Origin of the sequence: Rugamonas fusca, assembly GCF_014042365.1 — a bacterium.
Lineage (GTDB): Bacteria > Pseudomonadota > Gammaproteobacteria > Burkholderiales > Burkholderiaceae_D > Rugamonas > Rugamonas fusca.
On the sequence record NZ_JACEZS010000018.1, the window covers coordinates 1 to 57424 of the forward strand.

Sequence of the window (57424 nt, forward strand, 5' to 3'; positions counted from 1 at the left end):
GCAACGCAAGGCTGCGCTTCATGCTGACCGAGATGTTTTGCAATTGCTGGGCAACCTGATCCTCCAGCTGCCGCTTTTGGTAATAAAGCCGCACCATGCTGGTGCCGACGTACAGGCAAGCCAGGAAAGCCAGTAGCCACGAAATCGCCGCATAATCCTTCGGGCGCCGCTGACGGCGTGGGTGAGATGAACGGGTGTGTGATGGAACCATACGCTGGCTATAGAGAGAAAAAATGAAAAATAGAAGAATCGCCGCGGCTTCAACGAACTTTTGGCTAATACCGTTTAGTGTCTTGATCCCACGCCCGCTATCAAGAAAATTAGTTTACCGGCAGAGCTTTATGTTTCAACCATGTAAATTAACCACGCTCATTTAGCTTGAACACGCTGACCACAGCCGCCAAGTTGGCAGCCTGCTCTTGCAACGATGCTGCCGCTGCGGCTGCCTGCTCCACTAATGCCGCGTTCTGCTGGGTAGTGCTGTCGATTTCCGTTACGGCCAGATTGACCTGGGCAATACCGTCGCGCTGCTCGTGGCTGGCCGCCATGATTTCGCCCATGATGCTGGTCACTTGCTCGACGGAAGCAACAATCTTGCTCATCGTGGCGCCCGCCTCGTCCACCAGCGAGCTGCCGGCATCGACCTTGTTGACGGAGTCGCCAATCAACTCCTTGATTTCCTTGGCCGCCGCCGCGCTGCGCTGGGCCAAATTGCGCACTTCCGACGCCACCACGGCAAAGCCCCTCCCCTGCTCGCCGGCCCGCGCCGCTTCCACTGCCGCGTTCAGGGCCAGGATATTGGTCTGGAAGGCGATGCCGTCGATCACGCCGATGATGTCGACGATCTTGCGCGAGCTATCCTTGATCGAGGCCATCGTGTCGACCACGCGCCCCACCACTTCACCGCCCTGGGTGGCATAGCCGGAAGCCGACTGCACCAGTTCGTTGGCATGGCGGGCACTCTCGGCATTCTGCGACACGGTGGCCGTCAACTCCTCCATCGCCGACGCCGTCTGCTCCAGACTGGATGCCTGCCCTTCCGTGCGAGCTGACAGATCGAGGTTGCCGCTGGCGATTTCTTTCGATGCGTTGGCGATGGTCTCCGTGCTGTTGCGCACCTCGCGGATGGTCCGGTTGAGCGAGGACACAAAGCGGTTGAAGGCGTCGGCCAGCAAGCCGATCTCGTCGCCCGATTCCACCGTCATGCGGCGCGACAGGTCGCCATTCCCGTCGGCGATCTGGCCCAACATCTGCGCGGCGCGGGCCACGGGCGCGGCCATGGCGCGGCTCACCAGGTAGATAACGAACAGGCCAATACCGCCGCCGACCAGGCCGCCCACCAGGGCCGCCAGCAGCACGGAGCGGGTTACCTGGCCCAACACTTCCTGTTCGGGCACTTCCGCGATCACATACATATTCAGTTCCGGCACGAATGACGAGGCGACGATGCGCTTGCCATCGGGCGCCTTGTAGCTGACCGTGGTGAATTGCTGGCCACCAAGCAGCTTGCCACTCAAGTCCTCGCTAAAGCCGGGCAAATCCTTCATGAAGTGCTTGCTGTCGGCCAATTGCGGATCGCGGTGCACGGTCAACATCCCATTGGGCCGCACCAGGTAGACAAAGCCCGACTCGCCGATCTTGTAATTGCGGATCGTCTCGGCCAGCTTGTCCACCGACAGCCCCAGGCTGGCCACGCCGATCATGCCATCGCCCGCGTCGAAACGGGTGTTGATGAAGACATTGTAGGTGGTGGCGCCCGGCTCCTTGTCCAGGTTCAGCGAATACGGTTTGCCGCTGGCAAGGAAACCGTAGAACCACTGGTCGTCGGGCGAATTCTTGTCCATCGTGCGCTTCAGGCCCTGATCACCGTAGTACTTGCCGGTGGCGGCCGAGACCCACGACACGGTCGCCGCCTTGCTGACCTTCTTAGCGCTGTGCGCGTAGGCGATCCAGGCCGCGTCGCCGCTGTCAGGCAGCCCGGCCTTTTCCCAGTCCAGCAGGAAGGTGTTGGCGCTGATGGCCAGGGCGGACGCGACTGGTTCGCCTATCTGGCGCAGGATATCGTTGCGGATCTCGCCCACCACGGCCGGCAGCTCCTGCCCCACCACGCGTTGGCGGATGGTGTTGCCCGTCATGACCACGCTCAGCGTGGCCGACAGTGCCAGGAACAATAGCAGGCAAAGCGCCATGCTCGACATCAGCTTTTGCTGGATCGACAGGCGGCGTAAGAATTCAGACATGTGTTCTCCCAAGAATTGTTATATCAGTGTTTAGTTCCGTGCGATCGTGTCCCTCGTCGTAGCGGGCCTTAATTTCGCGCCAAACTCATACCGGGAGAGTTGCGAGCAGAACGGCCACCGCAAGATCGCACTGGAGACATCGAGAGCATGACTGTGCGCAGCCATCCGCCAGCCCGCAGCACTCCCAACATCCACCAGGAGATCAAGGAGTCCGGGCTGTCGGATCGGGAGGCAGCCAACGTGTTCAACATCACGCGCGCGGCGGCGGCTAAATGGATCAAGCGCGATGACATTCAAGGCCGCTTCCACCGTACCCACACCTTGCATACGACGTTGAGCGCTGCACAGGAAGCCATCGTCCTGTCGCTGCGCCAAACGCTCTATTTGCCGCTCGACGATCTGGTCTACATCACCAAGCAACACATTAACGCCGACGCCTCACGTTCAGACATTGCACGCCTGCTCAAGCGCGAAGGCATGGCGTGCCTGGAAGACGTCATCCCCAAGGCTGAGGGAGAAACGATTTCGGTCTGGCAGACCTTCAAGAACTATGAGCCGGGCTTCATTCACGCCGATATCAAGTACCTGCAGCAGATGCCAGACGAAACATCGCGCCGCTATTTGTTCGTGGCCATTGACCGCGCCAAGCGCGCGGTCTTCCTGCACATCTACCACGACATGAGCGACACCGGCAGCATCGATTTCCTGCGCCGACCGAAGGATGCCTCGCCAATTAAGATAGCCAGGATCTTGACTGACAATGGCGCGCAGTTCACAGAGATTCACGACCACGGACAAGAAGCCCAGCGGCCGCCACGTTTTCGATAAGGATGGCCAAGGCATGGGTATCGAGCACCGCTTGGCGCCGCCTCGTCATCGGCAAACCAACGGCATGGTCTGGCGCTTCAATGGCCGTATCAACGAGCTCTTACAGCAGATACGCTTTGAAAGCCAGGCCGATCTGGAGACGACGCTGCGCAACGACCTCAAACTCATATTCCCCAGCGCGCCAGCGGTTCCAAAACTCCGGGCCAAGCGCTCAATGAATGGCGACTATTACGCTGCAGGTGTTGGTGACCCGATTTCACCCCGTGCCAACCAGAACATCCTTGACGAAAACGCCGATCCATACAGATCGGCGTTTTCGTTTCTGGACGTCAAAGTCACCAACTCCGGTCAATTTCCGGTTCACTTCCCGCCCTGCCGCGCAGTCGCCCCAATCGTCCAAACGTCCAAACGTCCACACCCCGGTGGTGCGGTACCGCGGCATGCAAAGGCCTGGAAGACGCCTTCAATGGTCTGACTGCTTACTCCTGAAGACAGAAACTGCAATGCTGACAAAGGTCATGTCAACAAAACAGCGGCGTCGATAGAGACCGTTGCCATAACTTTACTTTGATTCAAATCAGCCGACTGCATCCTTCCCGAAAATGGAACGGGCGACAAGCAAGCGTTGAATCTCGTTTGCGCCTTCGTAGATCTCACCGATCTTCGAGTCGCGGTAGATGGCTTCGAGCGGAAAGCGCTGGCCTGTGGCAGCCAACTCTTTGACAAAGCCGTAGCCGCCGCAGACCTGAATGGCGTCACGGGCAACATCGCCCGCCAGCGAGCTCCCGATCAACTTGGCCATGGCGCATTGGGTAGCCACTGTTGGCCGCCGCTTGTCATGGGCAATTGCGGCTTTGATATAGAGGTTGCGGGCATTCTCCAGTTGGGTCGCATAATCGGCAAAGCGGAACTGCCAATACTGGTAGTTGGCCAACGGCTTGCCAAAGACGCTACGTTTTTGCATGTAATCAACGGCGAAATCAAATGCCGCCTGGGCCATGCCCACGCCGCAGGCACCGATGCCGACACGTCCAAGCGTCAACGACGTCAACGCCGCCTTTAAGCCCTTTCCTTCCTCGCCGACGAGATTCTCGCTCGGCACAAAGACATTGTCGAAGTAGACATCGGCAGTCAGCTGCGAATGGTTGCCCATTTTTTTATCGGGTGCGCCAACCTTCACCCCGTCGGCCTTCATGTCCACCATGAGCATGGTCATGGACTGGTCGAGCTTGCACAACACGAACATGTAGTGGGCCACCGGCGAATTGGTAATCCAGCGTTTTTGCCCACTGAGGCAATATCCGCCTTCCACGCGCTTGGCCTCGGTCTGAAGTGCAGTAACGCTCAGGTCGGTACTGGCTGCGGGTTCGCTTGTGGCAAAGGCGCCAACCATATCGCCCGCGCACAGGGCGGGGAAAAGTCTATGCTTGACGGCGGGGCCTGCATGCTGCAGTGTATGACCGAAGAGAATCAACTGAACATCTACCAGCGCAGCAGCGACACCCGAGCTGACATAGGCCGTTTCCTCCAACATGACCATGGTGGCAAGCGTCGGATACTCCAGGCCCGCGCCACTTTCTTCGCGGCTAAACGGGATCTTGAACAAACCGGCCTCGCCAAACTTCTTGACCAGAGGCCACGGAAAAGCATCGAGGCTTTCCGGTGTGTTGTTCAACTCGTGAGCAATGGGCGCCACTTCCTTCTGGACAAATTGGCGAACCTGCTGGCGAACCTCAATGGTTTCGGCGGGGAGCCACATATCGTCATACAGCCGATCCGAAAGACGCTGAATTTCTTGGGTCATGTCGATTTCCTCATTTGAATGCGGTTCATATGACGACAAGCTTAGCTATGCGGACGAAGCCCTCCCATGGTCCAAAATGACAAATATTATGCGAAAATAGACATAATGGCTTATCAACTTCAACTAGGAGTACAAGGTGCCCGCTACCGGTATTGTTTGCTTTGATGGCTGCTATGCCTCGGTCGTTGGCGGTTTTGCTGACCTGATGCAGGTTGCCAATGCCCATATGAGAAAAGCGGATGTGAGTCCTTCCCTTCTTTACACTTGGGATTTTCTGTCGATGCTGGGTGGGCCGATCCGGGCGAGCAATTCCCTCAGCTTATCCACGCTTCCGATTTCGCCGAATCAATGTTACGACATCATCTTCATTCCCAGCTTTCATTACACAGGCCAGGACGAATTGACAAAATTCCTTAGTGCGGCATTACCTGTGTCTGAATGGTTGTGCCGTCAATGGGAAAGTGGTGCGTTTCTGGCGGCAAACTGCACGGGCACTTTCTTGCTGGCGGATACCGGTTTGCTTGATGGCCGCCGAGCGACTACGACCTGGTGGCTGGAGCAACTTTTCAGGGAACGGTTCCCCAAGGTGAACCTGGAAATGCACCCCTTGGTCACCGAGGACGACCGTTTAATCTGTGCCGGCGCCCATGCCGCATTCCTCACCCAGACAGTCAGGGTGCTATCTCATTTCTCCGGATCTGCCATCGCCACGCAATGTGCTCGTAGCATGTTGATTGACGTGACGCAAAGTACCCAAACACCGCTGCTGCCATTGATGACAGAGCGCAAGCATAATGATGCGCTAATCCACCGTGCTCAAGAATGGCTGCACAAGCGCATGGGAACGGACGTCAGCATGACTGATTTGGCGAATGCTTTGGCTGTTACCCAGCGAACACTCACCCGTCGATTCCAAGCTGCACTGGATCAAACACCGCTGTCCTACCTGCAAAATCTGCGGATAGATAGTGCACGAGCACTGCTTGAGACCGGCAGACTGAGCATCGAGCAAATCTGCGCCTATGTGGGGTATTGCGACTCCAGCTCCTTCACCCGTCTGTTTCGGGAAAAAATAGGAATGACGCCAGGGCTCTACCGGGATCGGTTCAATATCGATAATCACACGAGTGATCATTGAGTCTGGCTTTCTAGGTCATCAGGAAAGTATGTTTCTGCGTGCGTGGATGTCGATAGCGTGTGCACAGAGGCGTCGCTCCACTCCTGCGATGGCGCAGCAAATAGCAAGCGCGGATGCTCGCCGCATGCCTGCGTATCATCGGCGGGACCGTCTCCGACATCGGACAGCCGACCGGAAAAGTGGTGATTGTCGATCCGTTGCATGTTTGGATAGGCGTGCTTGCGCACGCCTCCTCCCTAGCGTGTAAGCCACTACCCTGGGTGGGTCACCAAGCCGCTGCCCCGCAAACTCGCATAGCGTTTCAGCATTCGCAGGTCGCGATGGCCCGTGATCCGGGTGATCAAGACATCTGGCAAGGTGGTGCGTTCATCTAGCCGGCAAGTCGCTTCATGACGAAAATCGTGAAAATGATGTCGAATATCTCCGCTTCCCTGAACAGCTCGCGTGACGACATCGAGCACGGCGACGCTGCGCTCCCGGCTCCAATTCGAGAGCAATCGGCCAGCGCGTCGCCCTATATGTGCCGTTGTCCTCGATATGGGTGCGCAACACCAGATCCACCTGCGACATCGACAACGTGTAGCACTCGCGCATCCGCATCGCCGGCTCGGGCGCGAGCATGCAAAAGGAATGCTCCTGCGGATGGCTGGCCAGCACGGCGACAATCCGCTCCCCTCTCCGGGCGCCAGGCGCCGATCACGTTCCCCACTGACCTTGGGCAGCAGATCCCGCGCGGCCAGACGCTGCTCATCGTCCGGTGTATAGGCAGCGAAACCTCATTTGAGCAAACGCAACGGATTCCGGGCATGGACATTGGGGTGCTTGCGCATCGTCCAGTCAAAGCAACGGGCCAGCGCACCATGACGGCGCCGGATCGTTGATGGTGCCAGGTTGCTGAAAAATCATCCTACGGGGAAGACCTTCCTTTGCGCTACGCGCAGCGACTGGCAATTTCTCACAGCGACTCATCTAGTCGTTCAAATCAACTACAGCCGGGGCCGTGTCCGAATGCCGGCACCGACCTCGTCGCGTTAGTAGTGGCCGCCAGTCCGACATTGCGCTTTGCAATTCAGAACAGTGACGGGCGCACAACCCCGATTAACGTGGCCGACGGGTCGGCTTAGAGCAGGCCCTTGAAACAACAAGGCCGTTGATGATTCAACCCGAATCATCAACGGCCTCAAATTTTCATTTAAAATCAATTACTTATAGCGAGCTCATCACTCCCATTCAATGGTCGCAGGCGGCTTGCCCGAGATGTCATACACCACGCGGTTGATACCCCGCACTTCATTGATGATCCGGTTCGACACCTTACCCAGCAGCGCGTGCGGCAAGTGCGCCCAGTGCGCCGTCATGAAGTCCTGGGTCTGCACGGCGCGCAGCGCCACCACGTATTCGTAGGTGCGGCCATCGCCCATCACACCCACTGATTTCACGGGCAGGAACACGGCGAACGCCTGGCTGGTCGCTTCGTACCAGTTCTTCGGCAACTGCTCCTCGTCCACGGCCTGGCCGGCCACGTACTCGTATGGCGTGTTGCGCAGTTCTTCGATGAAGATGGCGTCGGCACGGCGCAGCAGGTCGGCGTATTCCTTCTTCACTTCGCCGAGAATCCGCACGCCCAGGCCAGGGCCGGGGAACGGATGACGGTACACCATGTCATGCGGCAGGCCCAGCGCCACGCCCAGCTTGCGCACTTCGTCCTTGAACAGTTCGCGCAGCGGTTCCAGCAGCTTCAGCTTCATGTGCTCCGGCAGGCCGCCCACGTTGTGGTGGCTCTTGATGGTCTGGCCCTTCTTGCCCTTGCCGGCCGATTCGATCACGTCCGGGTAGATGGTGCCCTGCGCCAGCCACTTGGCGCTGGTCAGCTTGCCCGACTCCTGGTCGAACACTTCGACGAACTCGCCGCCGATGATCTTGCGCTTCTGCTCGGGATCGGTCACGCCGGCCAGCTTGCCCATGAACTGGGCTTCCGCGTCGACGCGGATCACTTTCACGCCCAGGTTCTTGGCGAACATGTCCATCACCATCTTGCCCTCGTCCAGGCGCAGCAGGCCGTGGTCGACGAACACGCAGGTCAGCTGGTCGCCGATGGCGCGGTGGATCAGCGCGGCGGCCACGGACGAATCGACGCCGCCCGACAGGCCCAGGATCACTTCATCGCTGCCCACCTGGGCGCGGATTTTTTCCACGGCTTCGCTGATGTAATCGGGCATGTTCCAGTCCGACTTGCAGCCGCAGATCTCGTGCACGAAGCGGCCCAGCATGGCCTTGCCCTGCACCGTGTGCGTCACTTCCGGGTGCCACTGCACACCGTAGAAACGCTTTTCCTCGTTGGCCATGGCGGCGATCGGGCAGCTCGGCGTGTTGCCCATCAGGACGAAGCCCGGCGGCATTTCCAGCACCTTGTCGCCGTGGCTCATCCACACCTTCAGCATGCCGTGGCCTTCGTCCGTGACGAAGTCGTTGATGCCGTCGAGCAGTTTGGTGTGGCTGCGGGCACGCACTTCAGCGTAGCCGAATTCACGCACCAGGCCGTTCTCGACCTTGCCGCCCAGCTGGGCCGCCATGGTCTGCATGCCGTAGCAGATGCCCAGCACCGGCACGCCCAGTTCGAACACGGCTTGCGGCGCGCGCGGCGCGTCGCCTTCCAGCGTGGAGCTGTGGCTGCCCGACAGGATCACGCCGGCGGCGCCATAGTTGCGCACGAATTCGTCGCTGACGTCATACGGATACACTTCCGAGAACACGCCGGAATCGCGCACGCGGCGCGCGATCAGCTGGGTAACCTGGGAGCCGAAATCGAGGATGAGGATTTTTGAATGCATGGAAGATAGGGGCTTCTAAATGATGAAATCGGTGCAGCTGGGCGGCCTCCGCGCAGTGGCGGGCCGTGCAAGGAAAACGCCGGCGGCAACTTGCCGCCGGCGTCGCAAGGCTTAGTCGCCGGAACGGTAGTTCGGCGCTTCCTTGGTGATTTGCACGTCGTGCACGTGCGATTCGCGCATGCCGGCCGAGGTGATCTCGACGAATTCGGCCTTGTTGCGCAGTTCTTCGATGGTGGCGCAACCGCAGTAGCCCATCGACTGGCGCACGCCGCCCACCAGCTGGAAGATGATGGCCAGCACGGAACCCTTGTAGGCCACGCGGCCTTCAATACCTTCGGGCACGAACTTGTCCTGCTTCATGGCCGCGTCCTGGAAGTAGCGGTCGGCCGAACCGTCCGACATCGCGCCCAGCGAGCCCATGCCACGGTAAGACTTGTAGCTGCGGCCCTGGTACAGGATCACTTCGCCCGGCGCTTCTTCCGTGCCGGCGAACATGGAACCCATCATCACGGTCGATGCGCCGGCCGCCAGGGCCTTGGAGATGTCGCCCGAGAAGCGGATGCCGCCGTCGGCGATGCAGGGCACGCCCGTGCCTTCCAGCGCTTCGGCCACGTTCGAGATGGCGGTGATTTGCGGCACACCCACGCCAGCCACGATACGGGTGGTGCAGATCGAGCCAGGGCCGATGCCGACCTTGACGGCGTCCGCGCCGTACTCGACCAGCGCCTTGGCGGCGGCGGCCGTGGCGATGTTACCGCCGATCACGTCCACGTGCGGGAAGCGGGTCTTGATCCATTTCACGCGGTCCAGGATGCCTTGCGAGTGGCCGTGGGCCGTATCGACCACCAGCACGTCCACGCCGGCGGCAACCAGCAGTTCGATCCGTTCCTCATCCTTGGCGCCCACGCCGACGGCGGCGCCCACCAGCAGCTTGCCCTGGGAATCCTTCGATGCCAGCGGGTGCTCGGTCGATTTCTGGATATCCTTGACGGTGATCAGGCCCTTCAGTTCGAAGGCGTCGTTCACCACCAGCACGCGCTCCAGGCGGTGCTTGTTCATCAGGCGCTTGGCTTCGGCCGTGTCGGCGTCTTCCTTGACGTACACCAGCTTTTCGCGTGGCGTCATCTTGGCGCGCGCTTCGGCGTCCAGTTCCTGTTCAAAACGCAGGTCGCGGTTGGTGATGATGCCCACCACTTCCTTGCCGGACACGACAGGGAAACCGGAAATGCCATACTGCTCGGTCAACTTGATGACGTCGCGGATCTTCATCTCAGGCGGGATGGTGATCGGGTCGCGCAGCACGCCAGCTTCGAAACGCTTGACGCGCGCCACTTCGCGGGCCTGGTCCTTGGGCTTCAGGTTCTTGTGGATGATGCCGATGCCACCCTCTTGCGCCATGGCGATGGCCAGACGGGCTTCGGTCACGGTATCCATCGCGGCCGACAGCAGCGGGATGTTCAGGCTGATATTGCGGGTCAGGCGGGTTTTGAGGGACGTATCGGCAGGCAGGACGTTCGAGTACGCTGGGACGAGCAGCACGTCATCGAATGTGAGTGCTTTTTGGAGTAGACGCATAGCATTTCCTATTGGCGCAAAAGCAGATTATACAGAATTTTCCCTGCGCCGTCCTTGCGGCGCGGAAAAAAATCTGTCACGCCTTATGCGCTTCGATTGACAGTTGCCGTAAATCATGGCGAAATCTGCCCAGCGGCGCCTTTGCCGTGCTCCCGGAAGCTGCACCATGAAACACACTCCTACGACGCTGCGCGTGGCGCTGGCCGCCGCCCTGCTGGCCATCTCGACCCAGGCGCTGGCGCAATACCTGTGGATAGACGAAAAAGGCATCAAGCAATTGTCCGACCGCCCGCCGCCGCCGAACATCCCCGAGAAGAACATCCTGAAGGCGCCCGGCAAGCCGCTGTTCAACCCGAATGCGCCGGCGCCGGATGAGCAGGCGGCCGATGCGGCCGAACCCAAGGCCAAGGCGCCCCCCACCCTGGGCGAGCGCAACGCCGACTTCAACAAGCGCAGGACGGAAGCGGCGCAGGCAGCCCGGAAAAGCGCCGAGGAGACGCGGCGCAAGGCGGCCGAGCAGGCCAATTGCGAAGCGGCCCGCAACAACCAGCGCGCGCTCGACGAAGGCGTGCGCATGACCACCTACGACAAGGATGGCCAACGGGTCGTCATGGGCGACGCGGAACGGGCCGAAGCGGCCCGCAAGAACCAGCAGGTGCTGGCCAACTGCCACTGACCACTGCGCGGCGGGCGCGCCACTTCCCGTCCCCACCCCGCCTGCCGTAAGATAGCGCGATCAACATTGACTGACAGGCACGGATGAGCAAGACAGTGACACCGAGAAGCCGCGCCAGCGGCCGCGTCACGCTGGCGGCGGTGGCGGAACGGGCCGGCGTGGCCGCCATGACGGCTTCGCGCGCCATCACCCAGCCGGACATGGTATCGCCGGCGCTGCGCGAGCGCGTGCAGCAAGCCGTGGAGGAACTGGGTTACGTGCCCAACCGCGCCGCGCGCGCGCTGGCCTCCTCCCACTCCAAGGTGATCGTGGTGCTGGTGCCGTCGCTGTCGAACGCCGTGTTCACGGCCGTGCTGGCCGGCATCCAGGACGCGCTGGACGCCGACGACTACCAGATCCTCATCGGTAACACCCGCTACTCCGACGCCGAGGAGGAAAAGCTGCTCGGCATCTACCTGCAATCGAACCCGGACGGCATCCTGCTGTCGGGCCTCACCCACAGCCCGCGCGTGGAACGCATGCTGGCCGCCTCGCGCGTGCCCATCGTCTCGATGATGGATTTGTCGGACGACCCGGCCCAGCTCACGGTGGGCTTTTCCCAGTTCCAGGCCGGCCAGGCGATGACGCGCTACCTGATCGACAAGGGCCACAAGCGCATCGGCTTCATCGGCGCCCAGCTCGACGAACGCACGCTGAAGCGGGCCGAGGGCTACCGCCAGGCCATGCGCGACGCTGGCCTGGCCGATCCGAAGCTGGAACTGATGGTGCCCGATCCCTCCACCATCGCGCTGGGCGCCGAGCTGCTGGGCCGCATGCTGGCCCAGGCACCCGACTGCGACGCCATCTTCTGCTGCAACGACGACCTGGCGCACGGCGCCATCTACCAATGCCAGCGGCGCGGCATCGCCGTGCCGCGCCAGCTGGCCATCTGCGGCTTCAACGACCTGCCCGCGTCGGCCTGGATGAATCCTTCCGTCACCACGGTGGGCACGCCGCGCTACCGCATCGGCCACGAAGCGGCCACCCTGCTGCGCAGCGTGATCCGGGGCGAGACGCCAGCCACGCCCCACCTCGACCTGGGCTTCACGCTGATGGCCCGCGAAAGCGCCTGATCCAGGGCGACAACGACACAAGGCCGGTGGGCGCCATCGCCCCCATCGTTGTCGCCACGCCACAGTCGGCCGCCTTCCCCACTCCTCCCTGAAACAGCGCCAGCCCACTCTGGGGCGCGGGGCAGCGGCCGGGTTGCCATCCACCGCGCCTGCTGCGCCGCAACATCGATTCCGCTTTACAAATCAGCGCGATGGTCTAGACTTCGACTTCAATGTTAGCGCTAACATTTCATCGAAACACAACCACAAGACCATGCAAGCACATCACCCTATGAGTCATACCAACCAACCCGCATGCTGGGTCGTCATGGGCGTCAGCGGTTGCGGCAAGAGCGAGATCGGGCAACGGCTGGCGACGGCGCTGGGCCTGCCCTTCCTCGAAGGCGACAGCTTCCACTCCGCCGCCAACGTCGCCAAGATGGCCGCCGGCATTGCGCTGACGGATGACGACCGCGCCGGCTGGCTGCACACGCTGCAGGAGCACATTCGCCAGGCGACGGCACACGGCCACGGCCTGGTGCTGTCGTGCTCCGCGCTCAAGCGGCGCTACCGCGACCTGCTGCGCGCCGGCAATCCCGCGCTGCGCTTCGCCCACCTGTCCGGGCCGCGCAGCGTGATCGCCGAACGCATGGCGGCGCGTGTGAACCACTACATGCCGCCATCGCTGCTCGACAGCCAGTTGCGCGACCTGGAACCGCTGCAGGCCGACGAAGCGGGCGTGCTGCTGGACTTGAACCTGCCGCCGCAACAACTGGTCGAGGCCATCCTGGACAACCAGGGCGCGCGCGCCTAAGGCCGCGCCCACCATCACAACCGGAGACAATATGAACGCCACCCACCACCCCCACCAGAAAATACCCAAGCGCCGCTGGGGCATCGGCGCCCTGCTCGGCATGGGCGTGCTGATCAACTACATCGACCGCATCGGCCTGTCCGTGGCCGCGCCGCAGATCAAGGACCTGTTCAACCTGTCGGCCGTCGAACTGGGCCTGCTGTTCAGCGCCTTCGCCTGGTCCTATTCGCTGCTGCAGATCCCCGTTGGCATGGTGCTGGACCGCTTCGGCCCCACCCGCGTGGGCCGCTGGGGCGCTTTCCTGTGGGGTGTGGCGTCCACCATCACCGCCTTCTCCAGCGGCTTCGCCGGCATCTTCGCGGCCCGCATCCTGCTCGGCATCGCCGAAGCACCGGCCTTCCCCGTCAGCTCCAAGGCCACCGGCTACTGGTTCCCCCGCCATGAGCGCGGCATGGCCACCGCCATCTTCGACGCGGCCGCCAAGTTCTCCAACGTGATCGGCGTGCCGCTGATCGCCGTCACCATCGTCACCTTCGGCTGGCGCTGGGGCTTCGGCTTGACGGCCCTGCTCAGCTTCAGCTACTTCATCGCCTTCCTGCTGGTGTACCGCGACCCGAGCGCCGATCCCAAGCTGTCGAAGCAGGAACTGGACTACATCCAGAACGGCGGCGCCGCGCCGGAAGGCCCGTCCAACGCCGGTGCGCTCAACATGCTGGGCTACCTGCTGGGCAAATCGAAAGTATGGGGCCTGACCATCGGCTTCGCCGCCTATGGCTACTCGTTCTACCTGTTCCTCACCTGGCTGCCGGGCTACCTGGTGCAGACCATGCACATGAGCATACTGAAATCGGCCGGCTTCGCTGCCATCCCCTGGGCCGTGGCCACTGCCACCGACCTGTTCGTGGGCGGCTGGCTGATCGACCACCTGATCTCGCGCGGCAAGGATGAATCACTGGTGCGCAAGGGCGTGCTGATCGTCGGTATGCTGCTCGGCCTGGCCGTGTTCGGCGCCACCCAGACCACCGATCCCGTGTGGGCCATCGTCTGGATCTCGATCGCGCTGGGCGGGCTCGCTTCGGCCGCGCCGGTGGGCTGGTCGCTGCCATCGTTGATCGCGCCCAAGGGCGGCGCCGGCACCATCGGCGGCATCATGAACTTCGCCAACAACCTGATGGGCGCGGCCGCTCCCATCGTCACCGGCATGATCGTTGGCGCCACCAACTCGTTCGCCAACGCGTTCATGGTGGCCGGCGTGATCCTGCTGGTGGGGATCGTGTCCTTCGTGTTCGTGCTCGGGAAAATTGAGCCGATTCCCGATCCTGAACCCACCGCGGCCGCGCCAGCACCTGCCCCCGCCGCGGCCCACTGACACCGGCGCGCAAGCCCGCTTGCGCGCCATGTAATCGCCGTCCCCGCGCGGGGACGGCAAGCCACCCGCCCGCGCGCACGGACGAACGACGTGCGCACGCGGCATCCATAACAATTCTGGAGACACTTGATGAACATTCGCATTCCCGCGCTGACCGCGCTCGCCCTCACCCTGTCCGGCACGGCGCTGGCAGACAGCAACGTCACCTTATACGGCGTGATGGACCTGGGCGTATCGCAAGACCGTGGCGGCATCGCCGGCACCGCGACCCGCATCACCAGCGGCATGGCGACGCAAAGCCGCTGGGGCTTGCGCGGCAATGAAGACCTGGGCGGCGGCCTGTCCGCCTTCTTCGTGATCGAAGGCGGCATCCACGCCGACACGGGCAGCTCAACCCAGAACAACACGCTGTTCGGCCGCAACACGGCGGTGGGCTTGCGCGGCAACCTGGGCGCCATCTCGGCCGGCCTGCAGGACACGCCGCTGTTCACCACCCTCAACACCATCGTCGACCCGCTGCGCAACGGCATCGCGCGCTCCAACAACCTGATGGCATCGACCGGCTTTCGCGCCAATAACTCGGTGCTGTACCGCAGCCCGGAATGGAACGGCTTCAGTGGCGACGCGATGTATGCGGCGGGCGAAGTGGCGGGCGACAACGCGGCCGGACGCGCGCTGGGCGGCTCCTTCGGCTACAGCAACGGCCCGCTCAGCGTGCGCCTGGCCTACCACCACCGCAACAACGACACGGCCGTGTTGAAGAACCAGGACGCGGCCCGCAACACGCTGTTGGGCGCGAACTATGACTTCGGTCCGGCCAAGGTCTATTTCGGCTACGGCGTGGACAAGGGCTTGAACAGCGCCTCGCTCAACAACACGGCCGCCAGCTTCGGCGGCGCGACGCCCGCCGCCTCCACCGACAGCCGCGACCTGCTGCTGGGCGTATCGGCGCCATTTGGCGTGAGCACCGTGGTGGCCACCTACATCCGCAAGGACGACCGCACCGCCATGAACCAGGACGCGCAGCAGTACGCGCTGGCCTACCTGTATGCGCTGTCCAAGCGCACCGACCTGTACACCTCGTACGCGCTGATCCGCAACCACAACGGCGCAGCCTACACGGAGGGCAACAGCGAGGAACCGGGCACGGGCAACAAGCAGTTCACGGTGGGCCTGCGCCACCGCTTCTGATGTTGGCCGCCATCGCGCAACGGGTACTGGCGGAATGCTGAAATTTTCCGCCAGCAGATGTTAGCGCTACCACAGCAATAAAAAAAGAGCGGGGTGCCAGCCCCGCCCTTGTTCAGGTTGGTGGTTTTGCCTTGCGCCGGCGGCGGGCATTCTTGGGATCGGCGATCAGCGGCCGGTAGAGTTCCACCCGGTCGTGCTCGCGCAACACCGTGTCCAGCGTCTTCTTCTTGCTGTAGATGCCGACCTGCAGGGCCGCCAGGTCGAGGCCGGGCATGGCTTGCCGCAGGCCGCTGAGCGCGATGGCCTGCTCCACCGTGGTGCCGGCGTCCACCGTCAGGTCACGCAGGAACTGTTGTTCAGGCAGCGCGTAACATACCTGGATATGCATCTGGTCAGCCATACACCGTCTCCGCCCGCTTGCAGAAGCAGTCCACCATGCTGTTGGCGATCATGCCGAACACGGGACCGATCAGTTGTTCCAGCAGCGCGCTGGAAAATTCGTAGTGCAGGTCCAGCTCCACCTTGCACGCATCCTCGCGCAGCGGTTTGATGTTCCACACCCCATCGAGGGCCTTGAAAGGTCCGTCCACCAGCCGCATCTTGATTGTGCTGTGCGGCGTGTTGACGTTCGCGGTCGTGAAGCTCTGGCGCACGCCCCGGTAGTGGATGGCCAGGCTGGCCACCACCGTCTCCTCGTTGCGCTCCCTGACTTCAACACCCCCGCACCATGGCAGAAACTTGGGATAATCCTCAATCGCCGCCACCAGCTCGAACATCTGTTGGGCGCTGTAGCCGAGGAAAACTGTTTTGTGAACTACTGCCATTACGTAACCGTTTGCTATGATGTTGAATTATTCGCGTTTTTGGCGCGTCCCCGTAGTTTAACCGACCCGCGCCCGTTTTTAGTAATTACCCTGCCATGACCATTGCCGATAATAGAAAAGCCTTTCACGACTACTTCATCGAGGACCGCTACGAAGCGGGCATCGTGCTCGAAGGCTGGGAAGTGAAAGCGATCCGCGACGCGCGCGTGCAGATCAAGGAAGCCTACGTCACCATCAAGGGCGACGAGTTGTTCCTGTTCGGCGCCCACATCAGCGCCCTGCCCACCGCTTCCACCCACATCCACCCGGAAGCCGTGCGCACCCGCAAGCTGCTGCTGCACCGCCAGGAGATGGACAAGTTGATCGGCAAGGTGGAACGGGCCGGCTACACGCTGGTGCCGCTCAACCTGCACTACAAGGGCGGCCGCGTGAAGTGCGAGATCGGCCTGGCCAAGGGTAAGAAGATGCACGACAAGCGCGCCGCCGAGAAGGACCGCGACGGCAAGCGCGAAGTGGCGTCGGCCATGAAGCAGCACCGCCGCTGATCCGCTCCCGCCCGCCCTACGCCGCCCGGCCCCGCGCCGGGTGCGCGCCGCCGCCCGGCCTGATGAACATCATTTCATAAAGAAATTTTATTACCAGCCACCACTATTTATCGGATGGGTGCTGGTACAATCATCGGGCAGTCGCCGGTGCGCTCACCGGCATCGTTCATCATTCGCCGAAGGCAAACCCTCCGAAAGGCGGGGACGCAAAACCACCGGCCTACAGCGCGCCAGCGCCACGGCAGCGGGGTTGCCAACGTCAGGCCGCGCATGCAGTGTATGTCCGCCAACGTTGCCGCAGCGTGGCCTTCGCACACAGGGAAGCGCCACCGCCATGCAAAATCGCCAGCCACCCTCGCCCCTCACCGCCCGCCTGGGCTTGCTGCTGCCGGCCGCCATCGCGGCACTGCTGAGCGCCTGCGGCGGCACGCCCGGCCAGGACAGCGCGCCGGCCGGCACGCAGGTGGCGGCCATGGTGGCCACCTCCACCACCACGCTGGAACTGGACAATCCCACGCTGCCGGCAGCGGCGGCCAACCTGATGGTGCAGCCGGCCTACCACATCGCCCCCGTGCTGCTCGACGCGCCCGACGACACGGACGCCGACGGCTATGCCGCCTCCGCCCGCCGCGGCCCGCGCACCATGCTGCTGCCGCCGTCAGCGCGCCGCCTGTCCACGCGCCGCCTGTCGCTGGACAAGCTTGAATACGCGCCACCCCAGTCGCAGGACAACACACTCGCACCCATGGCCACCAGCGGCACCGTGACCACCTACACGCCGGCCCAGATCCGGGCCGCCTATGGCCTGCCGGCGCTACCGCCTTCGGGTACCACGCTGACGGCGGCGCTGGCCGCCCAACTGGGCGCGGGCCAGACCATCTACATCGTGGACGCCATGCACAACCCGAACATGGCCGCGGAATTGGCCGCGTTCAACGCCAAATTCGGCCTGCCGGCCTGCGTCCAGAAAAGTATCGCCACCAGCGCCGTGCTGCCACTGGCCGCGCCATCAGCCTCGGGCTGCGAACTGGCGGTGGTCTACAGCACCAGCGCCGGCGCCATGACGGCCACGCAGCCCGCCTATGATGCGGGCTGGGCCACGGAAATCGCACTGGACGTGCAGTGGGCGCACGCCACGGCGCCGCTGGCGCGCATCGTCCTGATCGAGGCGGCCAGCGCGTCGGTCGACAACCTGCAGGGCGCCGTCAAGCTGGCCAATGCAATGGGGCCGGGCGTGGTGTCGATGAGCTTCGGCACCCCGGAAGGCAGCTGGACCGGTTCGGCCAACGCCGCCTTCACGGCCGCCAGCATGACCTACCTGGCCGCCACCGGCGACTCGGGCGCCGGCGTGCAATGGCCGGCTGTTTCGCCCAACGTGGTGGCCGTGGGCGGCACCTCGCTCACCTACACGGGCAGCGGCAGCCGCAGCGAAGTGGGCTGGTCCCAGACCGGTGGCGGCATCAGCGCCTACACGGCCACGCCCAGCTACCAGACCAGCGCCGTGCCGGGATTGGGCACGCTGGCCCGCCGCGGCGTGGCCGACGTATCGTTTAACGCCGACCCGAAGACGGGCCAGTACGTGGCCGTGATCGCCTCCGGCGCCAGCACGCCCAGCTGGATCAGCGCTGGCGGCACCAGCCTGTCCACGCCGCAGTGGGCCGGCCTGATCGCCGTGGCCAACGCCACCCGCGCACTGGGCGCCAAGCCGGCGCTGGGCGCGCCGCACGCCGTCCTGTACGGGCAGATCGCCAGCGTCCCCGGCAGCTACGCCAGCGCGTTCGGCGACGTGATCTCCGGCAGCGACGGCACCTGCGCCACCTGCAGCGCCAAGAGCGGCTACGACCAGCTGAGCGGCCTGGGCACGCCCAACGCGGGCAGCCTGCTGGGCGCCCTGTCCGGCGCCACGGCCGTGGCCAGCGCGCCCACCGTCGTTTCCGCCGCCATCAGCGGCAAGGTGGGCACGGCGCTGTCGTTCACCGCATCCGCCACCGGCGCCAATGCGCTCAGCTACAGCTTGAGCGGCGCGCCGGCCGGCATGGCCATCGGCAGCACCGGCATCGTCAGCTGGGCCGCGCCCGTGGCTGGCAGCTACACCGTCGTCGTCACGGCCACCGACACCAAGACGGGCCTCAAGGGCCAGGGCAGCTACACCATCACCATCGCGCCGGCCAGCGCCCCCGTCGTCACGGGCGGCAGCATCAGCGGCAAGGTGGGCACGGCGCTGTCGTTCGCGGTCGCCGTCAACAGCGCCAACCCCGTCACCTATGCGCTGAGCGGCGCACCGGCCGGCATGGCCATCAGCAGCAGCGGCGTGGTGAGCTGGGCCGCCCCCGTGGCCGGCAACTACAGCGTGACCGTGACGGCCAAGGACAGCAAGACGGGCCTGAGCGGACAAGCCGTGTTCAAGATCACCATCGGCACCAGCACCACCGTCAGCGCCAGCCTGGCCGTCAATGCGCCGGCCTTGTCGGGCGTGGCAGGCATGCCGCTGGCGGGCACCATCAGCATCAACGCGCCCGGCAGCAACTATGTGTCGATCTCCATTGCCAACGCGCCGCTGGGGATCATGTTCACGCCCAATGGACTGAACATCGGCGTCAGCTGGGCCAGCCCTGTGGCGGGCAGCTACAGCCTGAAGATCGTCGTCAGCGATTCGTCCGGCCATCGCGTGCAGACCAGCATGCCCATCACCATCAACGCCCGATAAGCGAACGGGGCGCCGGCAAGACCGGCCGGTTCAGGCCACTTTCCGCCCTGCCGGCCCACCCCGCCCCGAAGCCACGGCGGCACCCTCCCGCATCGGGAAGCAGCGGGCACGCAGGCGCATGAACGGGGTTTCCACCAGCCGGTACAGCAGCCAGCCGCCCAGCAAGCCGGCCCCCATCACCAGCGCGATGCCCACCGGCGCATTGGTATCGACCTGCCAACGTGCCAGCGGCTCCAGGACCAGCTTGAAGACAGGCTTATGCGCCAGGTAGATCGCATACGACCACAGCGCCAGTTGTTCCGCCCCCGGGATGCGCACGCGATGCAGCAGGCTGTTGGGACTGAGCGCGGCCAGCGTCAACACGGCGAAGCTGGCGGCCAGCATCGGATAGCCGAAGGTCATCAGGGGAAAGGTGAAGCCATAGTCGTCATTCTGGAAGTAATGCAGGAACAGGTACACGGTCGTGGCCAGCGCGGCCAGGCCGCCCAGCAGCAGTGCGTTACCACGCCGCAGGATGGCGTCGAACCGGGCGCGATGGAAATTCTTGAGCAGGGCGATGGCCACGCCGGGCAGCAGTTCATCAAACCGCGCAAAGCTCGAATAATAGACGTGGACGGCGAAATCGTTGGCGGCCATCGCGTCGCCCCCATGCGCCTTCCACGCCCAGCCCCGCACCACCATGCCGCCCGCGATGGCGGCCGCGATCGCCAGCCAGCCCCACCACAGCGCCTTGCGGCGCGACGCCAGCAACAGCACGGCCAGCGGCAGGACCATGTAGAACTGCTCCTCCACGCACAGCGACCAGGAATGGGAAAACGTCTCGCCAAAACGCAGGCCGATGTTCTGGGTGAAGGTCAGGAAGCGCCACAGCGGCGCCGTATGCGAACCAGCCAGTTGGGCCGGCAGCAGCAGGTACAGGGCCAGCACCACCACGTAATTGGGCACCGTGCGCAGCAGGCGCCGCGCGAGAAAGGTCTGGAGCGGGAACGATGCGCAGCGCGCCAGCGGCGACAGGATCTGGTTGCCGATCAAATAGCCGCTCAACACGAAGAACAGGTCCACGCCCATCCAGCCCATGTCGGTCAGGAAGCCGAAGGTGGCCTTGTGGCTCACCACCACCGAATAATGGGACATCAGGACCAGCACGATGGCACAGGCGCGCAAGGTGTCCAGTCCATCGATACGGCGCGCGGCCTGCTGCTGATTCATCGTGCGGATTCCATGGTTTGGGGAGCGCGCATCCTGTCACAATCTTGTGAAATTTTCAAGCGCATTCACGGCAGCCTGAGGCCGATCCCTGTGGCGCGCGCCCCACAATTGCCACCGCCGCGTTCACGTCAACACAAAGCCCGCAAAGCCGCGTAAAGTAGCGCATGCCGCAGCACGCGCCAGCCTTGGCGGGCGGCATTTTGTGTCCCCGTGGGTTTCTAAGCAGCAACTTCCATGCTACACTGCGGCAGGATGGTTCCGCCCGGCGTGCGCCGCGCTGGAACGCAACAACGACTGTGCAATCTAGACGATGACGAGGCCAATATGGTGCTGAAAACCGCAGCGGCGATAGGAGCCGGCCTGATCCTGGCGGGCGGCGTAGCGGGGTGCGCGGCGCGCTACACGCCCACGCCACTGGCCACTAACTTCCCGGTATCGAAACAGCAAAAATTGCAGGCGGCCGACCACTGGGCCGTGATCGCCGGCCATATCGAAAAACAGTTGAAGGAGGCGCTGGCCAAGCAGCCGCCCCGCCCGCTCTACATCGCCGACACGCCACAGGCGACGCCATTCCAGCGCGCCCTGACGGGCCAGTTGATCACGGCGCTGGTCAATGACGGCTATACCGTGTCGCGCACGGCGCCCGGCTCACTGAAGGTGGAGCTGGAGATGCAGGCCGTGACCTTCAGCGCCAATCGTCCCCAATACCGCTACCACGGCGAACATGCGGCACTGGCCTCGGGCGTCTGGGTACTCAGCGAGATCGACCTGCCACCGCTGGCCATGGTCGCCGCCGGCGTGGGCGCCTACGATTCCTACAACTGGTTCAACGACCAGTTCGCGCCGGGCGCCACGCCGCGCACGGAAATCATCCTCACCGTCTCCGTCACCGACCAATACCGCTACCTGGCCCGCCACAGCTCGGCCTATTACGTGGCCGACAGCGACCGCCCCCTGTATGGCATCGTGGACGTGGAACCGGAAGCGCCCAAACTGACCCGCATGTTCAAGGTGCGGGGGGACATGTAAATGCTCAAACGCCTCGCCACCACTTCCCTGCTCGCCGTGCCACTGCTGCTGGCCGGTTGCTCGTCCACGCCGCCCAAGGACGAAGCCAACTACGCCACCATCTCGTCCAACCAGTTCATCGAAGCGAACTACAAGGCGGCCGACGCGCTGATGCACCAGCTGAGCGGCAAGCTGGCCACCGACAAGCCGCTCATCATGGCCACCATCGTCAACATCGACGCGCTCGAGCAGACCACCACGCTGGGCCGGCTGGTGTCGGAACAGATCTCCACCCGGCTGGCGCAAGGCGGCTTGTCCATGCTGGAGATGAAGCTGCGTAATTCCGTCTACCTCAAGCGCAACCAGGGCGAATTGATGCTCACGCGCGAGATCGGCGAAGTGGCGCAAACCCACAACGCGCAAGCGATCGTGGTCGGCTCGTATGCCGAGACCAGCGACATGGTGTTCATCAACCTCAAGGTGATCCAGCCCAACACCAACTTCGTGCTGGCCGGCCAGGACTACGTGCTGGCCAAGGAAGGCATCGTGCGTTCCATGCTGCTGCGGAACTGATCAGGCCAGCATTTGCGCGAGGCGCGGCAGCAGGTGCTGCGCGCCCGCCTCCACCTTGAAGTCCAGCAGGTCATCGGCCCGCGTCTTGCCGATATTGAGCGCCGCCACCGGCTTGCCCGCCTGCGCCGCCAGCCGGCAGAAGCGGTAGCCGGAAAACACCATCAACGACGACCCCACCACCAGCAAGGCGTCCGCCTCGTGCATCCATTGCAGCGCGTCGGCACTGCGCTGGGGCGGGATGTTATCGCCGAAGAAGACCACGTCGGGCTGCAGCAGGCCGCCGCATTGGGCGCAATCGGGCACGCGAAAATGCTCGAGCGCCGCCGGCTCCAGCTCCGCGTCACCGTCGGGCAGCGGACGGGCGCTGGCGAGTGCCAGGTCAGGATTGTCGCGCACCAGACGGTGCTGGATGCCGGCCCGCCCGTGGCGCGCGCCGCAATCGAGGCACACCACGTCGTGGATATTCCCGTGCAGTTCGATCAGCCGGCGGCTGCCGGCCCGCTGGTGCAAGCCATCCACGTTCTGCGTGACCAGCGCCCCCAGGTAGCCGCCCTGCTCCAGCTGGGCCAGCGCCACATGGCCCGCGTTCGGCGCGGCCTGCGCCAGCGTGGGCCAGCCCACCAGACTGCGCGCCCAGTAGCGGCGCCGCACCGCATCGGAGCGGCGGAATTCCGGCCCCTGCACGGGCTGGCGGCCACGCCGCACGCCATCCTCGTCGCGATAGCCGGGGATGCCGGAGGCCGTGCTCATGCCCGCGCCCGTCAACACCAGCACGCTCGCGTGCGCGCGCAGGAAGGCCGCCAGCCGTTCCAGCTGCCTGCGTTCATCCGCATTGTCGCGCTCTGTGTTCATGTGGACCCCGCTCCCGCATTGGTCTTGACCAGAGCCTATTGTAATTATCTTTGCGGCGCCGTGCCGGCCCGCTTTTGCAGGATCACGAGCGCGATGCCGCCCAGGATGGCGGCCGATGCCAGCACCAGCCGCAAGGTGAGCGCTTCACCGAGGAAGGCCACGCCACCGAGCGCCGCGATCACGGGCACGCTCAGCTGCACCGTGGCCGCGCTGGTGGCCCGCAGCGATGGCAGCACCGCGTACCACAGGGCGTAGCCTATGCCCGACGTGAGCGCGCCCGACGCCACGGCGTAGACCAGGCCCACGCCATCCGCGGTCACGCCATCCGACCCGGCCAGTGCGATGGCAGCGCTCATGGCCACCGCGATCGGCGCGGCGCGCACGAAATTGCCAGCCGTGACACCGGTGGCGTCGCGCGCCCCTTTGCCGCGCAAGGAATAGATGCCCCACGCGACGCCGGCGCCCATCATCAGCAGCGCGCCAGCGAGCGGCGGCGCCGTCAGGCCGGGCAGCAGCATGCCCACCAGCCCGGCCAGCGCCAGCAGCAGCCCGGCCAGCTGGCGCGGCGCCAGCCGTTCGCCGGCGGCGATGCCGCGACCGATCATGGTGGCCTGCACGGCGCCAAACAGCAGCAGCGCGCCGCTGGCGGCGGGCAGGTTCACGTAGGCGAAGGAAAAACCGGCGGCGTAGGCATACAGGGCCAGCGCGGACGGCCAGTTGCCACGCCCGGACAGCGACACTGGCGCGCCCGAGGCACGCAGGCGCACGATCAGCCACAGGGCGAGCGCGCCGGACACGAGGCGCACGGTGGTGAAACTGGCCGGATCAATGGCCGTGTGTTTGAGCGCCACCCGGCACAGCAGGGAATTGCTGGCGAAGGCGATCATGGCGATGACGGTCAGCAGGATGATGCGGGCAGCGGGCATGGGCGGTTCTCGGCAAATGAATGAACAGTCCCGCGCAGCCTGTCACAGCGAGCTTGCTACAGGCTGACACGCCCCCGCAGTTCCTCGACGGCGGCGCGCCAGTCGTCGTAATGTTCGGTCTCGGCCCACAACTGGCGCAGTTCCGATTGCTCGGACAGGATGCGGTCGATTACGCGGTGCGCCTTCTCGGCCAGGTCCTGGCGCGCGCGCTGCGGATGCTCGGCAATCCACAAGTCCAGTATTTCCGTGTCGTCGTCACGCAGCCCCCAGTGCCCCTGCAGGCGGGCGATCACCTCGATGGCCACCAGCGCCTCGGCCGCATACGGCGCTTCCAGCACGGCATCCCCGTTGTTGAGCGCCGTATCGAGCGTATTCTCGACCGCTTCCATATTGCGCGTCTCCTGCAAGTCCTCGGCCCAGTCCTGCGCGTAGTCGTTACCGAAGGCGTGCGTTGCCCATGTTCCCATCTTGTTCTCCTGTTGGTGCGGCCCTTGCCGCCGCTATTGCTTGTCGCCCCAGCGCCACGACGGCGGCTCGCCCTTGAGCCAGCACACGGCGATCAGCAGGATGCTGAGCAGCGTCGTGTAGATCAGGTAGGGCCAGGGCGAACGCTCGGGATGACAGAACCACGCGCCAGCCGCCAGCAGCACGAAGAAAGCCGCCAGCACCACCCAGCCCTGCCACACGAGCGGCAAGCCCCACCCCCAGCCATAGCGCTTGGCGGCGAACCAGTAAACGCGGCCCTGCCGTTGCTGTTCCATGGCGCCCCCATTCATTTCTGCGACTTCACCACCTGCATGGCCGTGGCGATCAAGCCGCTCATGTCACCCAGGTTGGCGGGGATGATCACGGAATTGTTGGTCTTGGCCAGTTGCGCGAATGCGCCCACGTACTGCTCGGCCACCTTGAGGTTGACGGCGTCCGCGCCACCGGGTTCCTGGATGGCCGCGCCCACTTCGCGCAGCGCGCTGGCCGTGGCGTCGGCCAGTGCCACGATGGCGGCCGCCTGGCCCTGGGCGCGGTTGATGGCGGCCTGCTTCTCGCCTTCCGAGCGGGCGATGGCCGCTTCCCGTTCGCCGCTGGCGATGTTGATCTGCTCCTGCTTGCGGCCTTCCGAGGCCGCGATCAGGGCCCGCTTTTCCCGCTCGGCCGTGATCTGGGCCTGCATGGCGTGCAGGATTTCCTTCGGTGGCGTGAGGTCCTTGATCTCGTAGCGCAGCACCTTGACGCCCCAGTTGGCGGCCGATTCGTCGATCGCGTTGACGATGGCCGTGTTGATGTGGTCACGCTCCTCGAACGTCTTGTCCAGCTCCATGCGGCCGATCACGGAACGCAGCGTGGTTTGCGCCAGCTGGGTGATGGCGGCGATGTAGTTCGACGAGCCGTAGGAGGCGCGCATGGCGTCCGTGATCTGGAAGTACAGGATGCCGTCCACCTGCAGCTGCGTGTTGTCCTTGGTGATGCAGACTTGCGGCGGCACGTCGAGCGGGATCTCCTTGAGCGAATGCTTGTAGGCGATGCGGTCGACAAACGGGATCACGATGTTCAGGCCGGGCCCCAGCGTGGCGTGGAATTTGCCAAGCCGCTCGACCACCCAGGCATGCTGCTGGGGGACCACGTTGATGGTCTTGAACACGAAGACCAGCGCCAGGATGAACAAAATGAGGCTCACATTGCCGATGCCGAATTCCATGAAATTTCTCCGCTTGTTATTGGTTGTTCGTTGTTAATTATCGAACGCTGCTCAGGGAGCGACGATGAGGCGGCTGCCCCGCACTTCGCGTATCGTGTACTGCCCCGGCGTGGCGTGCGCGCCGGGCGCCAGCTCCACGTCCCACTGCGCGCCGCGGTACATCACGCGCGCCGTGCCGTCCTTCCACTGCGCCACGTTGACGGTCTGGCCGATATCGAGATTGACGTTGGGGTCGCGCGCCGTGTCGCTGCGCGTGGGCCGGCCGAACTTGCTGCGCCGGAGCACGGCCGTGGCCACCAGCCCCACCAGCGCCGCCACCATGGTCTGCGCGGGCGTGCCGGCGCCGGCCAGCGCGGCCAGCGCGCCCGTGGCCAGGCCGATGGCGATCATCAGCAGGTAGAAGGTGCCGGTAAACAGTTCCAGTATCGCCGTGGCGCCGGCCGCCACCAGCCAGAAGGTCCAGTCAGCCATGATGTGTTCTCCGTTCAAAAATGCAAAAACCCCCGCCGCCCTGACGGGCCACGAGGGTTCTTGCTGCGATGCGGTCGGTATTAATGATGGTTGGTCATGCGTTTCAATACATTCAGTCTAACGCAATGGATGCCCGCGTCAACTGATTTATTGTCCCACTTGCACCATTAATACCTTTACAAAGCGCTTGTGACATCCCGCCTGTGACATCCCTTACAGGCGGGTGGCCAGTTGCTGCCACGTTTCGACCACCGAGTCCGGGTTGAGCGACATCGACTCGATGCCTTCGCTCATCAGCCACATGGCGAAGTCCGGATGGTCCGAAGGACCCTGGCCGCAGATGCCGATGTACTTGCCCTGTGCGCGGCAAGCCTTGATCGCCATCGACAGCAGCGACTTGACAGCCGGGTCGCGTTCGTCGAAGTCGGCTGCCAGCAAGGCCATGCCGGAATCGCGGTCCAGGCCCAGGGTCAGCTGGGTCAGGTCGTTGGAACCGATCGAGAAGCCGTCGAAGTACTGCAGGAACTGGTCGGCCAGGATGGCGTTCGACGGCACTTCGCACATCATGATCAGGCGCAGGCCGTTTTCGCCGCGCTTGAGGCCATTCTTGCCCAGCAGGTCCACCACTTTCTCAGCCTGGCCCAGGGTACGCACGAACGGCACCATGATCTCGACGTTGGTCAGGCCCATGTCGTTGCGCACGCGCTTCATGGCCGCGCATTCCATCTCGAACGACTCGGCGAAGTCCGGCGACAGGTAGCGCGCGGCGCCGCGGAAGCCCAGCATCGGGTTTTCCTCGTCCGGCTCGTAACGCGAACCGCCGATCAGCTTCTTGTACTCGTTGGACTTGAAGTCCGACAGGCGCACGATCACAGGCTTGGGCCAGAACGCGGCAGCGATGGTCGCCACGCCTTCGGCCAGCTTGTCGACGTAGAAGGCCTTGGGCGAAGCGTGGCCACGGGCCACCGATTCCACGGCCTTTTTCAGGTCGGCGTCGATGTTCGGGTATTCCAGGATCGCCTTCGGGTGCACGCCGATGTTGTTGTTGATGATGAACTCCAGGCGGGCCAGGCCGACACCGGCGTTCGGCACCGACTGGAAGTCGAACGCCAGCTGCGGATTACCCACGTTCAGCATGATCTTGGTCGGCAGCTTGGGCAGTTCGCCGCGCTGCACTTCCGTCACTTCCGTTTCCAGCAGGCCGTCGTAGATCTTGCCCTCGTCGCCTTCGGCGCAGGACACGGTCACGAAGGTGCCGTCCTTCAGCACGTCGGTCGCGTCGCCGCAACCGACGACGGCCGGCACGCCCAGTTCACGGGCGATGATGGCCGCGTGGCAGGTACGGCCGCCACGGTTGGTGACGATGGCCGAAGCACGCTTCATCACCGGCTCCCAGTTCGGGTCGGTCATGTCGGCCACCAGCACGTCGCCTGGCTGCACGCGTTCCATTTCCGACGGATCGGTGATCACGCGCACGGGACCGGCGCCGATCTTCTGGCCGATGGCGCGGCCCGAGGTCAGCACGGTGCCGCTGGACTTGAGCTTGAAGCGTTGCTGCGCATCGGTCGCCTTGTGCTGCGACTTCACGGTTTCAGGACGGGCCTGCAGGATGTACAGCTTGCCGTCGCGGCCGTCCTTGCCCCACTCGATGTCCATCGGACGGCCGTAGTGGTTTTCGATGATGACGGCGTACTTGGCCAGTTCCACCACTTCGCTGTCGTTCAGCGAGTAGCGGTTACGCTGTTCCACCGGCACGTCCACGGTGCGCACGGAGCGGCCAGCCTTGGCTTCTTCCGTGAATTCCATCTTGATCAGCTTGGAGCCGATATTGCGGCGGATGACGGGCGACTTGCCCTTTTCCAGCATCGGCTTGTGCACGTAGAACTCGTCCGGGTTCACGGCGCCCTGCACCACCGTCTCGCCCAGGCCATAGCTGGAGGTGACGAACACCACGTCCTTGAAGCCAGACTCGGTGTCGATGGTGAACATCACGCCGGCGGCGCCCAGGTCGGAGCGCACCATGCGCTGCACGCCGGCCGACAGGGCCACTTCAGCGTGGGTGAAGCCCTTGTGCACGCGATACGAGATGGCGCGGTCGTTGTACAGCGATGCGAACACGTGTTTCATCGCGTCCAGCACGTTTTCGATGCCGACCACGTTCAGGAAGGTCTCCTGCTGGCCAGCGAACGAAGCGTCCGGCAAGTCTTCGGCCGTGGCCGAGGAACGCACGGCGAACGACACTTCGGTCGACGAGTCGGCCACCAGGCGGTGGTAGAACTCCTCGATTTCCTTGGCCAGACGTGGCTGGAACGGCGTGTCGATGATCCATTGACGGATTTCGGCGCCGGCCGCGGCCAGGGCGCGCACGTCGTCGATGTTCAGATGCTCGAGGCGATCGGCGATACGGTCAGCCAGCGACTGGCCACCGTCCACGCTGTACGACAGGAAGTCGCGGAATGCCTGGGCCGTGGTGGCAAAGCCGCCCGGCACACGCACGCCGGCACCTGCCAGCTGGCTGATCATCTCGCCCAAAGAGGCGTTCTTGCCGCCGACGGATTCCACATCCGTCATGCGCAAGTGCTCGAACGACGCGACGTAGACCGCCTCGCCGGGATTCCCCTGTTGTTGCTCCTTCAATGCTGCGTTGGACAAACTGGTCATAATGACACCCTTACTTGAGATAGAAATCTTCACGCGAGGCGCCGACATTCAATCTTGTTATTCTTAGCGTCGTGCAGCACAATCTTACCGTTGGCAGACATTTTACAGCCTGCGGCGCAAATTGACGATTCACATTCCCCTAAAGCTCACTCCCAATGACTCAAGAACAACGCCAACCACTGCCAAATGCGGCCCGTACCGTATTTTTTGTATCGGATGGCACCGGCATCACGGCCGAAACGTTCGGCCACTCCGTCCTCACCCAGTTCGATTTGCGCTTCCGCCAGGTGCGCCTGCCCTTCATCGATACGGTGGACAAGGCCCACGACGCGGCCCGCAAGATCAATGAAGCCTTTGTCACCGACGGCCAGCGCCCGATTATCTTTTCGACACTGGTGAAGACGGACCTGTCGAAGGTGATCCGGCAGTGCAAGGGCCTGCACATGGATCTGATCCAGACCTTTGTGGCGCCGCTGGAACAGGAACTGGGCGTGAAGTCGACCCACACCATTGGCCGCTCGCACAACATCGTCGATTCCGAGGAATACAAGAACCGCATCGAGGCCATCAACTTCTCGCTGGCGCACGACGATGGGCAGTCGCACAAGAACCTGGCCTCGGCCGATGTGATCCTCGTGGGCGTGTCGCGCTCGGGCAAGACGCCCACCAGCCTGTACCTGGCCATGCAATACGGGATCAAGGCCGCCAACTACCCGCTGATTCCGGACGATTTCGAACGCGGCAAGCTGCCTACTTCGCTGTACGCCTACAAGAACAAGATCTTTGGCCTTTCCATCACGCCGGAACGGCTGGCCGAGATCCGCAACGAGCGCCGCGCCGGCAGCAAGTACGCCTCCATCGAGAACTGCCGCTATGAGGTGAACGAGGCGGAGAACATGATGAAGCGCGAAGGCATACGGTGGCTGTCATCGACCACCAAGTCGATCGAGGAAATCTCCACCACCATCCTGCAGGAGATCAAGCCCAATCACCGCGGGCAGTATTGATCCGGCTTAGAAGAAGTGGCGCCAGTCGTCGAGCCATGCCGGGAAGTCTTCCACCGGCATCGGCTTGGCGATGTAGAAGCCCTGGGCGTAGGTGCAGCCCAGTCCTTGCAGGAAGTCCCAGTCCTGCTTGGTCTCCACGCCCACGGCCACGGAGCGGCGATCCAGGTTGCGCGCCAGTCCCAGGCAGGAGCGCAGCACCACGCCGATGGCGGGTCGCTTGGAAGCGCCATCGACGAAGCTGCGGTCTATCTTCAGTTCCGAGAACGGGATGCGTGCCAGCAGCTGCAGATTCGAGCGCCCGGTGCCGTAATCGTCGATGGCCAGGCCAAAGCCCTGCATGCGCAGGCGCAGCAAGCGTTCCAGGAAATGGGGCTCCGTCGTCAGCACGGCCGATTCCGTCATCTCGAAGGTGATGTAGTCGGGCAGGATGCGGTGCCGCTCCAGGCAGGCCGAGATCTGCGCCATGAACTGCGGATGGGCCAGCGTGCTCTGGTCCACGTTGATGGAAAACGAGATCGGGATGCCCTGGTCATGCAGCGTGCGGCAGGCCGCCACCGATTTCTCGATCATGCTCCAGTCAAGAAAATCGACCCGGTGGTTATCCTCCAGCGCCTGGATGAAGGCCTCCGGCCCCAGCACGCCATAGTCGGGATGGCGCCAGCGCGCGAACATCTCCAACCCCTTCACCTGCCCCGTCTCCAGCTCGATCTTGGGCTGGAAATACGGATCGAACTGGCGCGCCTGCAGGCCGCGCCCCACTTCCGCGAACGTGAACGTGCGCCCCGCCACGCCTTCGGGCGGCACCGTCGGCACGGCGCTGTAGTTTTCGATCAGCTCCGTCAGGCGCGCAGGCGAGACCGGTTTGGCGATGGTGCCCAGCAGGTTGATGCCATAGGCCAGCGCCATGGTCTCCACCGAGAACAGCACGGCATTGCTTTGCGCGCCGGTGATGATGATGCCGGCCCGGCAGCGCGCCTCGGACAGGCGCCGTATCAGTTCCAGCCCATCCATGCCGGGCAGCGCCAGGTCGATGATGCCCACGTCGACGGGCGGATTGATGCCATCGTCGAAGTGGCGCAGCGCCGTGTGGCCGTCCGGCACCTGGGTGATGCGTCCCGCGCCCAGGTGAACCAGCACGTCGGCCAAGGCCTGGCGCTGCGCCATCTCGCCTTCGGCCACCAGGAAGTGCAACTGCCGGTTCTCCATGCCCGCTCCGTTCAATTCAATTCAATTTATGCTTGATTCTGCCTGACCTGCTCAAAAAAGCAAACCGCCGCGCAAGCGGCCACGTTGAGCGACTCCACCTGGCCCAGGTGCGGAATCACCACCTGGTGGCTGGCCAAGGACAGCAGGTCATCGGCCACGCCCTGCCCTTCGTGGCCGAACAGCCAGGCCACGGGCTGGCGCAAGTCCACGTCGTACAGGCGCTGCGTGGCGTAGCCGCTGGTGGCCAGCGTGGCGATGGTGGAGCCCGACACCAGCGGCGCCAGGTCCACGTTCTCGTAGATGTCGAGCACGAAGTGGGCGCCCATGGCCGCGCGCAGCACCTTGGGCGACCAGCAAAACGCCGTACCGCCGCTGCAATAGACTTGCTTGATGCCGGCCGCCGCCGCGCTGCGCAAGATGGAGCCGACGTTGCCGGGGTCCTGCACATTATCGAGCAGCACGGCCGACACGGACAGCGGCGCCGTCACCGCGCGCTCGGGCGTATCGATCAGGAACATCACGCCCACGCCGTGCTCGACCTGGCTGACGGCGTTGTACAGGGCGTCGGGCAGGCCCGTCACGTGCGCGTGCCGCGCTTCCAGCTGGCCCACGATGTCGGCCACTTCCGGGTTGTGCAGCGCCGATTCGCTGACGATGCATTGCAGCGGCAGGCCGCGCAGTTGCAGATAGGTCTGGCACAGGTGCACGCCGTCGAGCAGCGTGCGGCCGGCCTTGCGGCGCGCCTGCGAACTGCCGGCCAGGTGCTTGAGTTCCTTGTATTGCGCATTGTCGCGCGAGGTGATGGTTTTCATGTTCTTATTCTTCGGTGAGGGATTGCGGGCCGGCCGCCAGCGCCGCGCGCACGGGCGCGAACGAGCGCCGGTGCACGGGCGAGGCGCCGAACTGGCGCAGGCGCTCCAGGTGCAATGCCGTGCCATAGCCCTTGTGCTGGTCGAAGCAGTATTGGGGATAGGCCGCGTGCAGCGTCACCAGCGCCGCGTCGCGCGCCGTCTTGGCCAGGATGGAGGCGGCCGAAATGGCCTCCACCTTGTCGTCGCCGCCAACGACGGCGATCGACTGGATCTTCATCACGGGGCAGCGGTTGCCGTCGATCAGGGCCAGCGTGGGCTGCACCTTGAGCGCTTCCACGGCGCGCCGCATGGCCAGCATGGACGCGTGCAGGATATTGAGCTTGTCGATCTCCGCTTCCGACGCTTCCGCGATGGCCCAGGCCAGCGCCTGCGCCTTGATCAGCGGCGCCAACAGGTCGCGCTTCGCTTCGGTCAGTTTTTTCGAGTCTCGCAAACCATCGATGGGACGCGACGGATCGAGGATCACGGCCGCCGCGAACACGGGGCCGGCCAGCGGCCCGCGCCCGGCTTCGTCCACGCCGCAAATGATTTCATCGGGCGACGTGGGCAAATCGTCGAACAGGCCGGGCTGGTTGGTGTTCACGGTGGGGCTTTACTTTGCTTGGATTACTTTGAGCACGGCGGCCGCGCTCTCCTGCGCGCTGTTGCGCAGCAGGCTGTGATGCATGTCGGTGAAACGCTGGGCCAGGCGCAGCCGGTGCGGCGCGTCGCTCAGTTGCTGCCACATGGCGTCGGCCAGCGCTTCCGGGCTGGCCGCGTTCTGCAGCAGTTCCGGCACCACGAATTCGCGCGCCAGGATGTTGGGCAGGCCGATCCACGGCTGGTAGCCGAAGTGGCGCAGGATCTGCCATTCAGCCGCCATCATCTTGTAGGCGATCACCATCGGCTTCTTGAACAGCGCCACTTCCAGCGAGGCCGTGCCGGAAGCCACCAGCACCGCGTCGGCGGCGCAGATGGCCGTGTGCGACTGGCCGTCGAGCAGCTGGATCTCCACGTCCTGCAGGCCAGCCTGCGCCACCAGTTCCAGGAAATACTGGCGCTGCCGTTCGCCCGCCATGGGCGCCACGAAGCGCAGCGAGCGGTCGCGCTGCAGCAGCAGGCGCGCCGCGCCCACGAAGGCGGCCGTGTTGTACTTGATCTCGGACATGCGGCTGCCCGGCATGATGGTGACCACGTTGGCGTCCTCCAGCAACCCCAGTGCCCGGCGCGCGGCCGCTTCATCCGGTTGCACGGGAATCAGCTCGGCCAGCGGGTGGCCCACGTAGGTCACCGGCACGCCGGCGTCGCGGTAGATCTGCTCCTCGAACGGGAAGATCACCAGCATGTGCGAGACGGCCTTGATGATCTTCTTGATCCGCCCGCCGCGCCAGGCCCAGATCTGCGGCCCGATGTAGTGCACGGTGGGGATGCCGGCCGCCTTGAGCTGCATTTCCAGCCCCAGGTTAAAACCCGGATAGTCGGCGCCGATGAAGGCGGCCGGCCGTTCGGCCAGCAGCTGGTCGCGCAGCGCGTTCTGGATACCCTTGATCTCGCGATAACGCGGGATCACGGCCAGCAGGCCGCGCACGGTCAGCTTGTCCATCGGCCAGTGCGACTCGAAGCCTTGCGCCATCATCTGCTCGCCGCCGATGCCGTGGAAACGGGCGTGCGGCAGCTGCGGGCGCAGCCCGGACAGCAGGCGCGCCGCCAGCACGTCGCCGGACGGCTCGCCGGCCACCATGGCGATGTTCAGTTCAGCGGACGATGCCACGGGTCGCGGTGCCGAGGAATTCACGCATGGCGCGGATCTGGTCGGCCGCCGCCGGGCTGGCCTGCTCTTCGGCCGCCAGCGCGGCCTTGGCTTCTTCCAGCGTCAGGCCGGAACGGTAGATCAGCTTGTAGGCCGTGCGGATGCCGTTGATCTGCTCGCGCGTGAAGCCGCGCCGTTTCAGCCCTTCGATGTTGACGCCGTGGGCCTGGGCCGGATTGCCGTTCAACAGCACGAACGGCGGCACGTCCTGGGTCAGGCTGGTGCTCATGCCGACGAAGGCGTGGGCGCCGATCTTGCAGAACTGGTGCACGTTGGCGAAGCCGCTCATGATCACCCAGTCACCGATCTCCACGTGGCCCGCGATCTGGGCGTTGTTGGAGAAGATGGTGTTGCTGCCCACCTGGCAGTCGTGCGCCAGGTGCACATAGGCCGAGATCCAGTTGTCGTTACCGAGGCTGGTCACGCCCTTGTCCTGCACGGTGCCCGTGTTGAAGGTGCAAAATTCGCGGATCGTGTTGCGGTCGCCGATGGTCAGGCGGGTTGGTTCGCCGTTCCACTTCTTGTCCTGCGGCGCGGCGCCGATGGACGAGAACTGGAAGAACTTGTTGTCGCTGCCGATGGTGGTGTGGCCCTCGATCACCACGTGCGGGCCGACCACGGTGCCAGCGCCGATGGCGACGTTGGGGCCGATGATGGAATACGGCCCCACCTCCACCGAGCTGTCGAGCTGCGCGCGCGGATCGACGATGGCCGTCGCGTGTATCTTCGACATGATTACTTCCCTGCCGGCTGGCTGGCGTCGGCCGCGCTGCGGATGGTGCACATCAGTTCAGCTTCCACGGCCGTCTGGCCGTCCACGCTGGCGACAGCCTTGTACTTCCAGATGCCGCGCGCCACGCGCAGGATTTCCACGTTCATCACCAGCTGGTCGCCCGGCTCCACGGGACGCTTGAAGCGCGCGTTGTCGATGCCCACGAAGTACACCACCGAGCTCTCGTCCGGCTTCACGTCCATGGTCAGGAACGACAGGATGGCGGCCGTCTGCGCCATCGCCTCGATCATCAGCACGCCCGGCATCACTGGCTTGTGCGGGAAGTGGCCGTTGAAGAATTCCTCGTTGGCCGTCACGTTCTTGATGGCGGTGATGGTCTTGCCAGCTTCCCAGTCCAGCACGCGGTCCACCAGCAGCATCGGATAGCGGTGCGGCAGGTATTGCTTGATGGTGTGGATGTCCAGGCACTTCTTGGTGGTGCAGGTGGACTCGGAAGTTACGGTAGCGGTAGTAGTCATGATTCGTCTTGGTTCGTCAGTGTTTTAATTGTTTTCTCCAGCGTGCGGATCTTGTCGCGCATGCTCGCCAGATTGCGCACGATGGCGGCCGATTTTTCCCATTCGGCGTTCTTGGCCAGCGGGTAGAAGCCCGTGTACTGGCCAGGTTCGAGGATCGAGCGCGATACCATGCTGCCCGAGGAAATGTGGACCCGGTCGGTGATGCTCAGGTGCCCCAGCACCATGGCCGCACCGCCGAAGGTGCAGTATTTGCCGATGATGGCGCTGCCGGCCACGCCGACGCAGCCGGCCATGGCCGTGTGCGCGCCGATGCGGCAGTTGTGGCCGATCTGGATCTGGTTATCGAGCTTGACGCCATCCTCGATCACCGTGTCGGCCAGCGCGCCGCGATCGATGGTGGTGTTGGCGCCGATGTCGACGTCGTCGCCTATCATGACCCTGCCCGTCTGCGGAATCTTGATGTAGACCCCGCCCTCGTTGGCGAAGCCGAAACCGTCGGTGCCGATCACGGCGCCCGAGTGGATGATGCCGCGCGCGCCGATCTGGCAATACGCGTGGAAGGTCACGTTGGCGAAGAAGTGGGTGCCCTCGCCAATCACGGCCTCGCGGCCGATGTAGCAGCCGGCGTCGATCACGACGTGCTCGCCGATCACGGCGCCCGCCTCCACCGTCACGTGGGCGCCGATGTGGGCGCTGGCGGCCACCTGCGCGGTGGCGTCCACGCTGGCCGACGGGTGGATGCCGGCGGCCGGCACGATCTGCGTCAGCGACGCGAAATACTGGGCGGCGCGGGCGAAATACACGTAGGGGTTGTTGGTGACGATGCGCGCGCCGGCGTAGCTGGCGGCGATGAAGGCATCGTCGGCGGCCGATACGATCAGGGCCGCCGCCTGGCTTTGCGCGGCCTGCGCGCGCAGCTTGCTATTGCTCAGAAAGCTGATGTGCGAAACGCCGGCGTCCGTCAGCGGCGCGATCCCGGACACTTCCAGGTTGGGATCGCCCACCAGCTGGCCGCCCAGGCGTTCGACCAATGTTCCTAGTCGAGTGCCCATCGGGGGAATTCCTATCCTGGTTATGGTACTGATTGAATGCGCGCCACGACCTGGCCGCGCTGGTTGCTTCGCTTACTTGTCCCGCTTGCTTGTCCCGCTTACTTGTCCTTATCCAGCGCGGCCAGCACCTTGTCGGTGATGTCGATGCGCGGGCTGGCCCACACGGCGTCCTGCAGCACGATGTCGAAGCCTTCCACCTGGGCCAGCTGCTTGATGATCCTGGTCGCCTTCTCCGAGATGGCGGCCCGCTCCTCGTTGGTGCGCTGGTTCAGGTCTTCGCGGAATTCGCGGTTGCGGCGCTGGTATTCCTTATCCAGTTCGAACACTTCGCGCTGGCGCTTGGAGCGCTCCGGTTCGGCCAGCGTGGGCAAGTCCTTGTCCAGCTTTTCCGACGCCGCCTTCAGGCGCATGGCCATATCCTGCACGGCCTTGTCGCGCGTCTTGAACTCCTCGGCCAGCTTCTCGCCGGCCAGCTTGGCCAGCTTGGACTCGTTATAGATGCGTTCCGGGCTGAGCCAGGCGATGCGCGACATCTGGATCGCGGATTGGGCCGGGGCCGGTGCCTGGGCCTGGGCCCCGGACACGGCACACCAGCCCAGCGCCAGCGCGGCGAAATACTTGGTCAAGGTAGCGGATGCAGTCTTCAACTTAATTCTCCGTAGCAATAATAAATCCGGTACGGCGTCAGAAGCCGGTGCCCATCTGGAACTGGAAGCGTTCCAGGCGGTCGCCCGGTTTGGCGTTCAGGGGCTTAGCATAACTCAACTTGAGCGGGCCCACCGGCGAAATCCAGCTGATCCCCAGGCCGGTAGAATAGCGCAATTCCGAAGCGCGCATCTTCTGGCCTTCCTGGTAGACCTGGCCCGTGTCGAGGAAGCCGAACCAGCGCAGGCTGCGGTCCGTGCCGGAACCGGGGAATGGCATCTGCAATTCCGCATTGCCGATCAGGCGCTCGGCGCCACCGAGCGCGTCGAAGTTGACGGGATCGACCGCGCCCAGCGATGAGCTCAGGTAGCCGCGCACGGAACCGATGCCGCCCGCGTAGAAGGTCTTGAACAGCGGGTACGGGTTGTGGCCGATGCCGTGGCCGAAGTCGATCTCGCCCTTGAGCGCCAGCGTGATCTTCGGATGCAGCGGCTTGTACCACTGCTGCTCGTACACGGCGCGGTAGTATTTCTGCTGGCCGGCCACGTCCAGTTCCAGGTTGGCGCGCTGGAAGCGGCCCACGGTCGGGGTGATGGCGCTGTCGCGGCTGTCGCGGGCCCAGGCCGCCGTCAGCGGCAAGGCGTTGGTGGTGGCGCTGCCCACGCCATCGACCGCGCCGGTCAGGCTGGTGACGTAATTCTTGAAGCGAATCGGGCTGGTGGAGTCGGTGTCGATGCGCGAACGCTCGGCGCCGATACCGAAGAACACGGTGTCGGTCTCCGAGAACGGCACGCCGTAGTTGATGTTGCCGCCCTGCTGGCGGATGGTGTAGCTGCCCACGTTCAGGGCCGGCGGCTGCTGGGTGCGCAGGTAGACCGAGAACGAGCGCGACACGCCATCGTCCGTGTAGTACGGGTCGGTCTGCGAGAACGACACGGTGCGGCTGTATTTGCTGGTGTTGAGCTCCATGCCCACCGTGGTGCCGCTGCCGGCGAAGTTGGCCTGCTGGATGGCCGTCTGGAAGGTGAACTTCTCGGCCTGCGAATAGGCGCCGCCGATCTGGAAGTTACCGGTCGGTTTTTCCGTCACGGTCAGGTTCACGTCCACCTGGTCGGAGGTGCCCTGCGCTTCCGGCGTGTCGATGGTGACGTCCTTGAAGTAGCCCAGGCGGTCCACGCGGTCGCGCGAGAGCTTGATCTTGTTGGCATCGTACCAGGACGATTCGAACTGGCGGAATTCGCGCCGGATCACTTCGTCGCGGGTGGTGGTGTTGCCGGCGATGTTCATGTGGCGCACGTAGGCACGCTTGCCCGGATCGACGAAGAAGGTGAACGCCACCTCGCGCTTGGCGCGGTCGATCTCGGGATTGGCGTTGACGTTGGCGAAGGCATAGCCGAAGGTGCCCAGGCGGTCCGAGATGGCCTTGTTGGTGGCCGTCAGGCGCTCGCCCGAATAGATCTCGCCCTTCTTGAGCAGCACCAGCGAGCGCAGCTCGGCCTCGCGGCCGAAGGTCTCGCCGTCGAACTTGATGTCCGACACCTTGTACTGTTCGCCCTCGGTGATGTTGATGGTGATGTAGATGTCCTTCTTGTCCGGCGTGATCGACACCTGGGTCGATTCGACCTGCATCTCGATGTAGCCGCGGTTCAGGTAGAACGACTTGAGCGCCTCGATATCGCCCGTCAGCTTGGTCTTGGAATACTGGTTGGACTTGGTGTACCAGCTGAACCAGCCGCCCGTGTTCAGGGCCAGGTTCTCCTTGATCTCGCTGTCGGAGAACACCTTATTGCCCACGATGTTGATCTGCTTGATCTTGGCGATCTCGCCTTCATCGACCGCGAAGGTCACGTTCACGCGGTTACGCTCGATCGGCGTGACGGTGGTGGTGATCTTGACGCCATACAGGCCATGCGACAGGTACTGGCGCTTGAGCTCCTGCTCGGCGCGATCCACCGATGCCTTGTCGAAGATCTTGGCCTCGCCCACGCCGATGTCCTTCAGGGCCTTGACCAGCGTGTCCTTCTCGAATTCCTTGGTGCCGGTGAATTCCACCTTGGCGATGGCGGGACGTTCCTCGACCAGCACCACCAGCACATTGCCATCGGCCTCCAGCCGCACATCCTTGAAGAAGCCCGTCGCATACAGCGCCTTGATGGCGGCCACGCTCTTCTCGTCGTTGAAGGTTTCGCCCACGCGCACCGGCAGGTAGCTGAACACCGTACCGGCTTCCGTACGCTGAATGCCTTCGACGCGGATGTCCTTGACGGTGAAGGGTTCGATGGCCAGCGCGCTGCCGGCACACAGGGCCAGGACGGCGGCGCCGATCAGACTGCGACGAAAGGAAGACGAGGCGATACGGTCAGTTTGTAATTTCATTGGCTAAATCGATGGCTATTCATTGAACTACTCATGGTACTGCTGGCAGGCCCTTTACTTCCGCGGGCCAGTTCCGCACAACGATGCGCAAGCCGCGCCATCGGCGGCACACTCGCGCCCGGAAAGTCCGCTACAACAGGCGCGCCACGTCGTTGAACACCGCGAGCATCATCAGGCCGACCAGCAGACCGATGCCCAGGCGTTGCGCAATCTCGCCAAAGCGCTCCGGCACGGGGCGCCCGGTCAAAACTTCCAGCGAATAATACAGCAAAAGCCCCCCATCTAGAACGGGTATGGGGAGCAAATTCATCACGCCCAGACTGATGCTGATGAAGGCGACGAAGCTCAGGTAGCTCGCCGCGCCTATCCGCGCCGTCTGGCCGGCGTAATCGGCGATCGTGATCGGGCCCGTCACGTTCTTCCATGACACCTCGCCCACGATCATCTTGCCGATCATCTTGAGCGTCATGGTGCTGGTGTCCCACACCTTGCCCAGCGCCTTGCCCAGCGCCGCCACGGGCCCGGCCCGCACGACGATCATATCCGGCATCTGCGCCACCATCGCGCCGATCTTACCGACTGTTACAGTTCCTTTGCCTTCCTTTTCAGCGGCCGGCGTCACGTCCAATTCCAGCGCCTGGCCCGCGCGGCGCAGGCCGACGCGCACCGTTTTGCCGGCGGCCGGACGGATATGGTTGATGAAGGCGGGACCGTCGGCCACGGCCACGCCGTCCACGCTCACAATCAGGTCGCCGGCCTGCATGCCGGCGCGCGCGGCCGCGCCGCCGGCGAGCACCTCGTCGATCACGGGCGCGGGCCGCGACAGCGTCAGGCCCAGGTGGCCCAGCACGTCGCCTTCCAGGTCCAGCGTGGCCAGCGCCGACGCCGGCAATTCCAGCGCGTAGCGGCCCATGCCGGGGCGCTCCACGTCCAGCCGCGCGCCCTGCCTGTCGATGGCGCTCTGGATCACTTGCCAGCGCAGCTCGGACCAGCCGGCCACCGCATGACCATTGATGGCCACCACCATGTCGCCGCGGCGCAGGCCGGCCGTATCGGCCACGCTGCCGGCCACGGGCGCGCCCACCTTGCTCGATGGCTCCTTCACGCCCGCCATGTACAGTCCCGTGAACAGCAAGATCGCGATCAGGAAGTTGGCCAGCGGACCGGCGGCCACGATGGCGATGCGGCGCCACACGCTCTGGTGGGTGAATTCACGGCGCAGTTCCTGCGGCGCCAGCGCGCCCAGGTCCTGCTCGCGCGCGTCGAGCATCTTGACGTAGCCGCCCAGCGGCAGCGCGGAGATGGCCCACTCCGTCTGGTCGGCGCCGAAGCGGCGCGACCACACCACCTTGCCCATGCCGACCGAGAAGCGCAGCACCTTGACCCCGCACCAGCGCGCCACCAGGTAGTGGCCCAGCTCATGGAACAGGATCAGCGAACCCAGCGCGACGACGAAAGCGAGCAGGGTCTGGAGCGCGCTCATTTTGCGTGGCCGGTGATATAGGTTTGGGCCGCCGCGCGAGCCGCCGCATCCTGCGCCATCACGGCTTCGATGCTGCTGGCCGCGCCGTGCGGCACGGCGTCCATCACGTGCGCGATCACGCGGTCGATCTGGCGGAAGCCGATGCGCTGCTCGAGGAAGGCTTGCACGGCCACCTCGTTGGCCGCATTCAGCAGGGCCGGCGCCGTGCCGCCGGCGCGCAGCGCGTCGAAGGCCAGCGCCAGGCAGGGGAAGCGCACGAAGTCGGGACGCTCGAATTGCAGCCCGCCCATGCGGGTCAGGTCCAGCTGGTCCACGCCGGAGGCGATGCGCTCGGGCCAGGCCAGCGCGTGCGCGATCGGGGTGCGCATGTCGGGGTTGCCCAGCTGGGCCAGCACGGAGCCGTCCACGTAGGACACCATCGAATGGATCACGCTTTGCGGATGGATCACGACCTCGATCTGGTCGGCCGGCGCGCCGAACAGCCAGTGGGCCTCGATCACTTCCAGGCCCTTGTTCATCATGGTGGCCGAGTCGACGGAAATCTTGCGGCCCATGACCCAGTTCGGGTGCTTGCAGGCCTGCTCGGGCGTGACGGCGTCCAGCGTCTCCACGGCGCGCGCGAGGAAGGGGCCGCCCGATGCCGTCAGCAGCACCTTGGCCACGCCGGCCGCTTCGGGCGCGCGGCCGTAGCCATGGGGCAGGCACTGGAAGATGGCATTGTGCTCGCTGTCGATCGGCAGCAGCACGGCGCCGCTGTCGTGCACGGCGTCCATGAACAGCTGGCCGGACATGACCAGCGCTTCCTTGTTGGCCAGCAGGACCTTCTTGCCGGCGCGGGCGGCCGCCAGCGTGGGCGCCAGGCCGGCCGCGCCAACGATGGCGGCCATCACGGCATCCACTTCGGCCGCGCTGGCGATGGCGCACAGGGCCTGCTCGCCATATTCCACTTCCGTGCGCAAGCCCTTGGCGCGCAGCAGCGCGCCCAGTTGCTCGGCGGCGGCGGCGCTGCCGACGACGGCGCGCACGGGGCGGAACCGTTCGCACTGGGCAGCCAGTTCCTCGACCCGGCTGTGGGCCGACAGCGCATACACGCTGTAGCGCTCAGGATGGCGCGCCAGCACGTCCAGCGTGGACACGCCGATGGAGCCGGTGGCGCCAAGTATGGTGATGCGTTGCATAGCTACTTCCTTTACAGCCAGGAGCCGATCAGCGCGGCCATGGGCAGCACCGGGATCAGGGCGTCAATACGGTCCAGCACCCCGCCGTGGCCAGGCAGCAGCTTGCTGCTGTCCTTCATGCCGGCGCGGCGCTTCAACTGGGATTCGAACAGGTCGCCGGCGATGCTGGCCGCCACCATCAGCAGCACGATGGCCAGCGTGGCCAGCCAGCCCATTTTAGCCTGCAGCCGCACCGCGAAGGTGTCCTGCAGCCAGGGCGCCACGGGCGCGGCGACGATGGTGACGATGGCCAGCAGCAGCACGATGGCGGCGCCGCCCAGGGCGCCCTCCCACGATTTGCCCGGCGAGATGGTGGGCGCCAGCTTGCGCTTGCCGAAGGCCTTGCCGCAGAAGTAGGCGCCGATGTCGGCCACCCACACCAGCGCCATGGCCGACAGCAGGAAGGCCGGCGAATGCTGGAACAGCGCCAGCATGGCGTAGAAGCAGCCGAACAGGGCGAACGCGAACGTCAGGCCCAGCGTCCAGTTGGCGGCCCCCTTGAGCGGCGGCAAGCCCATGCCCAGCGATGGCGCGAAGCGGATCGCCCACAGCAGCGCGCACACGGCGAACAGCGAAGTCATGGCGCCTGGCTTGGCGTGGAACATGCCGTACACGAAGGCGCCGGCGCAGGCGGCCCCGAACAATGGCGCCAGCTTCAGGCCGAACAGGCGCGCCGCTTCCCACATGGCGGCGCCCAGGAACAGCGTGGCCACCACCACGAAGGCGGGAAAATATTGGAAGAACAGCACCGGCAGCAGTACCGCCAGCAGGACCAGAGCGGTCAGGATCCGGGTTTTGAGCATCAGCTTGTCTTTTCTGCCAATTGATCGCCGGTGCGGCCGAAGCGGCGCTCCCGGTGCTGGTAAGACGCGATGGCCGCGTCCAGGTGTTCGCTGGAAAAATCGGGCCAGTAGGCGTCCGTGAAGAACAGTTCCGTGTAGGCCAGCTGCCACAGCAGGAAGTTGGAGATGCGCTGCTCGCCGCCGGTGCGGATGAACAGGTCCGGCTCGGGCGCGTAAGCCATGGCCAGGTGCGGCGCCAGCTGCTCCTCGGTGAAATCGGCGGCGCCGGGATGGGTGGCCACCATCTTGCCCACCGCCTGCATGATGTCCCAGCGCCCGCCATAGTTGGCGCACACGGTCAGCGTCATGCGGGTGTTGGCGGCCGTCTTGCGTTCGGCGCTGGCGATCATGCCTTGCAGCTTGGCGTCGAAGCGGCTCAAGTCACCGACCACCTTGAGGCGGATGTTATTGGCGTGCAGTTTGGACACTTCGCGCTCCAGGGCCGTGACGAACAATCGCATCAACAGCGACACTTCCTCCTCGGGCCGGCGCCAGTTCTCGGAACTGAACGCGAACACGGTCAGGTATTCCACGCCGCGGCGGGCGCAGGCCTCCACCACGGTACGCACGGCTTCCACGCCCTTGACGTGGCCGGCCACGCGCGGCAAAAAGCGCTTGGTGGCCCAGCGGCCATTGCCGTCCATGATGATGGCCACATGGCGCGGCACGGCGGGCGCATCCGGTACAGCGGTGGTCGAGCTTGTATATTTCATGAAAACGCAAATGCCAAAGTATAAAGTATTACAGCTGAACCACTAAAACACAACAGGGGCCAGACCCGCGCCGGCGGCGCCGGACGGGCCGGCAGCGCCAGGCGGGGTCTGGCCCCGGCACGGAGGCCCGGCCGCTTACACCGTCAGCACTTCCTTTTCCTTCTCGGCCACCATCTTGTCGATGTCGGCGATGAACTTGTCGGTCAGCTTCTGCACTTCGTCGGACGCGCGGCGCTCGTCGTCTTCCGAGCACGCCTTGTCCTTGACCAGTTTCTTCAGCGATTCGTTGGCGTCGCGGCGGATGTTGCGCACGGCGATCTTGGCATCCTCGCCCTCGCCCTTGCACAGCTTGACCATCTCCTTGCGGCGTTCTTCCGTCAGCGGCGGGGTCGGCACGCGGATCACGTCGCCCTGGGCCGACGGGTTCAGACCCAGGTCGGCGTCACGGATGGCTTTCTCGATGGTGGCGGCCATCTTCTTCTCGTATGGCTGCACGCCGATGGTGCGCGCATCGATCAGGTTGACGTTGGCCACCTGGGCCAGGGCCGTGGGGCTGCCGTAGTATTCAACCATCACGTGGTCCAGGATGCCGGTGTGGGCGCGGCCCGTGCGCACCTTGGCCAGGTCCGCGCGCAGGGTTTCCAGGGACTTGACCATGCGTTCCTGGGCGTTCTTTTTTACGTCAGCTAAGGACATTGCTGCTCTCCTGTATCTTGGGTAGGACTATTTGTTTGTAGATGAAAACTTAAACGTGCACCAGTGTACCTTCATCCTCGCCCATCACAACGCGCATCAGCGCGCCGGGCTTGGTGATGGAGAACACCTTGATCGGCAGTTTCTGGTCGCGGCACAGCGCGAAGGCGGTGGCGTCCATCACTTGCAGGTGCTTGGCGATGGCTTCATCGAAGGTGATCGAATGGAACAGGGTGGCGTGCGGATCCTTCTTCGGATCGGCCGTGTAGACGCCATCGACCTTGGTGGCCTTGAGCACGATCTCCGCACTCACTTCCGAGCCGCGCAGGGCGGCGGCCGTGTCGGTGGTGAAGAAGGGATTGCCGGTGCCGGCGGCGAACACCACCACCTTGCCCTCCTCCAGGTACTGCAGCGCCTTGGGGCGCACATACGGTTCGACCACCTGCTCGATGCCGATGGCCGACATGACGCGCGCCGTGATGCCCACGTGGCGCATGGCGTCGGCCAGGGCCAGCGCGTTCATCACGGTGGCCAGCATGCCCATGTAGTCGGCCGTGGCGCGGTCCATGCCCTGGGCGCCGGGCGCGACGCCGCGGAAGATGTTGCCGCCGCCGATGACGATCGCCAGTTCCACGCCCATCTTCGCCACCTCGGCCACGTCGGCCACCATCCGCTCGATCGTGCCGCGGTTGATGCCGTACGGGTCATCACCCATCAGGGCCTCGCCGGACAATTTGAGGAGGACGCGCTTGTAGGCTGGTTTTGACATGAGCTGGGGCTCCTTAGTTTGGTTTATTCGGGTGTTTCTGCCGGCGGAAGGTTCACGCACGCGATGATACCGCGTTGCTGCGCGCCGGGGTATTGCGCACCCGCCAGCCGGGGTGGCCGGGACGGCGGGTTAAAAAAACGGGCCTCGCGGCCCGTTTCACTATTACGCTCCTTTGGAAGCGGCCATTTGCGCGGCCACTTCAGCAGCGAAGTCGTCTTGCTTCTTCTCGATCCCCTCGCCCACCACGTACATGGTGAAGGCTTTGACGGTGGTCGCTTTCTCTTTCAGCATCTGCTCGATCGACTGCTTGTCGTTCTTCACGAAAGCCTGGTTCAGCAGCGACACTTCCTTCAGGAACTTCTGCACGGAACCTTCCAGGCGCTTGGCCAGGATTTCCGGCGACTGCACGGGCTTGCCTTCAGCGGCGGCCTTGGCGGCGTCTTCTTCCGCTTTCAGCTGGGCCACCGAACGCTCTTTTTCGATCAGTTCGGCAGGCACCTGGTCAGCCGACAGCGACACCGGCTTCATGGCGGCGATGTGCATGGCCACGTCCTTGCCCACTTGCTCGTCGGCGCCGTCGAATTCGACCATCACGCCGATGCGGGTGCCGTGCAGGTAGGAAGCCAGCTTGGCCGTCGTTTCGAAACGCTGGAAGCGGCGGATCGACATGTTCTCGCCGATCTTGCCGATCAGGGCCGAGCGCACTTCGTCCAGGGTCTTGCCATCGGCTGCCGGCAGGGCCAGCAGGGCGGCCACGTCGACCGGATTCTGTTCGGCCACCAGTTTGGCGGCGGTGTTGGCCAGGTTCAGGAAGTCATCGTTCTTGGCCACGAAGTCCGTTTCCGAGTTCACTTCCACCAGGGCGCCCACGCCGTTGGCGATGTAGGTGGCCACCACGCCTTCAGCCGTGATGCGGGCCGATGCCTTCGAGGCCTTGCCGCCCAGCTTGACGCGCAGGATCTCTTCCGCGCGGCCCATGTCGCCATCGGCCTCCGTCAGGGCCTTTTTGCATTCCATCATCGGTGCATCGGTCTTGGCGCGCAGTTCGCCGACCATCGCTGCAGTAATCGCTGCCATGTGTTTCTCCTGTATTCTGTGGGGTTGTGGTGTGGGGCGGCGCACGGTACGGCGCACAGCGCCCGGTCCACGATTAAAAAAAAGGGGGAGCTGCTGCCACCCCTTTTTCCTTGCTACTGACGAGCGGGCAATTAAGCCTGTTCGTTCACTTCGACGAACTCGTCGCCAGCGGCAGCCTTGATCATTTCAACGACTTCGTTGCCGGCAGCGGCACGGCCTTCCAGGATGGCGTCAGCCACACCGCGGGCGTACAGCATGATGGCTTTCGAGGAGTCATCGTTACCTGGGATCACATAGCTCACGCCTTCTGGCGAGTGGTTGGTATCGACCACGCCGATCACAGGGATGCCCAGTTTAGCCGCTTCGGTGATCGCACCTTTGTGGTAGCCGACGTCAACGACGAAGATCGCGTCAGGAACGCCACCCATCTCCTTGATGCCGCCGATCGACTTCTGCAGCTTGACCATTTCGCGTTGGAACATCAGCGCTTCTTTTTTCGACAGCTTCTCGACCGAACCGTCTTCGATGGCCGCTTCCATGTCTTTCAGGCGCTTGATCGAGGTCTTGATGGTCTTGAAGTTGGTCAGCATGCCGCCCAGCCAACGCTGGTCAACATAAGGAACGCCTGCGCGCTGAGCTTCAGCGGCGATGATGTCGCGGGCTTGACGCTTGGTGCCGACCATCAGGATGGTGCCACGGTTCGAAGCGACCTGTTTCACGTGCTTCATCGCTTCCTGATACATACCCATCGTCTTTTCCAAGTTGATGATATGGATCTTGTTGCGGTGACCGAAGATGAACGGTGCCATCTTTGGGTTCCAGAAACGGGTTTGGTGGCCGAAGTGGACACCGGCTTCCAGCATTTCGCGCATAGTTACGGACATATTAAACTCCAGGGTTGGGTCTGGAATCCGATCAGTCACCTTGACGGCACCCTTGTCGACCGGATTCGCTTGTGTAATTAAAAAATCAAACGTTTTTACAACATTGCTTAAAAACGAATTCAAGCAACCCGAAATTCTACCGCAACATGCGGTCCCAGATCAAGTCCGGCGTCACGTCTGCGCGACCCAGGTCAATTCCGCCACGTAAACTTTTCAACAACATTACCCGTGTCAAGAAAAATCAATGTCATTTTAATGAAATATTTCTAGCGTTTGTGGCTTAAATGACAGCAATTGGTTGCCGAATCGTATTATCATTAGGAAAACTATAGTTCTGTAATAGCAATACCGGATTGCAGGACACTATAAACCGGCATAACAATGGGAAGAACAACATCATGTCCATCGCTCTCGCTGTCACGCTCGCCGCCCTGTCCACCGTGCAGCCCAGCTGTTCCTGGGACCGGCCCGGCGTCAATCCCTACACGGGCAATGCAAATGCCGCCATTGACCGTTACACCGACCTGCCACCGTCCGTGCGGGCGGAACTGAAAAAGCGCATCGCCAGCAAACAGCCTGACGACATGGTCAGCATCACGCGCGACGCCATCACCAGCGATACCAATGGCGCCTACGATCCGGCCATCCGCGACATGCACTTTGGCGCCGCCTCCGTGTGCCACAGCGTGACGCGCAACAAGTGGGCCAAGACCCGCGTGGAGCCGGCGGCCGTCTACTGCGCGGAGAACCATTGCATCCTGGTGCCCAAGATCTGCGGCAACATCAGCCGCATCAGCCGCCCGGCTGCGCCCGTGGCCCACAACACCGAGGATGACGCCGGTGGCCGCGCCCCTATCCTGGTTGCCGCCGCCGCGCCAGTCGTGCTGGTGCCGGCCGAGGCGCCAGCGCTGGTGGTCGCGCCACGCGAAATGCAAGTGGCGCCGCCCGTGCCGGTGGCCGCGCCACCGGCCTTCGTCAACTCGGCGCCGCCGTTCGAAGTGCAGGTAGGCTTGCCACCGCCGCCACCGACGCCGCCCGCGCCGCCACCCGTGCCGGAACCGGACACCTGGGCCATGCTGCTGGCCGGCGCCGGCCTGCTGGGCTGGCTGGCCAAGCGCCGCGCCGCCTGATTCCGCCCTTCGCGCGGGCGCGCCGCCTGACCGGCATGCCCGCAGACCCGCCCCGTCGGACAGCACGGGGCGTCCCGCCTCGTTTATAATTTCAAGCTACTGCACGCCGCGAGCACGAACCTGACGTTCGACCTGCTCGCCGCCTGCGTTTTTTCCGTTTACTTTGCAGATTGCGATCCACTATGTCGATTACCATCAACACCGCCGAAGACATCGCCGGCATGCGCGTCGCCGGCCGCCTGGGCTCCGAGGTGCTGGACTACATCACTCCCTACATCAAGGCCGGCGTCACCACCGGGGAACTGGATCGTCTGTGCCATGAATACATGGTCAACGTGCAGGGCACCATCCCCGCCCCGCTCAACTACTGCCCGCCCGGCTACACGCCGTTCCCGAAAGCCATCTGCACCTCCGTCAACGACGTGATCTGCCACGGCATCCCCGGCGACAAGGTGCTCAAGAACGGCGACGTGGTCAACCTCGACATCACCGTCATCAAGGATGGCTACCACGGCGACAACAGCCGCATGTTCTTCATCGGCGAACCGTCGATCATGGCCAAGCGCCTGTCGGACATCACCTACGAATGCATGTGGCTGGGCATCGCCCAGGTCAAGCCGGGCGCCCACCTGGGCGACATCGGCCACGCCATCCAGCAACACGCGGAAAAGGCTGGCTACAGCGTGGTGCGCGAGTTCTGCGGCCACGGCATCGGCAAGGTGTTCCACACCGAGCCGCAAGTGCTGCACTACGGCCGCCCCGGCACGCTGGACGAACTCAAGCCCGGCATGATCTTCACCATCGAGCCGATGATCAACGCCGGCAAGCGCGAAATCCGCGAGATGGGCGACGGCTGGACCATCAAGACCAAGGACCGCAGCCTGTCGGCCCAGTGGGAACACACCATCCTCGTCACCGACACCGGCTACGAAGTGCTGACCCTGTCGGCCGGCAGCCCGCCGCCGCCAGCCTTCATCACCAACGCCACCGTGGCCGCGTAAGCACCATGCCGGCCGCCGCGATGAAGAAGGACCTCCGGGAGCAGCTCAAGCGCCAGCTCAAGGCCGACCGCCAGCTCGTCATCGCCGGCTTCCAGGCCGACGGCATGCCCGAAAAACTGCTGCGCAACCTGCGCCAGAGCGTGGACGCCGTGCTGACGCAAGCGTGGCACGCGGCCGCGCTGCCGGACGACACGGCCCTGGTCGGCGTGGGCGGCTACGGCCGCGGCGAACTGTTCCCCCACTCGGACGTGGACCTGTTGATCCTGCTGGCCCATGCGCCCGACGAGGCCACCCGCGGCAAGCTGGAAGAACTGGTGCAACTGCTGTGGGACCTGGGCCTGGAGATCGGCCACAGCATCCGCACCGTGGACGAATGCATGACCGAGTCGCAGGCCGACATCACGGTGCAAACCAGCTTGCTCGAGGCGCGCCTGATCTGCGGCGACCAGCCCCTGTTCGAGGAACTGCAGCGCCGCTACGACGCGGCCATGGACCCGCAGGCCTTCTTCCACGCGAAAATGCTGGAGATGCGCCAGCGCCACGCCAAGTACGAGGACACGGCTTTCAGCCTGGAGCCGAACTGCAAGGAAAGCCCGGGCGGCCTGCGCGACTTGCAGGTGATCCTGTGGATGGTCAAGGCGGCCGGGCTGGCCAACTCGTGGCGCACGCTGGCCACTTCGGGCCTGATCACCCAGACCGAGGCCAAGCAGCTGATGGAGAAGGAGCGCGCCTTCAAGGACATCCGCGTGCGCTTGCACCTGCACGCCGGCCGGCGCGAGGACCGCCTGGTGTTCGACGTGCAGACGGCCATCGCGGAAACGCTGGGTTTCCAGGCCACCGGCAGCGGCGCCAACATGCGCCGCGCCAGCGAATACCTGATGCAGCGCTACTACTGGGCCGCCAAGACCGTCACCCAGCTCAACACCATCCTGCTGCAGAACATCGAGGAACGGCTGTTCCCGCAGTCCGGCGTGGCCGTGCCCATCAACGCGCGGTTCAATGAACTGAACGGCTTCATCGACATGAACGATGACGACACGTTCGAGCGCACCCCGTCGGCCATGCTGGAAATCTTCCTGCTGATGACGCAGAACCCCGCGCTCAAAGGCATGACCTCGCGCACCATGCGCGCCCTGTGGCACGAGCGCTTCAAGATCGACGCCGGCTTCCGCCAGGACCCCGTCAACCGCGCCCTGTTCCTGCGCATCCTGCAGGCCCCGGTGGGCATCATCCACACGCTGCGGCGCATGAACGATTTGTCGGTGCTGGGCCGCTACCTGCCCAACTTCCGCAAGATCGTGGGCCAGATGCAGCACGACCTGTTCCATGTGTACACGGTGGACCAGCACATCCTGATGGTGGTGCGTAACATGCGCCGCTTCACGATGACGGAGCATGCGCACGAGTACCCGTTCTGCAGCCAGCTGATGGCCAACTTCGCCCAGCCGTGGGTGCTGTACGTGGGCGCCCTGTTCCACGACATCGCCAAGGGCCGCGGCGGCGACCATTCCAAGCTGGGCACGGTGGACGCGGCCCAGTTCTGCCACGACCACGGCATGAGCGCCGAGGACACGGAACTGGTGGTGTTCCTGGTCGAAAACCACCTGACCATGTCGCAGGTGGCGCAGAAGCAGGACCTGTCGGACCCGGACGTGATCGCGGCCTTCGCCAAGGTGGTCGGCGACGAGCGCCACCTGACGGCCCTGTATCTGCTGACGGTGGCCGACATCCGCGGCACCAGCCCCAAGGTGTGGAACGCGTGGAAAGGCAAGCTGCTCGAGGACCTGTACCGCATCACGCTGCGCGTGCTGGGCGGCGAGCACCACTCGGCCGACAGCGAACTGAAAAACCGCCAGCACGAGGCGCTGGCCACGCTGCGCCTGTACGGCCTGCCGCCGGACGCGCACGAAGCGCTGTGGAAGCAGCTCGACGTGGCCTACTTCCTGCGCCACGACGCCTCCGACATCGCGTGGGAAACGCGGGCCCTGTACAACCGCATGGACAGCGCCCAGCCGGTCGTCAAATGCCGGTTGGCGCCGATCGGCGAAGGCTTGCAGATCGCCGTCTACGTGCGCGACCAGGCCGACCTGTTCGCGCGCATCTGCAGCTATTTCGACCGCAAGAACTTCAGCATCCTCGACGCCAAGATCCACACCACGCACCACGGCTACGCGCTCGACACCTTCCTCGTCACGGAGCAAAGCTTTGCCAAGAGCTACCGCGACATCATCAGCCTGATCGAGCATGAGCTGTGTGAACTGCTGACCAGCCAGGCGGCGCTGCCGGCGCCGGGCAAGGGCCGGCTGTCGCGCCTGTCGCGCAGCTTCCCGATCCAGCCCACGGTCGATCTGCGGCCCGACGAACGGGGCCAGTACTACCTGTTGTCGGTGGCGGCCAACGACCGCACCGGCCTGCTCTATGCGATCGCCAACGTGCTCACCAAGTACAAGATCAACCTGCACACGGCCAAGGTGATGACGCTGGGCGAACGGGTCGAGGACGTGTTCATCGTCGACGGCGCGGCCCTCAGCAACGCCCGCCTGCAGCTGCAACTGGAAACCGATTTACTGGACGCGCTCAAGGTGTGAGCCGCGTCCGCCCTACTTGAAGAATCAATGCAACATGAGTGAAGAACTTTTACGCCTGTCCAAACGCATGTCCGAACTGGGCCTGTGCTCGCGCCGCGAGGCCGACGAATGGATCGCCCGCGGCTGGGTGCGGGTCGATGGCAAGGTGGTGTCCGAACTGGGCAGCAAGGTCTACCCGAGCCAGCGCGTGACGGTGGAACGCCAGGCTGCGGCCGAGCAATCGAAGCGCGTGACAGTGCTGATCAACAAACCGATGGGCTACGTCAGTGGCCAGGCCGAGGACGGCTACCAGCCGGCCGTGGCCCTGATCAAGCCCGAGAACCGCTGGGCCGACGACCCGGCCACGGAACAATTCCATCCCACTCAGCTGCGCAGCCTGGTGCCGGCCGGCCGGCTCGACATCGATTCCGTCGGCCTGCTGGTGCTGACCCAGGATGGCCGTGTGGCCAAGCAACTGATCGGCCACGACACGGACATCGACAAGGAATACCTGGTGCGGGTGGAATACACGCGCCCCGGCAAGCTGCCCGATGCGGACTTGAAGAAGCTCAATCACGGCTTGTGGATGGACGGCAAGCCGCTGCTGCCGGCCAAGGTGCGCTGGCAAAATGAGGACCAGCTCAGCTTCACCCTGCGCGAAGGCAAGAAGCGCCAGATCCGCCGCATGTGCGAGATGGTGGGCCTGAAGGTGGTGGGCTTGAAACGGGTACGCATCGGCAAGGTCAAACTGGGTGACTTACCTGTCGGACAATGGCGCTACCTGCGCCCGGACGAGCGCTTCTGACCTGGCGCCGTCCACGACCAACGGCGCGTGTGGCGCCCGCAAGCCATTAGATGAAAGATTCTTGCTATTCTGCAAGCCAACGCGGGCAATACTGGGTAAACTACCCTCGCAGACCATCTTTTTCCCCCGAAAATTGCAAAGAGATATGCCGTCGTGAATAATCCACTACCCAGCCAGTTCCGTCGTGGTCCACCAAGCCTGAAAGACGCACAAGAACCGATCGCGGCCGGCAGCAAGCCGCACGAGATGAACAGTGAGCAAGACATCGGCGACGCCCTGGCCATGCTGGCCGAGACCGGCGATCCGGTGTCGATCTATCCCAACAGCAGCACCAACGTGGTGATGGCCCGTATCCGTTCCGTCGATCCCGACCATCCCCATTTCGTGCTGGAACTGAATGAAGGCGAAATCCTGCCGCCCGGCGAAGCCGTATTCGTCGCCTGGCTGCGCAGCGCCAAGATGCAGTTCAAGCTCAGCTCGCCCGACTGGGCGCCGCTGGCCGAGCACCCTACCCTGATCCCGGCCACGTTCCCGGAGAAATGCCAGATCCTCAACCGGCGCGCCGCCCAGCGCCTGGAAACGCCGCTGGGCGTGTACTTCCTGGCCTCGTTCGTGCTCAATGGCAAGCCCTACGAATTGCAGCTGTATGACTTTTCCGCCGGCGGCGTGGGCATGCGGGCCGCCCCGCGTGACGCCGTGGGCCTGCACGTGGGCCGCAAGCTGCAGCGGGTGCGGCTGGAACTGGGGCCGGACGCCGTCATGATCGCCGACCTGGAAATCCGGCTGTCGCGCACCTTCCGCTCATTCTTGCTCGGCGAGCAAGTGCAGATCGGCTGCCAGTTCATCAACCTGTCGCCGATGATGCAGGAAGAGCTGACCCGGCTGCTGCAAAAACTGAGCGCCGAAAAGAACCGCTGATTTTCAGCAAATCCGGCGCGGGTTGCTTGCAACATTTCTGCCACTGTAATTTTTGTTGCTCCTGAATCCATTAAATAAGCATGTATGCAACAAAATCCGCAAATATTTTTGTTTGCAGATAGCAAATTCCGTTTGTCTTATGATAATCTGACCTCACTGCTTCAAATTCACACCGCTGGCAGATGTGAAGCGCAGACAGAATAGCGAGCGATGCCAGTCATTTATCACTCTACAAACACGGGATATAACATGAACAACATTAAGACCAAAGCAGTCAAACTGGCTATGGCCGCCGCTGGCTTGGTGCTTGCCACGTCCGCCTATGCGGCCCCTCCGGCCAGCAACTGGGTAGACGTTACCAGCCTGGTCAACATCAGCAATAACCTTGGCTCATTCAGCCTCGGCGGCAATCACACCGTGACGTTCACCGACTTCAGCGCTTCGCCGGTGAGCGTTGCCTACTACGGCGCCAACCTGGGCGCCAACAGCGTGTCGGACATTCTGGCCAGTCTGCCCAATAGCGGCATCCTTGGCCTGACCAAGACCAGCTCCTTTACCGCTGGCGCAGCCGCCAATGCCAACCCGACCTTCACTTTGCATCCAGCGGACAACAGCTATCTGGCCGTGCACTTCGGCGGCGCCGAAATGTTGTTCCACTGGAGCACCGCGCCGGCGAACTTCGTCCTCACCAGCGACAAGCTGAGCAACTATCGCGCCTTCATCTCGCCGGTACCTGAGCCAGAAACCTACGGCATGCTGCTGGCCGGCCTGGGCCTGGTGGGTTTCCTGGCCCGCCGCCGCAAGGCAGCCTGATCGCCACACGCCGCATCCGCAGCATAAACGCCCCGCCAGGGGCGTTTTTTTTGTCCATACATGTTGTCCGTGTTTTTTGGATGTCCATCGCGGTAGAATCAAAGTCCGTCCGCTCACGCCCGTGCCGCCATGCTGCAAGCATTGCCTTATCCGATACGCCAGGAGTGCCCGCCCGGCGCCTGCGTCTGCGGGCGCGACGGACTGCTGGACGCGCTGGACACCGCGCCCGAGACGGACGTGCGCATCCTGCGCCTCACGCGCGAGGAGGAAAAGCGCCTGGTCGCCCGCATCGAAGCTGTCGCCAGCTATGAGGAATTGCAGCACATGACGGCCCGCATGGACCAGTTGCTGGGCATGGTCGTCAGCATCACGCCCAGCGTGCACGGCGTGCGCACGGTGCGCGGCCTGACGATCGAACTGGCCGAACGCCCGGGCCTGTGCCGCAAGACGCGGCAAACCATCCCGGCCGCCATCCGGCGCTGCCTGGACCGCCATCCCGAGATCGTGTACGCGCTGCTGAACGCGCGCGACCTGCTGGGCGCGGCCTAGGGCCGTCATGCCGGGGCTGGACGCGGCTTGCTACCGGCTTGATACCGCATAGCGCGCGCCGCTTGCCCCCGCCCGCGCGCCATGCCACAATGACCACGCGCCATACCCACACACTGTCAGCAAACACCTAGGAGGCTTCCATGGTTTCAGCAACAGAACAGTTCACCGCACAATTGCCGGCGGCCAGCCGCGCACAAGTGGAAGCACAAGTCGATTTCGTCACCGCGCTGGCCCAAAGCGGGGTCGACAGCATGGCCAGACTGACCGCCCTCAACATGGACGCCATCCGCAGCGTGCTCGACGAATACCCCAAAGCCATGCACCAGCGGCTGGCGGCAAGCACGCCGCAAGAGTGGCTGGCCATGGCCAGCGCCCAGGTGGCGCCCACGCTGGAGCGGGCCGTCGATTACGGGCGCCAGCTGGCCGAACTGACGCTGGAGACGCAAACGGCCCTGAGCCGCGCGGCCCAGCAAGCTGGCAGCCACAAACAATAGCCCGAGCGGCCGGAATACCGGCCACCGATTCCCCCCCGGGAGTGCTCCATGTCCCTGTCCGACCCGCCAGCCGGTACGCCGGCCACGCCTGCGCTCGCCTCGTCCATCTTCGACTACTGGGTCGACGCATGGCAGCGTTCCATCCTCACCCTCGATGTGCTGCGCGAGCGCGGCAACATCTATGCCGAGCATGAGCAATCGGGCAAGCCGCCCGTGCTGGTGTTCGACTACGACATCATCGTCGATGGCCGCAAGCTGGAACGGCCGGCCAACTACGCGCTGGCCGCCATCAAGCCGCCGCCCGGCTGCCCGCCCACCGACCCGCACAAGCGCCCCTTCGTCGTGATCGACCCGCGCGCCGGCCACGGCCCCGGCATCGGCGGCTCCAAGATCGACAGCGAGATCGGCATCGCGCTGCGCCAGGGCCACCCGTGCTACTTCGTGATGTTCTTCCCGCAGCCGGTGCCGGGCCAGACGGTCGAATGCGTGACGGCGGCCGAGCGGGTATTCCTGGCCAAGGTCAACGCCCTGCATCCGGGCGACGCCGGCAAGCCTTTCGTGATCGGCAACTGCCAGGGCGGCTGGGCGCTGATGATGCTGGCCGCGCTGGAGCCGGAACTGGTGGGCCCCATCCTGCTGGCCGGTTCGCCGATCTCCTACTGGTCCGGGGTGCACGGCAAATACCCGATGCGCTACACGGGCGGCCTGCTGGGCGGCACCTGGCCCGCCTCGCTGGCCGGCGACCTGGGCAACGGCAAGTTCGACGGCGCCCACCTGGTCAACAACTTCGAGCAGCTGGACCCGGCCAACACCTACTGGCACAAGCCCTACGGCCTGTACGCCAAGGTCGACACGGAACGCCAGCGCTTCCTGGAGTTCGAGCGCTGGTGGGGCGGCCACTTCCTGCTCAACAAGGAGGAAATGGAGTGGATTACCCAGAACCTGTTCGTCGGCAACCGCCTGAGCGCCGGTGAAATCTTCCATGATGACGGCCGCAGCCAGGTCAACCTGCGCCACATCCGCTCGCCCATCATCGTGTTCGCCTCGTGGGGCGACAACATCACGCCGCCCCAGCAGGCGCTGAACTGGATCCCGGACCTGTACGCCAACGCCGGCGAGATCCGCGACAACGAGCAGACCATCGTCTACTTCCTGCACGAGCACGTGGGCCACCTGGGCATCTTCGTGTCGGCCGGCGTGGCCAACCGCGAGCACACGGAACTGGCCAACGCGCTGGACCTGATCGACGTGCTGCCGCCGGGCCTGTACGAAGCCATCATCACCGACACCCACCCGGACATGCCGGGCCTGGAATTTGCCAGCGGGCGCTACGTGATCCGCTTCGAGCCGCGCGAAGTGAGCGACATCCTGGCGCTCGGTGAAGGGCGCGACGACGAGCGCGCGTTCGAAGTGGTGCGCCGCGTGGCCCAGGTCAACCAGGCCATGTACGACCGTTTCGTCTCGCCGGCCGTGCGCGCCATGTCCAACGAGACGACGGCCGCCGTCTACCGCAACCTGAACTGGGCGCGGCTGGAGCGGCACCTGATCTCGGACAGCAATCCCTTCGTCAAGGCCGTGGCGCCGCTGGCCGAAGCCGTGCGCGCCCAGCGCCGCCCGGTGGCGCCCGACAACCCGCTGCTGCAGGCCGAACAACAGGCCAGCACCATGATCGGACAATTGTGGGACAGCTACCGCGACCTGCGCGACAGCGCCTGCGAGAACCTGTTCAAGGCCGTCTACGAATCGCCGCTGACGGCGGCGCTGGTGGGCCTGGCGCCCAACGCGCCGCACCTGAACCGTCCCCGTGGGCGCAGCCGCGAGCAGGACGAACTGCTGCGCCTGCGCCGCGCCGAACGCGAGACGTGGTTCGAACGGGGCAGCCAGGAATCGGGCTTCCTGCGGCTGGTGATCTACGTGGCCAGCGGCGTGGGCGTGGTGGACAAGCGGCCATACGACGGCATCCGCCAGCTGATGCGCGAACGGGGGCTGGACCAGACCATCACGCTGAACCAGCTCAAACACGCCGTCAACCTGCAGACCTACCTGGTACGGCTGGACGAAGAGCGCGCCCTGCAAGGCTTGCGCGTGCTGCTGCCCACGCTGGCCCAGCGGCGCGAAGCGCTGCACCTGGCGCGCGGCCTGCTGGCCCGCAGCGGGCCGATCAAGGAGGAAAAACGCTTGCGGCTGCAGCACGTGGCGGCCATCCTGCAGGTGGACGAGACGGCCGCCCCGGCCGTCAGCGAAC

At 64.2% G+C, this 57424-nt stretch carries 52 protein-coding genes, 1 pseudogene and 1 riboswitch (1 of these 54 cut by a window edge); of the genes and pseudogenes, 21 read left to right on the top strand and 32 right to left on the bottom strand.

All coding sequences use genetic code 11. From position 1 onward, the window contains the following. Positions 1-211, bottom strand: a 211-nt coding sequence (locus H3H36_RS26720) for a hypothetical protein (RefSeq protein ID WP_220459794.1), incomplete at its 3' end; no start/stop codon positions are given. Between the two features lie 148 nt (positions 212-359). After that, positions 360-2240 (bottom strand): methyl-accepting chemotaxis protein, encoded by a 1881-nt coding sequence (locus H3H36_RS18900; RefSeq protein WP_182219655.1) that lies wholly within the window; start codon positions 2238-2240, stop codon positions 360-362. Positions 2241-2387: 147 nt separating this feature from the next. On the opposite strand from H3H36_RS18900, the pseudogene H3H36_RS18905 reads away from it, so the two are divergent. Then, a pseudogene (locus tag H3H36_RS18905) lies at positions 2388-3317 on the top strand (transposase family protein). A 328-nt stretch (positions 3318-3645) separates the two neighbouring features. Here the strand turns inward: H3H36_RS18905 and H3H36_RS18910 are convergent. Then, positions 3646-4872 carry an acyl-CoA dehydrogenase family protein gene (locus H3H36_RS18910; RefSeq protein WP_182219656.1) on the bottom strand — a complete coding sequence of 409 codons (1227 nt, stop codon included), beginning with the start codon at positions 4870-4872 and terminating at the stop codon, positions 3646-3648. 136 nt (positions 4873-5008) lie between these two features. Here H3H36_RS18910 and H3H36_RS27575 point away from each other — a divergent pair, with 136 nt between their 5' ends. Beyond that, on the top strand, positions 5009-6010 hold the full coding sequence (locus tag H3H36_RS27575) for a GlxA family transcriptional regulator (protein ID WP_182219657.1): 1002 nt from the start codon (positions 5009-5011) through the stop codon (positions 6008-6010). 1220 nt (positions 6011-7230) lie between these two features. On the opposite strand, the gene guaA is transcribed toward H3H36_RS27575, so the two are convergent. Continuing rightward, a complete protein-coding gene (gene guaA, locus H3H36_RS18920) occupies positions 7231-8841 on the bottom strand; it encodes a glutamine-hydrolyzing GMP synthase (RefSeq protein ID WP_182219658.1) in 1611 nt (536 codons plus the stop codon). Positions 8842-8952: 111 nt separating this feature from the next. Next, complete coding sequence (gene guaB, locus H3H36_RS18925) at positions 8953-10416, bottom strand: IMP dehydrogenase (RefSeq protein WP_182219659.1); 1464 nt, start codon at positions 10414-10416, stop codon at positions 8953-8955. 166 nt (positions 10417-10582) lie between these two features. Between guaB and H3H36_RS18930 the strand changes: the two genes are divergently transcribed. The 5 genes from H3H36_RS18930 to H3H36_RS18950 all read left to right on the top strand — a co-directional run bounded on the left by H3H36_RS18930 (position 10583) and on the right by H3H36_RS18950 (position 15557). Then, the gene (locus H3H36_RS18930) at positions 10583-11092 is read left to right on the top strand and encodes a DUF4124 domain-containing protein (protein WP_182219660.1); all 510 of its coding nucleotides are present in this window, start codon (positions 10583-10585) and stop codon (positions 11090-11092) included. An 83-nt stretch (positions 11093-11175) separates the two neighbouring features. Further along, complete coding sequence (gene gntR, locus H3H36_RS18935) at positions 11176-12204, top strand: HTH-type transcriptional regulator GntR (protein ID WP_182219661.1); 1029 nt, start codon at positions 11176-11178, stop codon at positions 12202-12204. 271 nt (positions 12205-12475) lie between these two features. Next, a complete protein-coding gene (locus H3H36_RS18940) occupies positions 12476-12997 on the top strand; it encodes a gluconokinase (protein WP_229219987.1) in 522 nt (173 codons plus the stop codon). Positions 12998-13028: 31 nt separating this feature from the next. Further along, a complete protein-coding gene (locus H3H36_RS18945) occupies positions 13029-14366 on the top strand; it encodes an MFS transporter (protein ID WP_182219662.1) in 1338 nt (445 codons plus the stop codon). Positions 14367-14495: 129 nt separating this feature from the next. Continuing rightward, positions 14496-15557, top strand: coding sequence for a porin (locus H3H36_RS18950; RefSeq protein WP_182219663.1), 1062 nt, complete (start codon positions 14496-14498; stop codon positions 15555-15557). A 112-nt stretch (positions 15558-15669) separates the two neighbouring features. Here H3H36_RS18950 and H3H36_RS18955 read toward each other — a convergent pair whose 3' ends face one another. Then, on the bottom strand, positions 15670-15957 hold the full coding sequence (locus H3H36_RS18955) for an RnfH family protein (RefSeq protein WP_182219664.1): 288 nt from the start codon (positions 15955-15957) through the stop codon (positions 15670-15672). Further along, positions 15950-16381 (bottom strand): type II toxin-antitoxin system RatA family toxin, encoded by a 432-nt coding sequence (locus H3H36_RS18960; protein ID WP_182219665.1) that lies wholly within the window; start codon positions 16379-16381, stop codon positions 15950-15952. Before H3H36_RS18960 ends, H3H36_RS18955 begins: the two co-directional genes overlap by 8 nt. A 95-nt stretch (positions 16382-16476) precedes the next feature. On the opposite strand from H3H36_RS18960, the gene smpB reads away from it, so the two are divergent. Together smpB and H3H36_RS18970 are read left to right on the top strand one after the other, a co-directional pair. After that, positions 16477-16926 carry an SsrA-binding protein SmpB gene (gene smpB / locus H3H36_RS18965; RefSeq protein WP_182154608.1) on the top strand — a complete coding sequence of 150 codons (450 nt, stop codon included), beginning with the start codon at positions 16477-16479 and terminating at the stop codon, positions 16924-16926. Between the two features lie 171 nt (positions 16927-17097). Beyond that, positions 17098-17184, top strand: a riboswitch (cyclic di-GMP riboswitch). Between the two features lie 76 nt (positions 17185-17260). Continuing rightward, positions 17261-19633, top strand: a complete 2373-nt coding sequence (locus H3H36_RS18970) for a peptidase S53 (RefSeq protein ID WP_182219666.1) — start codon at positions 17261-17263, stop codon at positions 19631-19633. 30 nt (positions 19634-19663) lie between these two features. On the opposite strand, the gene H3H36_RS18975 is transcribed toward H3H36_RS18970, so the two are convergent. Continuing rightward, positions 19664-20842, bottom strand: a complete 1179-nt coding sequence (locus tag H3H36_RS18975; RefSeq protein WP_182219667.1) for an acyltransferase family protein — start codon at positions 20840-20842, stop codon at positions 19664-19666. Positions 20843-21166: 324 nt separating this feature from the next. Between H3H36_RS18975 and H3H36_RS18980 the strand changes: the two genes are divergently transcribed. Next, positions 21167-21871, top strand: coding sequence for a hypothetical protein (locus H3H36_RS18980; RefSeq protein WP_182219668.1), 705 nt, complete (start codon positions 21167-21169; stop codon positions 21869-21871). Beyond that, positions 21872-22423 carry a FlgO family outer membrane protein gene (locus tag H3H36_RS18985; protein ID WP_182219669.1) on the top strand — a complete coding sequence of 184 codons (552 nt, stop codon included), beginning with the start codon at positions 21872-21874 and terminating at the stop codon, positions 22421-22423. Here the strand turns inward: H3H36_RS18985 and H3H36_RS18990 are convergent, their stop codons facing one another. The 7 genes from H3H36_RS18990 to ppsA all read right to left on the bottom strand — a co-directional run bounded on the left by H3H36_RS18990 (position 22424) and on the right by ppsA (position 29026). Then, positions 22424-23275: an NAD-dependent protein deacetylase gene (locus H3H36_RS18990; protein WP_182219670.1), complete on the bottom strand. Its 852-nt coding sequence runs from the start codon at positions 23273-23275 to the stop codon at positions 22424-22426. 44 nt (positions 23276-23319) lie between these two features. Then, the gene (locus H3H36_RS18995; RefSeq protein ID WP_182219671.1) at positions 23320-24201 is read right to left on the bottom strand and encodes a DMT family transporter; all 882 of its coding nucleotides are present in this window, start codon (positions 24199-24201) and stop codon (positions 23320-23322) included. A 56-nt stretch (positions 24202-24257) separates the two neighbouring features. Further along, on the bottom strand, positions 24258-24668 hold the full coding sequence (locus H3H36_RS19000; RefSeq protein ID WP_182219672.1) for a DUF4259 domain-containing protein: 411 nt from the start codon (positions 24666-24668) through the stop codon (positions 24258-24260). A gap of 33 nt (positions 24669-24701) precedes the next feature. Next, the gene (locus H3H36_RS19005) at positions 24702-24962 is read right to left on the bottom strand and encodes a hypothetical protein (RefSeq protein WP_182219673.1); all 261 of its coding nucleotides are present in this window, start codon (positions 24960-24962) and stop codon (positions 24702-24704) included. 11 nt (positions 24963-24973) lie between these two features. Beyond that, on the bottom strand, positions 24974-25894 hold the full coding sequence (locus H3H36_RS19010; protein WP_182164381.1) for an SPFH domain-containing protein: 921 nt from the start codon (positions 25892-25894) through the stop codon (positions 24974-24976). Between the two features lie 51 nt (positions 25895-25945). Further along, positions 25946-26365 (bottom strand): NfeD family protein, encoded by a 420-nt coding sequence (locus H3H36_RS19015; protein ID WP_182219674.1) that lies wholly within the window; start codon positions 26363-26365, stop codon positions 25946-25948. A 213-nt stretch (positions 26366-26578) separates the two neighbouring features. Then, entirely contained in the window at positions 26579-29026 is a 2448-nt protein-coding gene (gene ppsA, locus H3H36_RS19020) for a phosphoenolpyruvate synthase (protein WP_182219675.1), read from the bottom strand. A gap of 155 nt (positions 29027-29181) precedes the next feature. Here ppsA and ppsR point away from each other — a divergent pair, with 155 nt between their 5' ends. Further along, entirely contained in the window at positions 29182-30033 is an 852-nt protein-coding gene (gene ppsR, locus H3H36_RS19025; protein ID WP_182219676.1) for a posphoenolpyruvate synthetase regulatory kinase/phosphorylase PpsR, read from the top strand. A gap of 6 nt (positions 30034-30039) precedes the next feature. Here the strand turns inward: ppsR and H3H36_RS19030 are convergent, their stop codons facing one another. The 17 genes from H3H36_RS19030 to rpsB form a co-directional block, all read right to left on the bottom strand. After that, the gene (locus tag H3H36_RS19030) at positions 30040-31239 is read right to left on the bottom strand and encodes an EAL domain-containing response regulator (protein WP_182219677.1); all 1200 of its coding nucleotides are present in this window, start codon (positions 31237-31239) and stop codon (positions 30040-30042) included. A gap of 26 nt (positions 31240-31265) precedes the next feature. Next, entirely contained in the window at positions 31266-32051 is a 786-nt protein-coding gene (locus H3H36_RS19035) for a TrmH family RNA methyltransferase (RefSeq protein WP_182219678.1), read from the bottom strand. Positions 32052-32055: 4 nt separating this feature from the next. Then, positions 32056-32694: a ribonuclease HII gene (gene rnhB / locus H3H36_RS19040; RefSeq protein WP_182219679.1), complete on the bottom strand. Its 639-nt coding sequence runs from the start codon at positions 32692-32694 to the stop codon at positions 32056-32058. A gap of 9 nt (positions 32695-32703) precedes the next feature. Beyond that, positions 32704-33831: a lipid-A-disaccharide synthase gene (gene lpxB, locus H3H36_RS19045; protein ID WP_182219737.1), complete on the bottom strand. Its 1128-nt coding sequence runs from the start codon at positions 33829-33831 to the stop codon at positions 32704-32706. Between the two features lie 13 nt (positions 33832-33844). Further along, complete coding sequence (gene lpxA / locus H3H36_RS19050) at positions 33845-34633, bottom strand: acyl-ACP--UDP-N-acetylglucosamine O-acyltransferase (RefSeq protein WP_182219680.1); 789 nt, start codon at positions 34631-34633, stop codon at positions 33845-33847. Positions 34634-34635: 2 nt separating this feature from the next. Further along, complete coding sequence (gene fabZ / locus H3H36_RS19055; protein ID WP_182219681.1) at positions 34636-35151, bottom strand: 3-hydroxyacyl-ACP dehydratase FabZ; 516 nt, start codon at positions 35149-35151, stop codon at positions 34636-34638. After that, positions 35148-36203 carry a UDP-3-O-(3-hydroxymyristoyl)glucosamine N-acyltransferase gene (gene lpxD / locus H3H36_RS19060; RefSeq protein ID WP_182219682.1) on the bottom strand — a complete coding sequence of 352 codons (1056 nt, stop codon included), beginning with the start codon at positions 36201-36203 and terminating at the stop codon, positions 35148-35150. The genes fabZ and lpxD overlap by 4 nt, the downstream gene beginning before the upstream one ends. 98 nt (positions 36204-36301) lie before the next feature. Next, positions 36302-36850 carry an OmpH/Skp family outer membrane protein gene (locus tag H3H36_RS19065; protein WP_182219683.1) on the bottom strand — a complete coding sequence of 183 codons (549 nt, stop codon included), beginning with the start codon at positions 36848-36850 and terminating at the stop codon, positions 36302-36304. Positions 36851-36887: 37 nt separating this feature from the next. Next, positions 36888-39224: an outer membrane protein assembly factor BamA gene (gene bamA, locus H3H36_RS19070; RefSeq protein ID WP_182219684.1), complete on the bottom strand. Its 2337-nt coding sequence runs from the start codon at positions 39222-39224 to the stop codon at positions 36888-36890. A gap of 130 nt (positions 39225-39354) precedes the next feature. Next, complete coding sequence (gene rseP / locus H3H36_RS19075) at positions 39355-40707, bottom strand: RIP metalloprotease RseP (protein ID WP_182219685.1); 1353 nt, start codon at positions 40705-40707, stop codon at positions 39355-39357. Next, on the bottom strand, positions 40704-41885 hold the full coding sequence (gene ispC / locus H3H36_RS19080; protein WP_182219686.1) for a 1-deoxy-D-xylulose-5-phosphate reductoisomerase: 1182 nt from the start codon (positions 41883-41885) through the stop codon (positions 40704-40706). The genes rseP and ispC overlap by 4 nt, the downstream gene beginning before the upstream one ends. 11 nt (positions 41886-41896) lie before the next feature. Next, positions 41897-42727 (bottom strand): phosphatidate cytidylyltransferase, encoded by an 831-nt coding sequence (locus tag H3H36_RS19085; protein WP_182219687.1) that lies wholly within the window; start codon positions 42725-42727, stop codon positions 41897-41899. Continuing rightward, positions 42727-43479, bottom strand: coding sequence for a polyprenyl diphosphate synthase (gene uppS / locus H3H36_RS19090; RefSeq protein WP_182219688.1), 753 nt, complete (start codon positions 43477-43479; stop codon positions 42727-42729). The genes H3H36_RS19085 and uppS overlap by 1 nt, the downstream gene beginning before the upstream one ends. A 135-nt stretch (positions 43480-43614) precedes the next feature. Beyond that, positions 43615-44175 (bottom strand): ribosome recycling factor, encoded by a 561-nt coding sequence (gene frr, locus H3H36_RS19095; protein WP_182219689.1) that lies wholly within the window; start codon positions 44173-44175, stop codon positions 43615-43617. 49 nt (positions 44176-44224) lie between these two features. After that, positions 44225-44941, bottom strand: coding sequence for a UMP kinase (gene pyrH, locus H3H36_RS19100; protein WP_182164413.1), 717 nt, complete (start codon positions 44939-44941; stop codon positions 44225-44227). Positions 44942-45103: 162 nt separating this feature from the next. Next, a complete protein-coding gene (gene tsf / locus H3H36_RS19105; protein WP_182219690.1) occupies positions 45104-46018 on the bottom strand; it encodes a translation elongation factor Ts in 915 nt (304 codons plus the stop codon). Positions 46019-46149: 131 nt separating this feature from the next. Next, positions 46150-46902, bottom strand: a complete 753-nt coding sequence (rpsB, locus tag H3H36_RS19110) for a 30S ribosomal protein S2 (protein ID WP_182164417.1) — start codon at positions 46900-46902, stop codon at positions 46150-46152. Positions 46903-47300: 398 nt separating this feature from the next. Here rpsB and H3H36_RS19115 point away from each other — a divergent pair, with 398 nt between their 5' ends. From H3H36_RS19115 to H3H36_RS19155, 9 genes are all read left to right on the top strand, one after another. Then, positions 47301-48032: an MHFG family PEP-CTERM protein gene (locus H3H36_RS19115; RefSeq protein ID WP_182219691.1), complete on the top strand. Its 732-nt coding sequence runs from the start codon at positions 47301-47303 to the stop codon at positions 48030-48032. Between the two features lie 182 nt (positions 48033-48214). Further along, the gene (gene map / locus H3H36_RS19120) at positions 48215-49033 is read left to right on the top strand and encodes a type I methionyl aminopeptidase (RefSeq protein WP_182219692.1); all 819 of its coding nucleotides are present in this window, start codon (positions 48215-48217) and stop codon (positions 49031-49033) included. A 20-nt stretch (positions 49034-49053) separates the two neighbouring features. Beyond that, entirely contained in the window at positions 49054-51621 is a 2568-nt protein-coding gene (locus H3H36_RS19125; RefSeq protein WP_182219693.1) for a [protein-PII] uridylyltransferase, read from the top strand. A 34-nt stretch (positions 51622-51655) separates the two neighbouring features. Beyond that, positions 51656-52405, top strand: coding sequence for a pseudouridine synthase (locus H3H36_RS19130; RefSeq protein WP_182219694.1), 750 nt, complete (start codon positions 51656-51658; stop codon positions 52403-52405). Between the two features lie 246 nt (positions 52406-52651). Next, positions 52652-53323 carry a flagellar brake protein gene (locus tag H3H36_RS19135; RefSeq protein ID WP_182219738.1) on the top strand — a complete coding sequence of 224 codons (672 nt, stop codon included), beginning with the start codon at positions 52652-52654 and terminating at the stop codon, positions 53321-53323. A gap of 249 nt (positions 53324-53572) precedes the next feature. Next, entirely contained in the window at positions 53573-54136 is a 564-nt protein-coding gene (locus H3H36_RS27125) for a PEP-CTERM sorting domain-containing protein (RefSeq protein WP_229219988.1), read from the top strand. A gap of 129 nt (positions 54137-54265) precedes the next feature. Beyond that, entirely contained in the window at positions 54266-54685 is a 420-nt protein-coding gene (locus H3H36_RS19145) for a hypothetical protein (RefSeq protein ID WP_182219695.1), read from the top strand. Between the two features lie 140 nt (positions 54686-54825). After that, positions 54826-55179: a phasin family protein gene (locus H3H36_RS19150; protein ID WP_182219696.1), complete on the top strand. Its 354-nt coding sequence runs from the start codon at positions 54826-54828 to the stop codon at positions 55177-55179. A gap of 48 nt (positions 55180-55227) precedes the next feature. Then, positions 55228-57424, top strand: partial view of a DUF3141 domain-containing protein gene (locus H3H36_RS19155; protein WP_182219697.1) — the 5' portion only. It continues 17 nt past the right edge of the window; 2197 of the gene's 2214 nt are visible here — the first part of the coding sequence; the start codon lies at positions 55228-55230; its stop codon lies off the right edge, out of view.

Coding starts and splice junctions, on each gene's coding strand:
- H3H36_RS18900 (WP_182219655.1), bottom strand. CDS start 2,240: ATGTCTGAATTCTTACGCCGCCTGTCGATCCAGCAAAAGCTGATGTCG.
- H3H36_RS18910 (WP_182219656.1), bottom strand. CDS start 4,872: ATGACCCAAGAAATTCAGCGTCTTTCGGATCGGCTGTATGACGATATG.
- guaA (WP_182219658.1), bottom strand. CDS start 8,841: ATGCATTCAAAAATCCTCATCCTCGATTTCGGCTCCCAGGTTACCCAG.
- guaB (WP_182219659.1), bottom strand. CDS start 10,416: ATGCGTCTACTCCAAAAAGCACTCACATTCGATGACGTGCTGCTCGTC.
- H3H36_RS18930 (WP_182219660.1), top strand. CDS start 10,583: ATGAAACACACTCCTACGACGCTGCGCGTGGCGCTGGCCGCCGCCCTG.
- gntR (WP_182219661.1), top strand. CDS start 11,176: ATGAGCAAGACAGTGACACCGAGAAGCCGCGCCAGCGGCCGCGTCACG.
- H3H36_RS18940 (WP_229219987.1), top strand. CDS start 12,476: ATGAGTCATACCAACCAACCCGCATGCTGGGTCGTCATGGGCGTCAGC.
- H3H36_RS18945 (WP_182219662.1), top strand. CDS start 13,029: ATGAACGCCACCCACCACCCCCACCAGAAAATACCCAAGCGCCGCTGG.
- H3H36_RS18950 (WP_182219663.1), top strand. CDS start 14,496: ATGAACATTCGCATTCCCGCGCTGACCGCGCTCGCCCTCACCCTGTCC.
- H3H36_RS18955 (WP_182219664.1), bottom strand. CDS start 15,957: ATGGCTGACCAGATGCATATCCAGGTATGTTACGCGCTGCCTGAACAA.
- H3H36_RS18960 (WP_182219665.1), bottom strand. CDS start 16,381: ATGGCAGTAGTTCACAAAACAGTTTTCCTCGGCTACAGCGCCCAACAG.
- smpB (WP_182154608.1), top strand. CDS start 16,477: ATGACCATTGCCGATAATAGAAAAGCCTTTCACGACTACTTCATCGAG.
- H3H36_RS18970 (WP_182219666.1), top strand. CDS start 17,261: ATGCAAAATCGCCAGCCACCCTCGCCCCTCACCGCCCGCCTGGGCTTG.
- H3H36_RS18975 (WP_182219667.1), bottom strand. CDS start 20,842: ATGAATCAGCAGCAGGCCGCGCGCCGTATCGATGGACTGGACACCTTG.
- H3H36_RS18980 (WP_182219668.1), top strand. CDS start 21,167: ATGGTGCTGAAAACCGCAGCGGCGATAGGAGCCGGCCTGATCCTGGCG.
- H3H36_RS18985 (WP_182219669.1), top strand. CDS start 21,872: ATGCTCAAACGCCTCGCCACCACTTCCCTGCTCGCCGTGCCACTGCTG.
- H3H36_RS18990 (WP_182219670.1), bottom strand. CDS start 23,275: ATGAACACAGAGCGCGACAATGCGGATGAACGCAGGCAGCTGGAACGG.
- H3H36_RS18995 (WP_182219671.1), bottom strand. CDS start 24,201: ATGCCCGCTGCCCGCATCATCCTGCTGACCGTCATCGCCATGATCGCC.
- H3H36_RS19000 (WP_182219672.1), bottom strand. CDS start 24,668: ATGGGAACATGGGCAACGCACGCCTTCGGTAACGACTACGCGCAGGAC.
- H3H36_RS19005 (WP_182219673.1), bottom strand. CDS start 24,962: ATGGAACAGCAACGGCAGGGCCGCGTTTACTGGTTCGCCGCCAAGCGC.
- H3H36_RS19010 (WP_182164381.1), bottom strand. CDS start 25,894: ATGGAATTCGGCATCGGCAATGTGAGCCTCATTTTGTTCATCCTGGCG.
- H3H36_RS19015 (WP_182219674.1), bottom strand. CDS start 26,365: ATGGCTGACTGGACCTTCTGGCTGGTGGCGGCCGGCGCCACGGCGATA.
- ppsA (WP_182219675.1), bottom strand. CDS start 29,026: ATGACCAGTTTGTCCAACGCAGCATTGAAGGAGCAACAACAGGGGAAT.
- ppsR (WP_182219676.1), top strand. CDS start 29,182: ATGACTCAAGAACAACGCCAACCACTGCCAAATGCGGCCCGTACCGTA.
- H3H36_RS19030 (WP_182219677.1), bottom strand. CDS start 31,239: ATGGAGAACCGGCAGTTGCACTTCCTGGTGGCCGAAGGCGAGATGGCG.
- H3H36_RS19035 (WP_182219678.1), bottom strand. CDS start 32,051: ATGAAAACCATCACCTCGCGCGACAATGCGCAATACAAGGAACTCAAG.
- lpxB (WP_182219737.1), bottom strand. CDS start 33,831: ATGGTGGCCGGCGAGCCGTCCGGCGACGTGCTGGCGGCGCGCCTGCTG.
- lpxA (WP_182219680.1), bottom strand. CDS start 34,633: ATGTCGAAGATACACGCGACGGCCATCGTCGATCCGCGCGCGCAGCTC.
- fabZ (WP_182219681.1), bottom strand. CDS start 35,151: ATGACTACTACCGCTACCGTAACTTCCGAGTCCACCTGCACCACCAAG.
- lpxD (WP_182219682.1), bottom strand. CDS start 36,203: ATGGGCACTCGACTAGGAACATTGGTCGAACGCCTGGGCGGCCAGCTG.
- bamA (WP_182219684.1), bottom strand. CDS start 39,224: ATGAAATTACAAACTGACCGTATCGCCTCGTCTTCCTTTCGTCGCAGT.
- rseP (WP_182219685.1), bottom strand. CDS start 40,707: ATGAGCGCGCTCCAGACCCTGCTCGCTTTCGTCGTCGCGCTGGGTTCG.
- ispC (WP_182219686.1), bottom strand. CDS start 41,885: ATGCAACGCATCACCATACTTGGCGCCACCGGCTCCATCGGCGTGTCC.
- H3H36_RS19085 (WP_182219687.1), bottom strand. CDS start 42,727: ATGCTCAAAACCCGGATCCTGACCGCTCTGGTCCTGCTGGCGGTACTG.
- uppS (WP_182219688.1), bottom strand. CDS start 43,479: ATGAAATATACAAGCTCGACCACCGCTGTACCGGATGCGCCCGCCGTG.
- frr (WP_182219689.1), bottom strand. CDS start 44,175: ATGTCCTTAGCTGACGTAAAAAAGAACGCCCAGGAACGCATGGTCAAG.
- pyrH (WP_182164413.1), bottom strand. CDS start 44,941: ATGTCAAAACCAGCCTACAAGCGCGTCCTCCTCAAATTGTCCGGCGAG.
- tsf (WP_182219690.1), bottom strand. CDS start 46,018: ATGGCAGCGATTACTGCAGCGATGGTCGGCGAACTGCGCGCCAAGACC.
- rpsB (WP_182164417.1), bottom strand. CDS start 46,902: ATGTCCGTAACTATGCGCGAAATGCTGGAAGCCGGTGTCCACTTCGGC.
- H3H36_RS19115 (WP_182219691.1), top strand. CDS start 47,301: ATGTCCATCGCTCTCGCTGTCACGCTCGCCGCCCTGTCCACCGTGCAG.
- map (WP_182219692.1), top strand. CDS start 48,215: ATGTCGATTACCATCAACACCGCCGAAGACATCGCCGGCATGCGCGTC.
- H3H36_RS19125 (WP_182219693.1), top strand. CDS start 49,054: ATGAAGAAGGACCTCCGGGAGCAGCTCAAGCGCCAGCTCAAGGCCGAC.
- H3H36_RS19130 (WP_182219694.1), top strand. CDS start 51,656: ATGAGTGAAGAACTTTTACGCCTGTCCAAACGCATGTCCGAACTGGGC.
- H3H36_RS19135 (WP_182219738.1), top strand. CDS start 52,652: ATGAACAGTGAGCAAGACATCGGCGACGCCCTGGCCATGCTGGCCGAG.
- H3H36_RS27125 (WP_229219988.1), top strand. CDS start 53,573: ATGAACAACATTAAGACCAAAGCAGTCAAACTGGCTATGGCCGCCGCT.
- H3H36_RS19145 (WP_182219695.1), top strand. CDS start 54,266: ATGCTGCAAGCATTGCCTTATCCGATACGCCAGGAGTGCCCGCCCGGC.
- H3H36_RS19150 (WP_182219696.1), top strand. CDS start 54,826: ATGGTTTCAGCAACAGAACAGTTCACCGCACAATTGCCGGCGGCCAGC.